Annotated in this window: 41 protein-coding genes and 1 tRNA gene (1 of these 42 cut by a window edge); 16 read left to right on the forward strand and 26 right to left on the reverse strand. The window is 52.4% G+C overall.

Annotated features, from left to right (window positions below; all coding sequences use genetic code 11):
• The 6 genes from ACFSSA_RS11920 to ACFSSA_RS11945 form a co-directional block, all read right to left on the reverse strand.
• On the reverse strand, positions 1-254 hold the 5' portion of the coding sequence (locus ACFSSA_RS11920; protein WP_386820675.1) for a BrnT family toxin. Its footprint begins 25 nt before the window's first position; 254 of the gene's 279 nt are visible here — the first part of the coding sequence; it begins with the start codon at positions 252-254; the stop codon falls past the left edge of the window.
• A 79-nt stretch (positions 255-333) separates the two neighbouring features.
• Entirely contained in the window at positions 334-2,220 is a 1,887-nt protein-coding gene (gene dxs, locus ACFSSA_RS11925) for a 1-deoxy-D-xylulose-5-phosphate synthase (RefSeq protein ID WP_386820676.1), read from the reverse strand.
• A gap of 22 nt (positions 2,221-2,242) precedes the next feature.
• A complete protein-coding gene (xseB, locus tag ACFSSA_RS11930) occupies positions 2,243-2,575 on the reverse strand; it encodes an exodeoxyribonuclease VII small subunit (RefSeq protein WP_386820677.1) in 333 nt (110 codons plus the stop codon).
• Positions 2,576-2,619: 44 nt separating this feature from the next.
• Entirely contained in the window at positions 2,620-4,422 is a 1,803-nt protein-coding gene (locus ACFSSA_RS11935; protein ID WP_386820678.1) for an ArnT family glycosyltransferase, read from the reverse strand.
• A gap of 34 nt (positions 4,423-4,456) precedes the next feature.
• Positions 4,457-5,824: a sigma-54-dependent transcriptional regulator gene (locus ACFSSA_RS11940; RefSeq protein WP_386820679.1), complete on the reverse strand. Its 1,368-nt coding sequence runs from the start codon at positions 5,822-5,824 to the stop codon at positions 4,457-4,459.
• A 33-nt stretch (positions 5,825-5,857) separates the two neighbouring features.
• Positions 5,858-7,024 (reverse strand): sensor histidine kinase, encoded by a 1,167-nt coding sequence (locus ACFSSA_RS11945; RefSeq protein ID WP_386820680.1) that lies wholly within the window; start codon positions 7,022-7,024, stop codon positions 5,858-5,860.
• 114 nt (positions 7,025-7,138) lie between these two features.
• Between ACFSSA_RS11945 and ACFSSA_RS11950 the strand changes: the two genes are divergently transcribed.
• Positions 7,139-7,348, forward strand: coding sequence for a hypothetical protein (locus tag ACFSSA_RS11950; RefSeq protein ID WP_386820681.1), 210 nt, complete (start codon positions 7,139-7,141; stop codon positions 7,346-7,348).
• A 46-nt stretch (positions 7,349-7,394) separates the two neighbouring features.
• Here the strand turns inward: ACFSSA_RS11950 and ACFSSA_RS11955 are convergent, their stop codons facing one another.
• Genes ACFSSA_RS11955 through ACFSSA_RS11965 form a run of 3 tightly spaced genes read right to left on the reverse strand, consistent with a single transcriptional unit; the run spans position 7,395 to position 9,972 of the window.
• Positions 7,395-8,171 (reverse strand): thiazole synthase, encoded by a 777-nt coding sequence (locus tag ACFSSA_RS11955; RefSeq protein WP_386820682.1) that lies wholly within the window; start codon positions 8,169-8,171, stop codon positions 7,395-7,397.
• A 27-nt stretch (positions 8,172-8,198) separates the two neighbouring features.
• A complete protein-coding gene (locus tag ACFSSA_RS11960; protein WP_386820683.1) occupies positions 8,199-8,810 on the reverse strand; it encodes an HAD-IA family hydrolase in 612 nt (203 codons plus the stop codon).
• 49 nt (positions 8,811-8,859) lie between these two features.
• The gene (locus ACFSSA_RS11965; protein ID WP_386820684.1) at positions 8,860-9,972 is read right to left on the reverse strand and encodes an MGDG synthase family glycosyltransferase; all 1,113 of its coding nucleotides are present in this window, start codon (positions 9,970-9,972) and stop codon (positions 8,860-8,862) included.
• A 170-nt stretch (positions 9,973-10,142) separates the two neighbouring features.
• On the opposite strand from ACFSSA_RS11965, the gene ACFSSA_RS11970 reads away from it, so the two are divergent.
• Entirely contained in the window at positions 10,143-12,341 is a 2,199-nt protein-coding gene (locus ACFSSA_RS11970; RefSeq protein ID WP_386820685.1) for a sulfatase family protein, read from the forward strand.
• Between the two features lie 81 nt (positions 12,342-12,422).
• Positions 12,423-15,107, forward strand: coding sequence for a VWA domain-containing protein (locus tag ACFSSA_RS11975; RefSeq protein ID WP_386820686.1), 2,685 nt, complete (start codon positions 12,423-12,425; stop codon positions 15,105-15,107).
• Positions 15,108-15,214: 107 nt separating this feature from the next.
• On the opposite strand, the gene ACFSSA_RS11980 is transcribed toward ACFSSA_RS11975, so the two are convergent.
• A complete protein-coding gene (locus ACFSSA_RS11980; protein ID WP_386820687.1) occupies positions 15,215-15,715 on the reverse strand; it encodes a hypothetical protein in 501 nt (166 codons plus the stop codon).
• Between the two features lie 270 nt (positions 15,716-15,985).
• Here ACFSSA_RS11980 and ACFSSA_RS11985 point away from each other — a divergent pair, with 270 nt between their 5' ends.
• Together ACFSSA_RS11985 and ACFSSA_RS11990 are read left to right on the forward strand one after the other, a co-directional pair.
• Positions 15,986-18,505 (forward strand): ATP-dependent DNA ligase, encoded by a 2,520-nt coding sequence (locus ACFSSA_RS11985; RefSeq protein WP_386820688.1) that lies wholly within the window; start codon positions 15,986-15,988, stop codon positions 18,503-18,505.
• Positions 18,506-18,568: 63 nt separating this feature from the next.
• The gene (locus tag ACFSSA_RS11990; protein WP_386820689.1) at positions 18,569-19,204 is read left to right on the forward strand and encodes an HAD family hydrolase; all 636 of its coding nucleotides are present in this window, start codon (positions 18,569-18,571) and stop codon (positions 19,202-19,204) included.
• A 94-nt stretch (positions 19,205-19,298) separates the two neighbouring features.
• Here the strand turns inward: ACFSSA_RS11990 and ACFSSA_RS11995 are convergent, their stop codons facing one another.
• On the reverse strand, positions 19,299-19,769 hold the full coding sequence (locus ACFSSA_RS11995) for a hypothetical protein (protein WP_386820690.1): 471 nt from the start codon (positions 19,767-19,769) through the stop codon (positions 19,299-19,301).
• Positions 19,770-19,793: 24 nt separating this feature from the next.
• Positions 19,794-20,432, reverse strand: a complete 639-nt coding sequence (gene pdxH, locus ACFSSA_RS12000; protein WP_386820691.1) for a pyridoxamine 5'-phosphate oxidase — start codon at positions 20,430-20,432, stop codon at positions 19,794-19,796.
• Between the two features lie 144 nt (positions 20,433-20,576).
• Between pdxH and ACFSSA_RS12005 the strand changes: the two genes are divergently transcribed.
• From ACFSSA_RS12005 to ACFSSA_RS12020, 4 genes are all read left to right on the forward strand, one after another.
• Positions 20,577-22,913, forward strand: a complete 2,337-nt coding sequence (locus ACFSSA_RS12005) for a hypothetical protein (protein WP_386820692.1) — start codon at positions 20,577-20,579, stop codon at positions 22,911-22,913.
• Positions 22,914-23,015: 102 nt separating this feature from the next.
• Complete coding sequence (tsaA, locus tag ACFSSA_RS12010) at positions 23,016-23,714, forward strand: tRNA (N6-threonylcarbamoyladenosine(37)-N6)-methyltransferase TrmO (RefSeq protein ID WP_386820693.1); 699 nt, start codon at positions 23,016-23,018, stop codon at positions 23,712-23,714.
• A gap of 105 nt (positions 23,715-23,819) precedes the next feature.
• Positions 23,820-25,361, forward strand: coding sequence for a bifunctional phosphoribosylaminoimidazolecarboxamide formyltransferase/IMP cyclohydrolase (gene purH, locus ACFSSA_RS12015; RefSeq protein ID WP_386820694.1), 1,542 nt, complete (start codon positions 23,820-23,822; stop codon positions 25,359-25,361).
• 165 nt (positions 25,362-25,526) lie between these two features.
• On the forward strand, positions 25,527-26,711 hold the full coding sequence (locus ACFSSA_RS12020) for an FtsW/RodA/SpoVE family cell cycle protein (protein WP_386820696.1): 1,185 nt from the start codon (positions 25,527-25,529) through the stop codon (positions 26,709-26,711).
• 54 nt (positions 26,712-26,765) lie between these two features.
• Here ACFSSA_RS12020 and ACFSSA_RS12025 read toward each other — a convergent pair whose 3' ends face one another.
• The 4 genes from ACFSSA_RS12025 to nth all read right to left on the reverse strand — a co-directional run bounded on the left by ACFSSA_RS12025 (position 26,766) and on the right by nth (position 30,702).
• Positions 26,766-27,152, reverse strand: coding sequence for a hypothetical protein (locus ACFSSA_RS12025; protein ID WP_386820697.1), 387 nt, complete (start codon positions 27,150-27,152; stop codon positions 26,766-26,768).
• A 172-nt stretch (positions 27,153-27,324) separates the two neighbouring features.
• The gene (locus tag ACFSSA_RS12030; RefSeq protein WP_386820698.1) at positions 27,325-29,052 is read right to left on the reverse strand and encodes a dynamin family protein; all 1,728 of its coding nucleotides are present in this window, start codon (positions 29,050-29,052) and stop codon (positions 27,325-27,327) included.
• 26 nt (positions 29,053-29,078) lie between these two features.
• Positions 29,079-29,978, reverse strand: a complete 900-nt coding sequence (locus tag ACFSSA_RS12035; RefSeq protein ID WP_386820699.1) for a polysaccharide deacetylase family protein — start codon at positions 29,976-29,978, stop codon at positions 29,079-29,081.
• A gap of 88 nt (positions 29,979-30,066) precedes the next feature.
• Complete coding sequence (nth, locus tag ACFSSA_RS12040; RefSeq protein ID WP_386820700.1) at positions 30,067-30,702, reverse strand: endonuclease III; 636 nt, start codon at positions 30,700-30,702, stop codon at positions 30,067-30,069.
• A 53-nt stretch (positions 30,703-30,755) separates the two neighbouring features.
• On the opposite strand from nth, the gene ACFSSA_RS12045 reads away from it, so the two are divergent.
• Positions 30,756-31,568 carry a hypothetical protein gene (locus tag ACFSSA_RS12045; protein WP_386820702.1) on the forward strand — a complete coding sequence of 271 codons (813 nt, stop codon included), beginning with the start codon at positions 30,756-30,758 and terminating at the stop codon, positions 31,566-31,568.
• Here the strand turns inward: ACFSSA_RS12045 and ACFSSA_RS12050 are convergent.
• The 5 genes from ACFSSA_RS12050 to ACFSSA_RS12070 all read right to left on the reverse strand — a co-directional run bounded on the left by ACFSSA_RS12050 (position 31,565) and on the right by ACFSSA_RS12070 (position 34,511).
• On the reverse strand, positions 31,565-32,242 hold the full coding sequence (locus tag ACFSSA_RS12050; protein ID WP_386820703.1) for a DUF2459 domain-containing protein: 678 nt from the start codon (positions 32,240-32,242) through the stop codon (positions 31,565-31,567). The two genes, ACFSSA_RS12045 and ACFSSA_RS12050, sit on opposite strands and share 4 nt — an antisense overlap.
• A 126-nt stretch (positions 32,243-32,368) precedes the next feature.
• Complete coding sequence (locus tag ACFSSA_RS12055; protein WP_386820704.1) at positions 32,369-32,689, reverse strand: pyrimidine/purine nucleoside phosphorylase; 321 nt, start codon at positions 32,687-32,689, stop codon at positions 32,369-32,371.
• A gap of 27 nt (positions 32,690-32,716) precedes the next feature.
• Positions 32,717-33,244, reverse strand: a complete 528-nt coding sequence (locus ACFSSA_RS12060; RefSeq protein ID WP_386820705.1) for a rhodanese-like domain-containing protein — start codon at positions 33,242-33,244, stop codon at positions 32,717-32,719.
• Positions 33,241-33,615, reverse strand: coding sequence for an FKBP-type peptidyl-prolyl cis-trans isomerase (locus ACFSSA_RS12065; protein ID WP_386820706.1), 375 nt, complete (start codon positions 33,613-33,615; stop codon positions 33,241-33,243). Before ACFSSA_RS12065 ends, ACFSSA_RS12060 begins: the two co-directional genes overlap by 4 nt.
• Positions 33,616-33,743: 128 nt before the next feature.
• Complete coding sequence (locus tag ACFSSA_RS12070; RefSeq protein WP_386820707.1) at positions 33,744-34,511, reverse strand: segregation and condensation protein A; 768 nt, start codon at positions 34,509-34,511, stop codon at positions 33,744-33,746.
• A gap of 81 nt (positions 34,512-34,592) precedes the next feature.
• Between ACFSSA_RS12070 and ACFSSA_RS12075 the strand changes: the two genes are divergently transcribed.
• A complete protein-coding gene (locus ACFSSA_RS12075; RefSeq protein ID WP_386820708.1) occupies positions 34,593-36,200 on the forward strand; it encodes a hypothetical protein in 1,608 nt (535 codons plus the stop codon).
• Positions 36,201-36,242: 42 nt separating this feature from the next.
• Here ACFSSA_RS12075 and ACFSSA_RS12080 read toward each other — a convergent pair whose 3' ends face one another.
• The 4 genes from ACFSSA_RS12080 to ACFSSA_RS12095 form a co-directional block, all read right to left on the reverse strand.
• Positions 36,243-36,959 carry a hypothetical protein gene (locus ACFSSA_RS12080; protein ID WP_386820709.1) on the reverse strand — a complete coding sequence of 239 codons (717 nt, stop codon included), beginning with the start codon at positions 36,957-36,959 and terminating at the stop codon, positions 36,243-36,245.
• Between the two features lie 114 nt (positions 36,960-37,073).
• Positions 37,074-38,135 carry a DNA replication/repair protein RecF gene (recF, locus tag ACFSSA_RS12085; protein WP_386820710.1) on the reverse strand — a complete coding sequence of 354 codons (1,062 nt, stop codon included), beginning with the start codon at positions 38,133-38,135 and terminating at the stop codon, positions 37,074-37,076.
• Between the two features lie 31 nt (positions 38,136-38,166).
• On the reverse strand, positions 38,167-38,385 hold the full coding sequence (locus ACFSSA_RS12090; RefSeq protein WP_386820711.1) for a hypothetical protein: 219 nt from the start codon (positions 38,383-38,385) through the stop codon (positions 38,167-38,169).
• 34 nt (positions 38,386-38,419) lie between these two features.
• Positions 38,420-39,670, reverse strand: a complete 1,251-nt coding sequence (locus tag ACFSSA_RS12095) for an SGNH/GDSL hydrolase family protein (RefSeq protein ID WP_386820712.1) — start codon at positions 39,668-39,670, stop codon at positions 38,420-38,422.
• 190 nt (positions 39,671-39,860) lie between these two features.
• Between ACFSSA_RS12095 and ACFSSA_RS12100 the strand changes: the two genes are divergently transcribed.
• Genes ACFSSA_RS12100 through ACFSSA_RS12115 form a run of 4 tightly spaced genes read left to right on the forward strand, consistent with a single transcriptional unit; the run spans position 39,861 to position 46,293 of the window.
• Positions 39,861-40,397, forward strand: a complete 537-nt coding sequence (locus ACFSSA_RS12100; protein WP_386820714.1) for a sigma-70 family RNA polymerase sigma factor — start codon at positions 39,861-39,863, stop codon at positions 40,395-40,397.
• Positions 40,394-41,998 (forward strand): LamG-like jellyroll fold domain-containing protein, encoded by a 1,605-nt coding sequence (locus tag ACFSSA_RS12105; protein ID WP_386820715.1) that lies wholly within the window; start codon positions 40,394-40,396, stop codon positions 41,996-41,998. The genes ACFSSA_RS12100 and ACFSSA_RS12105 overlap by 4 nt, the downstream gene beginning before the upstream one ends.
• On the forward strand, positions 41,985-44,852 hold the full coding sequence (locus ACFSSA_RS12110; RefSeq protein ID WP_386820716.1) for a PSD1 and planctomycete cytochrome C domain-containing protein: 2,868 nt from the start codon (positions 41,985-41,987) through the stop codon (positions 44,850-44,852). Before ACFSSA_RS12105 ends, ACFSSA_RS12110 begins: the two co-directional genes overlap by 14 nt.
• Positions 44,853-44,862: 10 nt before the next feature.
• Positions 44,863-46,293 (forward strand): DUF1501 domain-containing protein, encoded by a 1,431-nt coding sequence (locus ACFSSA_RS12115; RefSeq protein ID WP_386820717.1) that lies wholly within the window; start codon positions 44,863-44,865, stop codon positions 46,291-46,293.
• 17 nt (positions 46,294-46,310) lie between these two features.
• Here ACFSSA_RS12115 and ACFSSA_RS12120 read toward each other — a convergent pair whose 3' ends face one another.
• Positions 46,311-48,035: a hypothetical protein gene (locus ACFSSA_RS12120; protein ID WP_386820718.1), complete on the reverse strand. Its 1,725-nt coding sequence runs from the start codon at positions 48,033-48,035 to the stop codon at positions 46,311-46,313.
• A 180-nt stretch (positions 48,036-48,215) separates the two neighbouring features.
• Between ACFSSA_RS12120 and ACFSSA_RS12125 the strand changes: the two genes are divergently transcribed.
• Positions 48,216-48,291 (forward strand) — tRNA-Phe (locus ACFSSA_RS12125).
• Positions 48,292-49,038 lie beyond the last annotated feature (747 nt).

The following is a 49,038-nucleotide window of genomic DNA, read 5'->3' on the forward strand; positions in this document are numbered from 1 at the left end:
TCATAGAAGCGGCGCTCCGCCTCCGCCATCTCACGGGCGGCGATGACGCGTGCGACTTTTCCGTCTGTGGTGAAGGCAATGAAGAGGTGTCTGTCTGCAATGGTGCGTCCAAGTGCGTAGTAGCGCGAGGCTCCATCGTCGCGGTCATTGTCAGGCAAAAATCGCACGGCAAAAGGATCTTCCAAAATCTCTTCAAGCTCCCCGGGCTTGATATAGCGGAGGTCGAAGGGGGCATCGATAAGGTCGAGTTCCATAGTGGTATGATTTGGGTGAAGAAGGGGGCATGCCAAATGAATTCGGAAAAGCCCTTATTCAAATTCGGAATAAGCTCTTTCAGTTATCAGTCTTGAGTCGGGAAAGGATTTTGTCGAGCGCAGCTTCGGGAGTGAGATGATGAAGGGCTTGGAGGGTATCGGGCTTGCCATGCTCAATGAACTCGTCCGGCCAGCCGATACGTTCCACCGGGGTCGGGATACCCGCGTCATGAAGGTGTTCAATGCAGGCCGCGCCGAATCCGTGCATCAGAACATGGTCTTCGAAGGTGCAGATGACTTTGCAGTTTCTCGCGACTCTTTCCAGCAATTCCGTATCCAGAGGCTTGATGAAACGTGGATTTACAAGTGCTACAGAATAGCCTTTTGCCTCCAGAAGTTCCTTCGTCCTTACCGCCATTTCAAAAAACGAACCAAGGCCGATTAGCGCCACATCATTGCCTTCTTGGACAAGTTCGCCTTTCCCCAGAATAATGGGGCTGACCTTTTCGTCCACAGAGACTCCGGTAATCACGCCACGCGGATAACGTATGGCGGTGGGGCCATCATCATATTTCGCCATCCAATTGAGCATCGCCACGAACTCCGCCTCATTGGCCGGCTGCATGTGGATAATGTTCGGAACATGACGGAGGTAGCCGATATCGAACAATCCGTGGTGCGTCGGGCCGTCATCGCCGGAGAGGCCGCCACGATCCATGCACAGGCGGACCGGAAGATTCTGCAGCGCGATATCGTGAATGATCATGTCATAGGCCCGCTGCATAAACGTGGAATAAATCGCGAGGAAGGGTCTTACTCCTTCGGTAGCCATACCGGCGGCGAAAAGCGCGGCGTGTTCCTCGGCGATGCCGACATCATAGTAGCGATCCGGCAGCTCACGCTTGAAGGTATCGAGTTTTGTTCCACCGGGCATGGCGGCCGTGATTGCCACGATACCCGGGTCATCGATGGCCAGATTCGTCACCGTCCGCCCGAAGATGTCCGAGCAGGTGGGTGAAGAGACTGTATCGGTGGAGCCGTCTTCGATCTTATACGCGCCCAGGCCGTGGAATTTTCCCGGATTGTCGAGAGCTGGCTGGTATCCCCGGCCTTTTTCGGTAATAATATGAAGCACCACCGGCTCATTGAGCGTTTTCAGGTGCTCGAAAGTTTTGACGAGCAAGGGCAGATTGTGACCATCTATCGGACCGAAATACCTCAGCCCGAATTTTTCAAAGAGAACGTTGGGGAAGATGAGATTTTTTGCTCCTTCCTCCACTTTGTGAGCAATTTTCCGAGCGGCTTTTCCGAGCAGTTTTTCCACGAAGTCAGCGGCGGAAGTGCGGACGGAGGAGTAGGTGGAGTGAGTCTGCAGAGCATTGAAATACCGGGCGATAGCTCCCACGTTTTTATCAATGGACCACTCATTGTCGTTGAGAACCACGATGAATTTCTTTGTGGTCTCCGCGATATTGTTCAGAGCTTCGAGCGTGGGGCCACAGGTAAACGCCGCATCACCTGCGACGGCCACCACGTGACTATCGCCACCGGTCAGATCTCTTGCCGCAGCCATGCCCAGAGCGGCGGAAAGACAGGTTCCGGCGTGACCGGCACCATAGGCATCATGCTCGGACTCGGAGCGTAGAAGAAAGCCATTGAGGCCCTTGTAAGTGCGGATGGTATCAATCTTATCAGCCCGTCCCGTGAGCATCTTGTGGACATAGCCCTGGTGTGCTACGTCGAAAACAAACTTGTCGGTAGGAGTGGAAAAAACCGTATGCAGCGCGATGCTGAGCTCCACTACTCCAAGGTTCGGTCCAAGATGACCGCCGGTGACAGATAGGCAATTGATGAGTGTCTCGCGCACCTCACCCGCAAGCTCCACCCGCTGCTCATCGGTCAGCTTTTTGACGTCATCCGGTGATTTTATGGATGGGAGTAGAGGTCCGGAAGTAGTCGGTCGCACGGATGGAGTGATATCGGGGGATTCAGAAGAGGCTGATGTCATTATCGTCGTCTAGGTCTTCGGAATTTTCGTCCGAAGCGTTAAGTGAATAGGGAAGCGGTTCTGCTTTGCCGGATGGCGCTGCCTCTTCGCGGTCTGTGAGAGTAATCAGCTCAATCCGGCGGCGTGCGCTTGATAGAACCGCTTCACAATGTTTCAGAAGTTTTGATCCTGCCTCGTATTGATCGACAAGGTCTTCCAGAGGGAGCTGGTCACCTTCCATGGACTCCACGATGTCTTCTATTTTCGCTAAAGCGCTTTCAAAGGAAAGCTCGCTCTCGGCACTTGCCGGATCTTTCTTCTTACGTGCAGGCATAGTTATAAATGAAATATTTCAGGAAAAACGCTCGCTCTCATCGATCAATTTTCGGTATCTGCGGCACGGAGGGCGCGATCCGAGTAGTAAACCATATCCATACCCACAAGAGTGGCGCGGAACGGATAACGCCGGGTAATTTCCTGTATCTTTTGATCTTTATCGTAGATCGACAGACCAGGTGGGTAAGTTGCCAGGAAGACCCTTCCATCAAGAACCAATGAGGCGAAATCTTTGTATTTGCTGGAGACTTCGCTAACATTCCCGGCGCCGTGCGAGGATGGGGAGATTAGGATACCGGCTACCGGAGTATCCAGTTCCTGGGCTTCTGTCTCAAGTGCTGCAAAATCGGTGCGGGAAGGCGGCAACCATATTGATACCCGGTCCGCATACCAGGCGACGGCCCACGGTTGGTCTGAAAAGCAGATTTGCTTTTCCGTAAGCCACTTATTGAGACCTAGGTTCAGCGCAGGAGCGTAATACGGAGGCCAGTGTGGAACACCGCCGCTGTCTTTGCGATCCAGGCCCACTCTGGCTCTCGAAGGCAGGGAGAGCAACAACGGCAGGGCGCAGAGAACGATGACGATCATGTGGTGGACATTTCTCAACATCGGCGCAGAACTCACAAGGGGTAGCCTGCTCCAGAGAATGGAGATGAACGCAAGGCCATAAGCGGTCATGACCGGAGCAAAAAGCAGATGTGTCTGGTTTGGATCAAGTGGCTCGGTGCTGATTCCAAAAATGGCGAGACCAAGCGCGGAGACCGAAAACATCAGCAAGATCGCCCAACGGAAATTTGCAATCGATGGCCGCTTGAAGGGATGCAAGAGAGAGATAAAGAATAGGGGTGCGACGAAGATCCCCCCCAGGAATGGAATGATATCGGAGCTCTGGAGCAACATCGTGCGCAGGATTGTGGAGAAAAAGCCGTTGTTAAGAAGGCCCGGAGGAGTCGGGCTGCGCATGACCATGTCTTCCTGGCCGCCTCCAATCCCGTTGTAGAGATTGAAAAACGCAGCACCGAAAGGAGTGCCGCTGATGCCGACGTTCCGCATCATCACAAAGATCGATGGGACGATGAGAATCGCCAGGATCGATATACCAACAATGCCGCGGGGACGGAAAGCCACCGCTGCGAAAATGATGTATCCGAGTGCGATCCAGACAGCTAGGAAATGCGTCATCGACAGCAGCGTGAAGAAAACGCCGGCGATAATTGCTGGTAGAAACGGCGGTCTCCCTTCTGTGGAATCCTCCACCGCACGATAGGTGAAATAAATCGCACAGCTGAAAAGGAGCAACATCAGCATCTGTGGCAGGCCACTGAGGGAATAATCCCAGAAAGTCTGGGAAAACAGCATGAGAATCGCCGTTACCCCCGCGATCTTCTCGTCAAAAATCCGCGATACCAGAAGGTAGCTGACTCCGATCGAAACCAGGAAACACAGCGTGGAGACAGTGGCGATTACCCGATCCAGGGGGAAAACCATCTCCTTTTCGCCCATCTGCCATTGCTCGGCATTATCACCCCCGACGAGTTTTAGCACCGCAGCGTTCAGCAAGGGATTGAGCGGAGAGTGATAAGTGTCTTTGAAATCGATGAATGAGACGGCACTTTGCTGGTGCTCTTTTGTTTGCTCGTAAGCTAGGGGACGGATCACTTTCGTGGAAAAGCCATTGCCGCGAGCCACTTCCCGCGCGATCTGGGCTTGGTCCATCGCATGCGGGGAATTGAGACCGCGAAAGAGCGTGAAAAGATTGCCCAGGGTAAGAATGATCAGGATCAGAAAAAACAAGCTCCTCCTGATAAGGATGCCGGGATCAAATTGGTTCTGTGCGTTACTCATGCGGGACTGAGGGGTATGCTAAAGACGGGGAAACTTAAAGCTCTAGTTCCTTGATTTTTCGCTGCAGTGTGCGGCGGCTGATCCCAAGAAGTTCTGCAGCCTGCGTCCGGTTGTCGCCGGTGCGGGCCAATGCCGCCCGGATTGCGTTTGTTTCCAATGCATGCAAATTCAGCTCTGTGGGAGCAGGAAGGATGATCTGGGTATTTTCGTGATCTTTCGCAGGGAGGTCGCGTTCCTCCCGGAGGAATGAGGGGAGGTGGGTGACATCAATAAAATCGTCATTGGACATGACAACCCCGTGCTCAATGGCAGTCCGGAGCTCCCGGACGTTACCCGGCCAATTGTAGGAGATCAATTGATGGATGGCGCGGTCGCTCAGGGGTTTCAGCGGTCTTTGGTTTTCCTCTGAAAACTCTTTGAGGAAAGCATTCGCCATGAGGACGATATCTTCCGGGCGTGCCCGCAGAGTCGGCATTTTGATGGATACGACATTCAAACGGAAAAAAAGATCCTCCCGGAACTTCCCTTCGTCGACCATTTGCCGCAGATTCCTGTTTGTTGCGGAGATGACCCGGACATCGACTTTGATTGGCGAGTTCGATCCCACTCTTTCGATGCTCCGCTCAGAAAGTGCACGTAGCAATTTGACCTGCGTTGCAGGATCGATCTCCCCTATTTCATCGAGAAAGAGTGTTCCGCCATCAGCTTGCTCGAATCTGCCGATGCGTTTTTGTGCTGCGCCAGTGAATGATCCTTTCTCGTGGCCGAAAAGCTCGGATTCCAGCAGCTGGGGGGAAAGTGCCGCACAGTTGACGATCACCAACTTTGAAGCGGGTCTTCCGGAAAGATGATGGATCGCATTCGCGACAACTTCTTTACCGGTTCCCGATTCGCCTTCGATCAAAACTGTGGCCCGGGTCGGCGCGATCTGCTCAATCAGTTCCGTCACCTGCTTGATCTCCTGGGAACGGCCAATCAGACGCGAAAGATTGTTGCTTTTCTTAACCTGCTTTGTGAGCTGGACGTTTTCGATCTCCAGATTTTGCGAGCGTAGAGCACGCTTTAGCAGCATCTCCACTTCATCCAGATTCAGCGGTTTGGTGACGAAGTGAAACGCGCCTCTCCGCATTGCTTCTACAGCGGTATCGACTGAGCCGTATGCCGTCATCATCAACATAACAGGTGGTTTGGGGAGCTTCGCCGTTGCATCGATGAGATCCATTCCAGAGTCCCCACCAAGCCTGAGATCGGTAAGGAGGAGCTGGATCTCCTCGCTTTTCAGGATCATCATCGCCTCGCTGTTGTTGGCAGCAGTGTAGACATCAAAATCTTCCTCCAGAGCACTGCGTAGCCCTTCGCGGGTGGCGCGTTCGTCATCGACTATGAGGAGAGTGGGGAGCATGATGAGGATTTTTTTGGAAATGAGAACGAGTGTTTAAAAATCGATAATGGGCGATGGCAGCAAACGCGGAGACGGAGCCGTATGGGGCAGGTGGATCAGGATCGCGGTGCCTTGATCCAGCTGGGATTTGATTTCGATTTCACCTCCGTGTTCACGGATGATACGGCGGACAATCAAGAGACCGAGCCCGGTGCCGGATGATTTTGTGGTGCGGTAGGGTTCAAAGAGGCTGCCCATGTTTTCCGGAGGAATACCGGTGCCGTTGTCCGAAATAGAGATGATGAAGTCGGTCTCTGTGGAGGTCGTTTTGATCCGGATCAATCCGTCGTCTCCGGAGATGGCCTGGTAAGCATTGCGAAGAAGATTATAGAAAACCTGCTGGAATTGATCCGGATCCAGTAGAGCAGGCGGCATTTTCTCAGAAAGCTCCAGATTCACAGCGATTCCACGCGAGACAATTTCCGGCTCCAGTAAAGTCAATGTCTGGCGGAGTATTGAGTTTAGATCGCGCGATTCCCGCCGTGGTGTGGTTGGCCGGACAGCCTGTAAAAATTGTTTGAGGATCGTGTCCAGGCGCTTGATTTCCTGGCGGGCGGTTTCGACATGCCCGGTGAGATGCTTGCGATCCGCTGGAGCAAGTTTGCGTAGCTTGCGGTTCAAAAGCTGGAGATGGATGTCCAGGGAATTGAGGGGATTACCGATCTCATGAGCCACTCCGGCGGCAAGCAAAGTCAACGCATTGAGGCGTTCGGACTCCAGGTTTTCCTGGGTTTCCGCATGACTGGAGGTGGTATCACGGATCAGCATGACATGACCTAGCGGCATCTCGTAGTTTTTTGGATCGTCGATGGGTGAAAGGTAGAAATTCAGCATCCGGTGCTCCGGATAGAAGATTTCCACATCACGGTAGACCGCTTCCTTGGAGCCGCTGAGTGAGATATTCTCGATTCCCCGGATTTTTTCAGAAATCTTCTCCCCAAGTGCTTTTGCTGGATCGAGGCCGAAGAACTGGCTTGCCGCGCGATTGAGGAATGTGATTTTTCCTTCCGGATCAAGAATGATCAAGCCTTCCTGCAGAGCCTCGAAAACGTTCTCCAGAAAGCCTTTTTCCTGGATCAGGCGAGTTACAATTTGCTGGATCTCACCCGGCTCCACCCGATCGATGCGGGCTACAAGTTTTTCTAAAAAACCAGACTTCACGGGGCGATGCTGAAGGGAATGGAAGCCGATGGCGAACGGAAATTCATGAAGCTTTGGGGTTGCTGTTATGAAGCGTCGGGATTATCAAAAACTTGGTTAACCACCTTCTATCCTATGCTTATTCTCATCAAAATCGCCCTTGTCCTTTTTATGATCGCTTGGATGGGGTTCGCGGTCTGGTTGCTCGTAAAATATGAAAGGCTGTTCGGCTTCCATCCGGATGACCCTGCGGAAACCGAGGGCGCACGCTCGCTGAACATGACCCAAATCTGGTCCTGCTGGTTCGGCATTTTTGCCATCGCCGGTTATTTTTTGTTCAAGTAATCCCGAAGCTCCGGCCCTTGCGATTGCAAGGCTCAACCCTGATTACTCAGCCTTGATTCAAAAAGGCGGTGAGCGGACTTGTGGCGCTGGCTGTCGAGCTGGGTGCGGGGAGCCCAAGCTCATAGGCGGCGCGACCTGCCTCGACAGCTTGTCTGAAGGCGATTGCCATTTTTGAAGGATCGGATGCGATGGCGATGGCGGTGTTTACCAAAACGGCATCCGCACCGAGTTCCATTGCTTCCGCCGCATGACTTGGAGCACCAATTCCAGCGTCCACCACAACGGGCACGGTGGCTTGATCGATAATGATCCGGATTTGATCCCGCGTGGTAATGCCTTTATTGGTCCCGATCGGGGCGCCGAGGGGCATCACCGTGGCGCAGCCAGCCTCCTGAAGGCGCTTCGCCAATACCGGATCCGCGTTGATGTAGGGAAGGACCTGATAGCCTTCTTTTACCAGAACTTCCGCCGCTTTGAGCGTTTCGATCGGATCCGGCAAAAGGTAGGTCGGATCCGGATGAATCTCGAGCTTGATCCATTTCGGAAGGCCTGCGGAATGGGCGAGACGTGCGAGGCGCACCGCTTCCTCCGCGTTCATTGCTCCACTGGTATTGGCAAGGAGCAAGTATTTTTCAGGGTCAACAAAGTCCAGGATATTGGCGAACTTGTCCTTATTGCCGGACAGGTCGGCACGGCGCAGGGCAACGGTTACAATTTCCGTGCCGGAGCTCGCCAGGGCATCGCGCATGGCTTCATTGGATGGAAATTTACCGGTGCCGAGAAAGAGACGGGAAGAAAAGGTGCGGTCTGCGATTTTTAACATTGCGTGAGTTATTCTATGAAAAGCGGATTAAGTGAGTGAAAGCCTGCCCATCTCTACTGCCAGCCAGGCTTCGAAAGCCGGATGATTGTTCAAATCGTATTGATGGCTGCGGAAGCCGAACTCATTGCCAGTGCGGATGTTGGCGGGAAGGTCATCGATGTAGAGTGTTTTTTCCGGCACAAGTGAGTATTTCTCGATGGCATGCTGGTAAATGAGTGGCTGTGGCTTGATTGCATCCACTTCAAAAGAGAGGATTGAACCGTGAAAAATAGAAAATTCCGGGTATTTCTGGAAAATCCATGGGCAATGGATGCCATTGGTGTTCGAGAACAGGATCAGCCTGTGGCCATCGGAACTTAGCTTTCTGGCAGCCGCCCACATAGCATTGTTTGGGGTGAAAATATTCTGCCAGGAGGCGTGGAAGTCCTCGATTGTGGCAGTGGTTTCCAGCGTTTCGATCGCCCATTGCGTATAGTCGCCCACGGAGATTTTCCCTGCCTCAAATTCGTCCTTCTTTTCGATAAGCTTTGCCAGGGCCTCACGTGGTGCGGGATGATCGGGAGGCAAAAGGGTGACCAGTGAACTTTCGAAATCGAAGTCCAGGAGAACTTTGCCAATATCGAATAAGAAATCTGCCATTGGATAATTAGGATTGGGCGGCGGTTGGTGGAGCAAGCGCCCTGTTAGATCAATCTTTTTGTAAGTGGTTCAGGATGAAATCGGAGGCTTTGATAGCTCCGTCGTTACAATCGTGATTTGCCAGTGTTTGTTTCATTTTACGCCATCTGGTTGCATCGTCTGCGAGCATTTTCGAGATAGCTTCGTTGAGATCTTTCGGCATCTCGGCAAGATCTCCGGCACCAAGTTGTTGAAGCAGTTGGAGATTGCCTTCTTCCTGTCCCGGAACGAGGTGGTGAATTAGCATCGGGCAGCGGGCGGCGATAGCCTCATGGACGGTCGCACCCCCGGCCTTACCCACGATGAGGTGGTGGGAAGTCAGTAATTGTGGGACTTTTTTTGTCCATCCCAGCAGTTTCACCCGTCCGGGATAGGCGGCTTTGATTTCCCGGGCTCTGGATTGCAACAGGCGGAAATTTTTTCCCATCACGATCGTGAGATGAACGTCTGGTGAAGCGTCGAGGATCGCGCGACTGTGGCGGCGGATGAAGGGCTTTTTAGCCGTGGGAAAATACAGCACGCGGAAGGGTTTACAGGGATCCTCCTGAGAAACCGGTTTCATCGTGGAAAAGGCCGGGTTCACCGCGAATCCGGTGTTGATGATCTTTTCTTCGGGAATGCCCCAGCACCGCATGGTTTCCAGCGTCGCGCGATCGGTCACGAGAAAGTAGTCGGTGGGAGCGCGCAGCCAAGAGGCATTGATCTCGATGGAATCTGTAACAACGGTGAAGACTGGCAGTTTTTTCCTGGTCTCGTTGAAGTGCCTGTGCAGGAAATACGGATAGATCGGGTAAGTCGAGATCACGGCATCTGGCTCGTATTCATCCATCAAGGTCTGCAAGTAACTCTCCGGGCGGCGCATCAGAGGCAGATCCGGCCGGGAGAAATCGCACTTGTCTGTGCCGCGGTAAATTTTCTCCCATAGCAGTGGAAAATGCGTGGTGACCAGCCTGTATCCCCACTGCAGGAAAGAGGTGGCGTGTGGTGCGGAAAGCACGCATGGATCAGCCACCTTCGTTTCCACCTCTCTGGCATTGAGAGCCAGGGAAAGATTGCGGGCGGCGCTGTTGTGCCCTTCGCCAAAGGCTGCTGTGATGATGAGGAGTCTTGGTTTTCTGGACATGTTCTGCTTTCCGGCGGCACTTTAAGAGACAGAGAGGTATTGCGTCGATGGACTTTTCTGTTTTCCTCCTCCCGCCGGTAGCAGTGAAACGCAAGAGCGATGGCGATATCGATAGATAACGCGTTCTAAATCAGTAGTTGCAAAGCAAAACCGCCGGTGAATCCGCGACAATGAGTGAATCAGAAAAGACAAGATCCGTAGGGAAAAATCCGGAATCCATGCTGGGATTCGGGCCAGTGCTGGGAGGTGCGGGAGCTTTTTTCGCGTTTCAATACATTATTGCGCTGTTCCGGCTGACGAATCGTTCCGGATCGATGGAAAACAAGTTCAGTGCCCTGGCACAGAATAAATACATGGATTTCCTCATCTGGCAGAATTTCTACGTGCTGATTGCCTATGCGATTTTGATCCTCCTTTTCGCGCTCGTATTACAGCCGGTCCTATCACCGGTTTCCTGGAAGCTCCGGCTGAAATCCCGCTGGTCGAAAGCTGCGCTATCAGTGGGCGGAAGTTTTCTTGTTCATGGTTTTTTTGCTCTCCGTTTGGTGAAAACCCGACCCTATTTCCTGGATGATGCAAGCTTCGGCCATTGGTATTATCAGGTGCTGGAGATCGTCCCGGAAGTCCTGCGTCCTACAGTATTTTTTCTGTTGTTCTCCATCCTGCCACTGGCAGTGCTGGTTTATGCGATTTGCTGGCATCTATGGAGACTTTCCGGAAAAGCGCGAGCGATCGTTTTAGGAGGTGCGGTTTGTCTTGCTGGAATATTCTTGTGGAAAACAGGTGTTTTAAAATCTGATCCTGAGGTTCCTATTTCTGCTGAAGCGGATAATCGCCCGAACGTGATCATCATCGGCTCGGATTCATTGCGTAGCGATCGTCTCGGGTGCAATGGCTACCAGCCGCGCCGTCGCGACGGTCTTGCAGCCGCAGGTGTTTCTCCTCACATTGACGAGCTAGCTGCAAAATCCGTGAATTTCACGAACTGCTTCACTCCTATCGCTTCCACGCTCGAATCCGGCACCACGCTGATGAGCGCCCAATACCCGCACACCCACGGCTTGCGGCAGATGTATCCGGATGAAAAAACCGTGGATGCAACGAAGGCAAGTATCCAGCCGATTGCTGGAATTTTGCGCCGTGAAGGCTATGATACCGCAGCATTTGGTGATTGGTGCGCAGGTTACTACGAGCTGATGCCGCTGGGATTCGAGCACATTTCGGTATCAAGTTTTGATAATTTCAAAATTTACATGAGCCAGGCGGTGGTCATGGCACACTTTGTCATTCCGCTCTATTTCGATCATCCGGCAGGTTATGCGATTTTTCCTCAGCTCGGTTCGTTCGCGCAATTTGTGACGCCGGAAGTTGTTACGGATCGTGTGGAAAAACGTCTTTCCAAGGTTGCCGCGGAGAAGGAGCCATTTTTTTGGCACGTTTTTTATTCCTGCAATCACCTGCCATACAGAAATCCGGAGCCGTATTCGAGCATGTTTACCGATCCGGATTATACTGGCCCGAATAAGAATGGGGTGGATTTCGATATCGATTCCTTCATTGGCGGAACCGACCTGGAAAACAAGTGGAACGCGCTGCCGGAAAAGGAGATCCGCCAAATCCGTGATCTCTACGATGGATGCACGCGGCAATTCGATGACAATGTTGGAAAAATCCTCGCCGCTTTAAAGGCAAACGGCCTTGATGAGAACACGATCGTTCTGGTGACTGCGGACCACGGCGACAACCTTTACGAAGAAGGTGTCACCCTGGGACATGGATTAACCTTTAATGGTGGATTACAGGCCAACCACGTCCCCTTGATTTTTCATCTGCCGGGAGCTGAACCACGTGTGGTGCCGCAGCATCTTCGCACGATCGATATTATTCCGACTCTTGCGGATTTGCTCGATATCAGCAGGCCAGCGGAATGGGAGGGGGACAGTGTTGCTGGCTGGTTGGATGGATCCGAGCGCCCCCAGAGCAAAGCGTTTTACGGCGAAACCGGATTTCCCTTTATCCAATTCCGGGTCGCGGGGGTGGAGCGGCCCCATTTGCCGCCGATGGATGGGATGACGGGGATCGAAGATACTTTCAATTACCAGTTTGTCTTGAAGAAGGAATACGAGGAGCCGTTGATCGCCGCGAAGCAACGCTGTCTCATGACAGATAAATGGAAGCTGATCTGCACGCCTACGGCCCAGGGGGACAGACATTTCGGACTCTTCTCCAGGGAAGCCGATATCTACAGCGAAGAGGATGTCGCGGGAAAGTATCCTGAAATCCTTGCTGCTATGTCTGAAGCATTGGAAAAATGGATCGATCAAAAAATCGAGACCCCGCTCGAAGAAATTTTCCCGGAGGGCGAATGATGATGGCTTCCGGGCTGCGGTGTTCCCCCTTGAGTTCAACAAGATTGCCAAGCGGATGGAAACCATGTGGACTTTTCGAGCGTGAATTTTGATTTTCCCGAAAGTTTTCTACTGGTGCCGCTTGTCGTGCTGATCGGTTGGTTTTGGCCGCGATTGGGACTTTTCCGGCCACTACGTGCCGTGATCTGGCTGTTGATCGTGTTCATGATCGCCGGGCCTCGCATACGGAAACAGGAAAATTCCTTGGATCTATTGGTGTTGCTGGACAGATCGGAATCGACCGAGGATTTAATTGATAAGGGCTTGCCCGAATGGACGCGGATTCTGCAGCAATCCAAACCAAGCCGGAAGGACAACCTCCGTTTCATTAATTATGCGGCGGAAATCGCGGAGGCGGGCATTGATGGCTCGTCATTCACAGGCTCACGCAAACTGACAAAAACTGGTTTGGCTCTCTCGAATCTGATGGCTCAGGTGGATGAAAGGAAGCCCAGCCGCGTTCTGCTTTTCACCGATGGCTTTTCCACCGAGCCTTTGACTGAAGCTGCGGCACAAATGAAAAAGCGCGGAGTGCCGCTGGATTTTCGATTGATCCGTGACGAAGTATCCGAGGATGTCAGGCTTGCGCGGCTAACCTTCCCCGAGCGGGTGCAAGTGGGTGAACCGTATTTGATCTCTATTCTGATCCGCGGCAGTCTCGATGGAGCCATCCCATTGGTTTTGAGACGCAACGGGCAGATATTGGTCGAGACCCGGGTGACAGTGAGGGATGGCGTAGGCACGGTGGAATTCACTGATAGAATAGGGAAAGTCGGCTCCTATGAATACACTGCGGAAGTGCTGCCCGAAAAGGATGCGCACCCCGGGAACAACCGGTCGAGCCGGTGGATCGAAATCACCGGAGGGCCCCGGCTTCTATTGGTGAGCAAATATATCGACGATCCCGTCGCCAAGGCGATGTCTGAAATGGATTACGAGGTGCAGGTGGTAAGCAATTTTTCCGAGCTCAGGCCGGGCCTGCTTGCGGGAACAAAGGCTGTGATTTTCAACAATGTGGCTGCCCATGAGATTCCGGGCGATTTTTTGAAATCCTTGGATTTCTTTGTCCGTGAGCAGGGTGGTGGATTCCTAATGGCGGGGGGTAAACACTCGTTTGGCGCGGGTGGGTATTTCCAATCCGATATTGATGGACTCCTGCCGGTCTCCATGGAGCTGAAATCGGAACACCGCAAGCTATCCGTGGCCTTGGCGATCGTGATGGATCGTTCCGGATCAATGGGAGTTTCCGTAGCCGGAGGCAAAACCAAGATGGATTTGGCCAATAGCGGGGCGGCTGCGGCGGTAAAGCTATTGGGTAAGATGGATCAGGTTGCCGTTTTCGCGGTCGATAGCGAGCCAACCAAAGTGATTAGACTGACCACAATCGCCGACAGGCAAAACGATATAAACAGACGTATATTGAAAATCCGTTCAGGGGGAGGAGGGATCTACGCATATACCGGATTGAAAGCCGCTTGGGAAGAGCTCCGGAAATCCGCTTCCGGCACGCGGCATGTGATTCTGTTTACCGACACACAGGATACCGAGGAGCCCGGCGATTATAAAAAGCTTCTGGAAGAGATGGGCGAAGATGGCGCAACGGTTTCTGTGATCGGGCTCGGCACAAAGGGTGATGTGGATGCGGCTCTGTGCGAGGATATTGCCCGACGAGGGAACGGGCGGATCTTCTTTTCCGACAGGCCGATGGATATTCCTCAGATTTTCGCCCAGGAGACGGTGACTATCGCTAGATCCGCATTCGTGGAGGTTCCGGTGAAAGGAATTGCTACCGGCCGCTGGAGCGAAATCTCTCCGAAGTCTCTCGATTGGATGCCGCAGGTGGATGGTTATAATTTGTCCTACGCACGGAATGACGCAACAGTCTCGCTCGTCTCACAGGATGAATACGCTGCCCCGCTGGTGGCCCACGCACGGCGCGGTTTGGGACGCACAGCCGCGGTTTCCTTTCCCTTGGGAGGGGAATTCTCGGATTCGGTCAGAAACTGGGAAGGTTACGGAGATTTCATACAGACGATGGGAAGGTTCCTGATGGGGCAGGAGGTGCCTCCCGGAATCGCGATCCGGCACAAAATCCAAGGCACCCGGCTTGATCTCGACTTGCTCTACGATGTCGAGGAATGGGGAGAAAAGCTTAGCAAGCAACCGCCTTCGGTAAAACTGCAGGATCAAGCGGGCGGTCCGGTTTATGAGCTGCCGTGGAGGAGACTTGCACCCGGACATTTCTCCCTCAGTAAGGATCTGGAAGAGGGGAGCATTGTCAAGGGGGCCATAAGGATCGGCGAGAGCGCATTGGGTTTCGGTCCATTGAGCGTTGGTTCCAGTGTGGAGTGGGCGTTTGAACCGGAACGCCTGAGCGAGCTCCGGCAGGTTTCCCATCAAACAAACGGTAGAGAGCTGTTGAACCTGCAGAAAGCATGGCTACGCCCTCCGTATATCGCGGATAACTCGCTGAATCTTCCCTTGGCGCTCATCCTGCTGATCCTGATACTCCTTGATGCATTAGTCACTCGCACCGGCTGGAAGCTTCCGGAATTTATGCGGATGGAACCGCGTGCAATAGCTGGGAAAGCCCCTCAAAAGGCCAAACCTGTCCACGCAACGGTTCCGGTCCGGGAGGTTCGCAGGGAAGAAAAATCCAGTCCCACCCCGGAGCCAGCACCTTCGGTTCGGCGCTCACGTTTCCAAAGAGCGAAAGACCGGAAATAGTATGCTTTGCGAAGCTATATGAACTCCTTTCAATTGGCTTATTGGCTTCGACCAGGTGCTGTATTTGCTAATACTTAAAACGCAAAAATTCCGGATGAATATAGGTTTTATAGTCCTTCGAAGTAATCTGAGATAAAGTCCTGCCAGACTTTCTGGCTCTCATCCGATAGCCTGGAGGTGATGTTTCCCACACAGCCCGAGCATAAGAGTAATGGCAAAGCACCGTTGATAAGTGTCCCATCACCATTGAATTGGGCGGACAAGGTGAAGCCATCAATTCCGGTTCGGCTAGTCCGGCATGCCACACAGTGGTCAAGTTTTTCGGCGGGCTGATCCAGCGCCATCCATTCGAGCAACCGCGCCTCCCAATCGATCTCGCTTTCAAGGAAGCTCCTGATCTCGGCCTTGGAAGCTTCGCTGAATCTCCCGGAAAAGTCTTTGCGGCACCCTTCGCAGATGGCGTATTCGAGAATGCATTCCTCGCGGTGGTAGTGCTTGTTGACGATCCACGAATCCGCGGTTTCACGTAAGGATTGGACACATATCCGGCAGGTATCGAACGGTTTGCCTGTCTCCAGGGAATCAAACCATTGTTCCAATTTTATCATGACAGAGGCTAGAGAAACTTTCCGGGGCTGGCAATTCCGACTTGCCGACGGGAAGCATTTGCGAGTCGGCTCCGACCTGCTAGGTTTCTCGTGGTGATAGAAGTAATATTTAACCGCGGACTGTATCTTCCAGAGCTCGATTTTTGGCTGGATCCATGGGATGCAAAGGAATCTGCCTTTGTTTCTCACGCACATGCAGATCATTTTTCACGACATGAGAAAGCGCTTTGCTCCGCGTTAACCGGGAAACTTCTACGCAAACGGTTCAATATGGCAGAGACCAGATTGGAGGCTTTGGAATTCGGGGCCATGATCGATCGGGATGGCTTCCGGCTACGTTTGCTTCCGGCGGGCCACATTGTCGGCTCTGCAATGCTTCATGTGACGAGAAAAAAAGACGGCGCGACTCTCTTGTATACGGGTGACTTCAAGGCACGCCGCGGACGGACGACGCAGCCCGTCAATTTCATTCAGGCGGACACCCTCATCATGGAAACCACCTTCGGGCTGCCTCATTTGACATTCCCGGCGCAAATGGAGATTGATGCCGCTGTGTTACGATTCGTTAACGATGCGATCTCCGATGGCGAAACGCCTGTTTTATACGGATATTCCTTGGGGAAAGCGCAGGAAGCGCTGGCGTTGCTTGCCGAGAATGGGATTCCGGTTCTGTCACATCCAAAGGTCGCGGAAATGACGGAGGCCTGCCGTGCTGCTGGAGTCGATCTACCAGAACCCGTGCTCTTCGAAGGCTTTGCCCGGGAGGGGCATGTGGTGGTGGCTCCTCCCAACGCGGTTCGAGCAAAAATCATGCGCGGTTTGAAAAATAAGCGGACGGCGATGTTAACGGGATGGGCCTTGCAGCCGGGATCATTTTACCGCTACCGCGTGGATGAAGTCATTCCGATGTCGGATCACGCGGACTACGTGGGGCTTCATGAATGCGTGACTCGCGTTCGTCCAAAGCGCGTGCTGACTGTCCATGGATACGTCAAAGAATTCGCCGCAGAATTGCGATCCAAGGGAATTGATGCCTGGTGCGCGATGGGCGGGGATCAGCTGGAGTTATCACTTGGAAAAGCACCTTCAGTCACTCCCGGGATGGGTGGCCCACGGCACAGTCGTCCTGTCTGCCAACTCGCCGATTTCTCCGACGTTTGTCGCCTGGTCGGAGAGACAAGCAGTCGTTTGACAAAGATTGAATACCTTGTGAATTACTTGCGAGCTTTGGAGTCAGACGAGTGTTTGAAGCTGGCGACAGGGTGGTTATGCGGCGAAGCATTACCAAGACGTATCGGCCGACGGGCAATCAATCTGGGGAGCGCTACGATCAAACGATCGCTGCAAGCTATTCCAGGGCTCCGACCGGAAAGATACGTGGAAATATCGGCCTCCCAGAATGACATTGCGAGAACCGCCAGAATTTTACTTCAGGAGATTCCTTTGTCTCCTTATCCGCTTACCTTAGCGGGGTTGCATGAATTTTTCCTGGACTTGGAAAGCAGCCCCGGCTCGTTGGAAAAAGTGGATTTGCTGTCAAAACGCTTGCATGAATTGCATCCGGTGGAAGGTGAAACAGTCGTTAGACTTCTGACCGGGGACCTTCGGATTGGACTGAAAGAAGGGTTGGTCGAAGAGGCTGTGGGAATTGCGTTTGAAGCAACTGCTGCAGAAGTAAGAAACGCAAATATGCTGACAGGTGATTTGGGTAAAACCGCATTATTGGCGAAACAGAAAAATCTTTCAAGCGCCCGTTTAACTCCGTTGGTGCCGATCCGCTGCATGTTGGCTTCGCCGTTGGAAAGAGACGCAAGCGGCGCTTTGGATTATTCAAAATTGCCTTTCCAACAACCGTTTTGGCTAGAACCTAAATATGACGGAATCAGGGCGCAACTGCACAAAACGGGAGAGGTAGTCGGTTTGTTTTCGCGAGATCTCCGGCCGTTGGATCAGGAATTTCCAGAGCTGGTGGCAGCGGCGAAGAAATTATCCGGAGATTTTGTTTTGGATGGAGAACTCATCGCATACGCGGAAGGCAGGAAGCTAGGTTTCGGCGATCTACAAAAGCGGCTGGGGCGGAAACGGGTTGAGGGAGATCTCTTTATGGAATCCGCTGAAGGTGCCGCTTCGGTGCCTCTGAAATATATCGCTTTTGATGTGCTATGGAAAGACGGCCAGGATGTTCTGGATCTGACATTGGTAGAGAGGCGGTCGATTTTGGAGGGTCTGGAGCTTTCCGGTATGTTCGAATGTATTGAGCTCTTCCGTGTCGGTGGTTCCGAGGAGACGGAGATGCTTTTCAAACGATCGTTAAAATCCGGCCACGAAGGATTGATTCTCAAGAATCCTGCCGGTAAATATCTACCGGGCAGACGCGGGAAGGACTGGATCAAGTTGAAAGGGGTGATGCCAACTTTGGATTGTGTCGTAGTTTTTGCCGAGCAGGGACATGGAAAGCGGGCGGATGTGTTGTCTGATTACACGTTTGCAGTCCGCGATGAAATTAGCGGAACGCTCAAAGTTCTGGGGAAAGCTTACTCCGGGTTAACCGATGAGGAGATAGAAGAGCTAACCGAGCATTTCATGAAGCACACACTTGCCAAGGAACGCCGGAAACGCCGGGTAGAGCCTAATATTGTCTTGGAAATTGCCTTCGACTCGATTCGCCGCTCGCCCCGCCACGATTCCGGACTGGCATTACGATTTCCGCGTATAAAGTGTATACGTCACGATAAGACTGTAGCAGATATCGATACTGTCAAAGCTGCGGAAAATTTGATCGGTAAATAAATAGATCCGCCGTAGCTGAAAATAATGTAAGAAACTAATGATAGTGTCTTGCAAATCCGCATAATGCTGGCTAAGCCCTCCGGCGAAATGGCAAACGTAGGAGCAATTGAATTTCCAACCGGTGGTTATGAAGCTGTAATTTTCGATTGTGACGGGACTTTGGTTGATACCATGCCCGCGCACTTTGAAGCTTGGTGCGAGGCTCTGGCCTCTTACGGTGCGGCAGGCATTTTCCAGGAAGACGTCTTTTTCGCAATGGGCGGACGTCCAACACGCGATATCGTGGTCGATCTCAATAGTGAGTATAATCTGAAGCTTGATCCGGAAGATATCGCGCTGGCGAAACGTGAGGCGTTTCTCAAAAAGCTTCACAAGGTGGAGTTGATCGAAGAGGTGGCCGACTTTGCCAGATCCCTACGCGGTAAAATGCCATTGGCGGTGGCTTCGGGCGGATCCCGTTATGTTGTGGAGAAAACTCTTCGTTTGCTAGAGTGTTCCGATTGGTTTGATGAAGTTGTTACAGCAGATGATGTAAAAAACGGTAAGCCAAGTCCTGATATTTTCCTCAAAGCTGCAGAGCTTCTTGGCATTGCTCCGGAAAAATGCCTTGTAATCGAAGATGCCCCTCCGGGTGTTATCGCAGCGCAGGCGGCGGGCATGCAGGTGGTGACAATTCCGATGCCGCTACTTTCGATCTAAGCGACTGTTTTAAATTTCTACAGAGCCGGGACTGACCTTCTTCTTGAAGTCGGGCTCGGCTTTTTCGTTGAGAAGGGAAGCGGATCCCGAACGCTTAGTGCGAAGGTTCGGACGAGGGCTTTGCCTCGGGTCCAGGGTCTTCGTCGGTGGTCTCTATCTCTTCATCGGACGCCAAGATTGATGTCGAAGTTGTCAGTGACGACTTAGAAAGCTGTGCCACGGTGTAAACTCCATCGCCGATCTCCAATGTCCCGGATTGGATATCCGCCGCCGCATATTGACCGAGTTTCTCGCCAGTGGCCCGCAGGTTTGCCGCCCGGCCCTCTGGTCCCTGGGTTGTGAGGATCGATCCTGTCTCGACTTCCCAGTTTCCGTAGGCCTGTATCAGAACAAATTTCCGATCTGCGGGAATGGATGCCACGCGGCCGACCAATTTCGCCTTCGTGGGATCTTCGGCCTTCTCTTTTGGTTTCTCTTCAGGTTTGTCCGCACAGCACGGCAACAGACAGAAAATGCAGAATACCGGAATGAAGCGTAGATAAGCGCGGGAGCAAATGGCGGGCATGGCGGGTGGTGGGTTGGAAAAATCCTATGGGGAAAGTCGATCGATTTTCCAGGTTTGATCATTAATGCGGGTGTATTGAAAGCGATCGTGAATCCGTGCCGGGCCACCTTGCCAGAACTCGATGGTTTGTGGAACGATCCGATAGCCGCCCCAGAATGACGGGAGAGGGATTTCACCCTCTTTGAACTTTGCTTTCAATTCCTCGAGTTTTTGCAGGAGAATTTTCCGTGAGGATATCACTTCGGATTGATTTGATACCCAGGCACCGATTTGTGATTCACGTGGCCGGGTAGTAAAGTATTTCAACGATTCCGCAGGGGAGATTTTTTCAGCGGTGCCCTGGATGATGACTTGTCGCTCCAAAGTGATCCATGGAAAAAGGATGGAGACGTTTGGGTTGGCGGCAATGTGTGAGGCCTTACGGGATTGATAGTTGGTGAAGAAGGTGAACCCTTTGGAGTCGAAGGCTTTCAATAGGACTGTTCGCTGCGCCAGAGTGCCTTCGGGAGAAATGGTGGCGAGGGTCATCGCATTCGGCTCGTGGACTTTCAGGTCGGTTGCTTGTTTGAACCAAGTTTCAAAGACATCAATTGGGTTGTCCGACAAGTCCTCCCGGTGCAGGCCCCTGGAGGAGTATTCTTTTCTGAAATCTGAGAGATCCATAAGCGAGACTTTCCATGTGGCATATGAAACATCAAGGAAGATGATAGAATAGAAATCCGCAGACACCGGAGTCTATTGTAAATGTTATGTAATTCGGGCATTCAGAGCTTGATCGCCTTAGAAAGGTGTTTTTACTCAATGAATATGAAATTCAAATACAATGCGCTGTGTGTGGCATCTGTAGCCTTTTTCGGCGCAGTTGCTTGTAAAGAGAAACCGAAAACAACGGATGCGGCTGGCGACAGTAAGAAATCCGCGGTTGAGGAAATGGTGGAAAAAGTCAAAGAGGTTGTCTCGCCGGAGGTGGAAGCTTCGTTGAGTGTCGATGAGCGTGCGGCGAAGCTCGGCTTTGCGAAATATCTGCCGGCGAATACCGAGGTCGTGATGTCTTTCTACAATGCGGAGGAGTCCTCCAAGCAGCTGGAAGCGCTCAAGCTTTACGGAATTATCCGCCAGAATCTTGGAATGGGCGCGATGGATGATGTAGGGCTGGATATCATTGAGGAGGAAATGCTGGAGGATGAGGAAATCGTTGTGCCGGAAGGAGAGCAGGCGGACGATGACGGATTTGCCGGGGAGGAGGCGGGCGAGCCCGACATGGCAGACCCAACAAGCCCCTGGATGCTTCTAGGCCAGGAGATAACTCTGGCACTGGGCGAAACGGCAGGAGAACAGCTAGGTGGTCTTTTGAGAGTGAATCGCCGTATGGCTTACTTCCAATCAAAGGTTATGGGACAGGCTGCCCAGGCATACGGCCGCGATGGAAATCTTGAGCAGTTCATGGAAACCCTTGAAAACCTGAGCGGTGAGCAGCTGGTCGATGACCTTATCAATGATTCGGAATCTGGCATAGAAACCATCCGGAAAGCACAGATGCCGCCGGTTTACCTGTCATTCCGGGCGAAGGATGGCGAGTTGGATCAGGCAGCACAGCAAGTAAGCTCCGGAATGGCGTTCTTCGGCATGGCGGGGGAGATGGCGGCGCCTACCGAGTTTGAGACCGGCGGAGGAAAGTTTTCAGGATATAAGATCCTCGGCGAAAAAGTTGCCGAAACGCTTTCTGCGGAACGCGAGTCCATGGTTGAGCAACTCGGTGCGGACAATGCGGACGCGATTATCGATGCCATCAGCAAGAAAAATCTCGTGATCGTTACCGGAACAGTCGGCGATTACGTTGTGATCATGATGGGCGATTCTGAAGATTCCCTCAAGCTCGCCGAAGAAGCAAAGGATTCCATCGTTGGCACTGATGAGCTGAAATTCGCAGATGCTTTTGCCGATAAAAAGCTTTTGTCTTTGGTTTACGGTGAAAAGGAAATTTGGGACACAGCGGTCGAGGAGGCCGGCGGATTAGCCAGCTATGCTCTTGGTTTTCGTGATGGTCTCTCCGGTGGCGATGGTCTTGGCGAGACACGTGATATCGAGGAAATGCTCCAGATGATCGCGGATCGCGAGAAGGTGCTATTGGACATGGGAAAATCCAGCGATCTTGGCATGATTGCCTACGCTGAAGACGGGGTGAAGGTCGAAAGCTTTGGCGGTTACGATAAAGGATCAATCGATTGGGATGCGAAGACGACCCTGGCTCACCTCGGTGACAGCGGAGACAACCTTCTGTTCCTCAATATGGCTGCCAATGCCGCCTACGACGAAAATCTAGGCTCTTATGTGGAAGCTATTTTCGAGACCGCATACGCGATCACAATGAAAGTCTCCGAGCTTAATCCAGATGCGGATGAGCTTTCCGAGGTATCTCAATACACCCAGCTCTTTGATAAACAATTCCGGGAGGATTTGTTAGGAATGTATGAGGCTGTGAGCGGTGATTTTGCTGATGGTCTTGGTAATGAATCGGCGGTTCTGATCGACCTTAAAGGATCGATGCCAGCGATCCCGGGAATTCCGCAAGGAATCGTGGACGAGGCAAAGGCGCCGCGCTTCACGATGCTGGCGCCCGTGACTGATCGTGAGAAGCTGGCATCGGCCTGGGAGAAAATGAACCAACATACAACATCCTTGCTGTCAAAAGTGAGCGAGATGTCCGGGACGAAAATTCCGATGCAGAAACCAATCAGTTCCGAGCGTGACGGAATGACGACCTGGTTCTTCTCCTTCCCGTTTTTCCAGGATGATTTCCTACCGTCCGTAACGGTTAGCGATCGTTGGTTCGCAGCTTCCACTTCCAAGACCCAAGCTCTCGACCTGATGGCGAAGGCTGAAGCGGGTGGCGAAGCTGGGAACGGAGTTACCTTCTATGTGAACTTCAATACACTGACGGATTATTCAGAAGATATGCTGAAAATCGTGGACAATAACGCCTCGGATGTTTTCAAAAACAAATACGATCTCGAAGGCTTCCATCGTGACAAGGATGAGTATCAGGAGCTGATCGATGCTTGCCGTGAGTTCGATTCCCTCAAGTGGACCGTTCGCAAAGAGAACGATTACACTCGCAACAGCATGCACTTCAAAGTGAAGTAATCCAAGAAGTTGTGAATTCTTACTAACCGCAATTTTTCGGGAAAAACCCTTTGCTTCGATTTGAAGCAAAGGGTTTTTAGCATCAGCAACGAAAGAGAAACCATGGAAATTGAGCCGATTGGATATTTGAGGACTTGTTATGGGAGCAAGTTTGCTGTTCCCCGCCAGCCGGGACTGTGTCCGGCGGCCTGGGGTGAGCTCGAATTCATGGAAAAATATCGGTCAAGGGAATCGATCCGCGGTCTGGAGGATTTTTCCCATGTATGGCTGATCTTTGGTTTCCACGAAACAGCGGGAGAAGGTTGGAAGCCGACCGTAAGACCGCCACGATTGGGTGGTAATCAGCGTGTGGGAGTTTTTGCAAGCCGGTCCACATACCGCCCGAATGGACTCGGTCTCTCACTGGTGAAGCTCGATGAGATAGTCCTAACGAAAGATGGCGAATTGCAGCCTCCCATCTTGAAGTTCTCGGGCGTGGATCTAGTGGACGGAACTCCCATCTATGACATCAAGCCATATTTGCCTTATGCTGAAAACTTATTGGATGCAAAAGCTGGTTTTGCAGGCGATGAGATCGGGCGAATGGAGGTGAAAGTGGAGGAAGCTGCCATGGAGAAATTTTCCGCACTCGAGAAGAGAGCGCAGCAGGTCATTTGCGAGGTGCTATCGTTGGATCCGCGGCCTGCGACATCTGCGAAAGATAGTTCAAAAACCTACGGAGCGCTGCTTTGCGGGAAAAATGTTCGGTTTCGGTTTGATGATGTAACCTGCTGGATATCAGCAGTGGAGAGTATTAAATGATTGTCTGCGGAGGATTCCCGCTTGCGTCGATGATGGTGCTTGGATACGGGGGGACGTGTTCGGTGCGCCATTTGGCTCCCCGGATTTTCACCTAATACACACACTATGGCTATTTCAAGAGCGTTACTTTCAGTTTCGGACAAGACAGGTTTGGTAGAATTCGCAGAGGGTCTCGCTGAAATGGGCGTGGAGCTACTCTCTACGGGCGGCACGGCGAAAGCCCTTCGTGACGCCGGCCTAAAAGTTATGGATGTGTCCGAATACACAGGTGCGCCTGAGCTTTTCGAAGGCCGTCTCAAAACTCTTCATCCAATGGTTCACGGCGGTCTTCTTCATCGCCGTGATGATCCCCAGCATGTTGCCGATGCAAAGAAACATGGGATCCCGCCGATAGATCTCGTAGTAGTAAATCTTTATCCTTTTGAGGAAACCGTAGCCAAAGCAGGGGTCACTCTTGAGGAAGCTATCGAAAATATCGATATTGGCGGGCCGTCCATGTTGCGTAGTGCCGCAAAAAACCATTCCCATGTCACTGTGGTGATTTCTCCGGAGGATTACCCGACGGTCCTCGAGGAAATGAGGGAAAATGGTGGAGATACGACAAAGGGCCTGCGTGAGCAACTGGCAGTGAAGGTTTTCCTACGCACTTCCCAATATGATGGGGCGATCACCAATTTCCTCGGCCAGTGCAGACAGGGCACAGGGTGTTCGTTCACACTGAGTCTGCCACTTGAGCAAGAGTTACGCTATGGCGATAATCCCCACCAAAAGTGCTCACTTTATGGAAACTTTGCGTCCTGCTTCACACAGCTGCAGGGCAAAGAGCTCAGCTACACCAATATCATCGATATCGAGGCCGCCGCGGATCTGATTCTCGATTTCGTCCGGCCTACGGTGGCGATTCTCAAGCATACAAACCCGTGCGGCGTCGGACAAGATGATGAGGACCTACGCCTCGCTTGGCAGAAAGCCTTCGAGACCGACCGCCAGGCTCCATTCGGAGGCGTGATCGTTACGAACCGTCCATTAACAGTCGAGCTCGCACGGGTGATCTCGGAAATTTTCACCGATGTGATTATTGCTCCTGACTTTGAGCCAGATGCCCGGGCCTTGCTGCAGAAGAAGAAAAATCTTCGTCTCATGAAAATGAACGATGCATATCTCGTTGCGAAAAAATCTCCGGTCATTCGTTCCAGCCCGGGTGGCCTCATGGTGATGGATCGCGATCATACAGCTCTCGGCCTGGATGATCTCGAGAGCAAGGTCGTCACCAAACGCCCACCGACGGAAGAAGAGCTCCGTGCGATGCGTTTCGGCTGGAGGATTGTAAAGAACGTGAAGTCCAACGCCATCGTCTATTCTCATGCGGACCGCACTCTTGGCATCGGCGCCGGCCAGATGAGCCGGGTTGATTCCTCCCGTATCGCTATCTGGAAAGCAAAAGAGGCAGGTTTGGATCTCAAAGGTTGCATTGTTGCCTCCGACGCGATGTTCCCCTTCGCCGATGGATTGCAATCCGCGATTGATGCTGGCGCGACGGCATGCATCCAGCCGGGAGGTTCGATGCGTGATGCGGAAGTTATCGCAGCCGCCGACGCTGCTGGCATGGCAATGGTCTTCACTGGCAATCGTCACTTCAGGCACTAATTTTCGGCAGCATTCATCTGCTCATTTCTGGAATTTGTTCCGCCGGCGCGATGCTTTGCACATTGCGTCGGCTTCTTTTTGATCCGGATTCCATTTGATTGACCTTTCGCCGGATGTCGGCTTGCCAAGAAGGGGTGTAGCGATATGCTCACGGCTTCGCGCAAAATGACGCCATTTTTAAGGAAAATACTAGGGATGAACTGGGTGCTGGTGCTCGTGATGTATGCACTGTTGATCTTTGGTGTCTTCATGATCGAGAGCGCGGCGCGGCATCTTCCGATGAGCCCTGAGAATCTCAAGGATTTCGGTTCGGCCGGGGCCTACTTTGCGGGCATGCAGAAGAAGTGGATTGCCTTCGGGAGCCTCGCCTATTTCGGAGCGGCTTTGGTCGACTACAAGTGGATCCGATGGCTGGGTATTCCTCTATATGCCGTGAGTCTGGGACTGATGGTAATGGCCATGCAGGCGGATGATGAAGTCCATAGACTTAGTCTCGGCGGTTTGAGTTTCCAGCCCGCGCAGTTGGGGGTGACCTCGGGAATCATTATGATCGCTTGGTTGATGCATGATCTCCCCAAGCTTCATCGCAGTCTGGGGAATCCTTTTTTACGTTTAGGAATTATCGGAGTGGTATCTGTGGTGCCGTTTCTGATGGTCATGAAAATGGGAGACATGGGCTCTGCCCTGGTTTGGATTCCGGTCGTTATTGTCGCCCTTCTAGTCTCCGGAATTCCTTTCCGTTTTCTCAGCTTTATCGGGTTTGTTTCCGCCGGAATTCTGCCCGTTCTTTATTTTGTGATCCTGCCACTCGTCTCCGAGCGTGGTCCGGATCGGATCGATTTATGGCTGCGAATGCTCCAAGGGCAGGAAGTCGATATCCAAGGGGACGGCTACGCACCACACAACGTGTCCATGGCAGTGGGTAAAGCTGGCTGGAAAGGGGTGGGCTGGTTGGCAACTGCGGAAAAAGGCTCGTTACATGACAAAAAATTCATTCCCCACCTGACCGCTCATAACGACTTCATTTTTGCTGTGATCGCAGAGGAATTGGGATTCCGGGGGGCACTGCTTTTGTTGGGCGGCTTTGCCTTGTTGTTGATACAGGGCTTATTCATCGGTTTTTATAGCCGGGATATGGCGGGAAGGCTGATCGTGTGTATGGTGATCGCCCTATTTTTCGCACATATCTATGAAAATATAGGGATGTGCGTTCTACTGATGCCGATTACTGGTATTCCATTGCCGTTGATCAGTTACTCAGGGACTTTCGTGGTCATCTGTATGTTCCTGCTTGGCTTGGTGCAGAGTGTCTGGGTCCACAGGCACCGGGGTAACCCGGAAGAGGTATAGAGATTTCTCCGGCAAGGCAGAAGCAGAGGATCGGAAGCCGGGTGCTAGCGGCCGTTACTTGTATTCGTCCTGATAGCGGGCTTCCTCATTCTGAAGCTGGTGGGAAGGTGTTTTGAGCATATCAAAAGCTGTCCCGCAATACATGCAGCGAAATTGCTGAGTGGCGATGATGGAGAGAGTGGCGGTAACTCCATGGTTCAGAGGAAAAATTCTCACCGCCTTTTGATGGGCCAGAGCACCAGAATTTATAAGTGGCGTGCCTTTGCACAGCGGACAATGGGTATGGCGACGCTTGAAAAATGCCAATAACCAAGTGAAAGCGGTGAAGCCAAGACAAGCGACGAGGACTTTTGTGGTGAACGGCTGGGGATTGAGAAAAAACAGGACGAGCGTCGTGATGGAAGCGATAACACCCAGATAATGGATCGCACAAAGAATCACTGTGCTTACAAAAGTTCTTCTGTGAGGAACCGAGCGCGCGCGCGTGACCGGAGCTCGTCCGGACGGCCGGACCGGCTGGGAATTTTCACAACTGACATCGCTTGTCATCAAGGTGACAATGATGATTAATTTTTCCTGATCTTTTGCAAGCCACGATTTTCAGGGGCCTTCTTCAGATGTCTTGTTCGATGGATTTCAAGGTCAGAAAGAGATCGTGCCAGCGGCTTAGTTTCGGCTCAATAGCGAGCTTTTCCTTTGCAAGATGCTTTCTGATTGAGTTCAGACAAGTTGTGTAGTCCTGGAAGAAAATGCGCAATCCGTCCTCATAATCCGCCCGTAGCGTTTCGGCAAAGGATCCGCAGGTATCAAGCAGAGAGGCCTGGAAATCCCGGGTGATCTTAAGACGGGTGATTAGAGCAATGCTAACACCGCCGATAGCAAAGACCAAAGCGATCCCACAAAAAATCAGTGGAAGCCAGGGAAAGTCCAAGATTCCACAAACCGCCCCGATGATTAGAAAGAGCAGAGTCGTTGCAGTGAAGGATTTGAGGGCGAGATTTCGCTTTCGTAGCTCGTGTTCCAGTTCTTTGCGAACGTGAAGATTGCCTATCGCCTGATGCGCCGCGCGACCAATTCTTTGGACAAACCGGCGGCGCGCTTGCTCAAGTTTTTCATCGATCGGTTCTGATTCGTCGACTTCCTTCCCGATAGATTCCTTCACCCTCGCCCCCAGCTCATTCCAGTGGCTGCGACAGGCGGCGACCACGTCTTTGCCATCGCTTTCCGCAACAGATTCCACAGCGGTCCGCAATCGATCGATAAACAGGCCCTCGGTTTGACTACCGGTTCTATCCCCAACAAAAATCCGAAAAACCGAACGAGCAATTCCAAGGGATTTTTTCAGAGCTCTGCTCACCCAAACGGCCTCGGTTTCGAAGACTTCAGCGACTCCGACCAAATGCTGGGGCAGGCGACTAACCAGCCTTTCCCTCATCGCGTCGATCTCGTCTTCCAGGGAGCCGAGGAAATCATTCTGGTCGTTGAGAACCCGGGTTTGCTCTTCGATGCGGTCCTCGATTTTACGTAAAGCGCCGGAAGCATGGGTGCGCCAGGTTTGGAGAGCGGCCCGTCGCTCAGGCGAGTCACAAACCCGGCGGGAAATAAATTCCTCCAAGGCAGGGAAGCCACTGTCCTTGTAGGTCCTCCCCGCGAGAGAGCCGGCACGTTTCGCCTCAAATGCCAGCTTTCCGGAGACGGCAAAAATCTGTGGGACAGTGCCAATCCGTTTCATCGAAAGATCCGCCATGTGTTCGAGGATGATCTTGATATCCGCAGGCTCGCGCTGATCCGCTTGTTGGACGATAAAAGCCACCCGGTGATGACAATCGACGGGGAGTTTCGAGATCAAATTCCAGGTGGCGGCGCCCCACGGGTTGGTGACTGGAAAAACAAAGAGAATGAGATCCGCTACCGGCAGGAAACGCTCTGTAATTTCCTGATGGCCTTTGACGACGGAATTAGTCCCGGGAGTGTCGACCAGGTTGAAATCGCGCAAAAACTCGATCGGGCGATAGCGTTCTTCCAATGATGAAGTGGTATCGACATCACGGGGAGGTGCGCCATACCGATACCAAATAACCCGATCCGTCTCCGGCAGAATGTTGACTTTACAGAGCTCCCGCCCGAACAAACCGTTGATTAGAGAGGATTTGCCGGCATTGACCTCCCCACAGACGACAAAAAGAAACGGGGTTCCCAGATCCTTTTCGAAAGATGAGGAGGATAAGCTTTCTCCAAGATCGGTAGCGGTGTCCCGCGCGAGCTCGTTGATGCCTTTGACCACCTGTGAGATGCGCTCACGGGAGGAGAAATAGCGCTCGCCGAAGTTGAGCTGGCTCACTTTTTGAAACGGGGGGAATGTTTCGCTCAAGGAGCCGGGGTGACAGAGGCTTGGGCTGCCGGAGTCTCGGCTTTCATGGCGATTAGTTGTGAAACTGTAACAAATTTGAATCCCTTGCGGAGAAGGCCATCAAGAGTCGCCGGCATGGCATCCACCGTCTGCGAGTGGAGATCGTGGGCAAGAACGATCCCGCCGGCAGTTGTGCCGGAGAGGATACGCGAAGCGACGACGGATGGACCAGGGCGTTTCCAATCGAGGGGATCGACGGACCAGAGAATGGTAGGATAGCCGAACTCGTTATGAACCAGCTCCCGCTGGCGCTGGAGAAGCCCCCCGTATGGCGGCCTCATGGTGCGGGGGCGCACTCCTGCCGCATGACCTATTGCGTCTTGGCAGCGCTGCATCTCCTGGCGGACTTCTGCGTCGCTGAGCTTGGAAAGAAGGCGGTGGGTGTGGGAGTGGTTTCCAATTTCGTGACCTTCCGCCACGGTGCGGCGCAGAACGCCGGGATGGAGATCGACGCTACGGCCGATCACATAGAACGTGGCTTTGATGTTACGTGCCGCCAGCATGTCCAGCAGGCGCGGGGTATTTTGCGGATGTGGACCGTCATCAAAGGTGATGGCGATGTAATTTCCGGATACGAGCACGCGGGAGAAAGTGACTCCGGCATCTTTGGAAAAATTGCTTGGGTGGTTGCCGGACTCGTTGCGAGGGACAGGACCTTTTACAGAAGGGGTTCGATAATCGGTATTGGCGGTGGTTTTTACCGTCGCTGGTGTGGGTGCCGAGGGCGTTGTCGATGTGGCTGCCTTGCAACTGGCGAGAGTAGCCGCGGAGGCTGCCATGAATCCGCGTCTGGAAAGTTTTCCCAAGGTCGGGTTTTGGGCAAGACTGTTGCCGATATTGTGGAGGGTGTTGTCCATTGGATGGGCGGTAAAAAAGTTAAAAGAGATAAAAATACTGAATTCATCAAGAGCATATGTCACGCTTAGATTTTATCAGTTTGGTGTGCTATATTGATGGCTTTTTTGCAAAAAGTTCGGTGCACAGCAGACAGAATTTTCCGTCGCATGCCCTGGCTGTACAATATTCGCGGCCATAAAAGATGATTTGGAGATGCAGTTTGTTCCACGAGTCCCGCGGGAAGAGCCTTTTCAGATCCCGCTCGGTCTGTATCACATTTTTTCCACTGGTAAGTTTCCACCTCGTCGCGAGCCGGTGGATATGTGTGTCCACGGGAAATGCCGGGACGCCGAACGATTGGGCCATGACCACTGAGGCGGTTTTGTGGCCTACGCCGGGCAATTCCTCCAGCAGGCCAAAGTCGCGGGGAACCTGTCCTCCGTGTTTTTCGACAAGGATCTTACTTAGCTCCGAAATCGCCGCGGATTTTCTGGGAGAGAGGCCACACGGGCGGATGATCGCACGGATTTCCTCCACCGGGACGTGCATCATCTTCTCCGGGGTGTCCGCGAGCGCGAAAAGCGCGGGTGTGACCAGATTGACCCGAACATCGGTGCATTGGGCCGAGAGCAGAACCGCGATGAGCAATGTGTAAGGGCTTGTATGGTCGAGCGGGATGGGTGTTTCGGGGTATAGTTCTTCGAGTCTGCGAAGAAGGTGTGCGGCGCGTTGTTGTTTCAGCATGAAATCGATGGAATCCTAGGTTTTATCTGAGAAATCGCAAGACAGACTCGTGGATGGGATTATCTGCTATTGATGAATGGGCGATCGTTTCCGATGGTGGCCAGGTGAAGCCAGTGCTGAAGATATTATTCGGAGCAATTCTGTTCTGCGGTTTTGCTTGGCTGGGCTGGTGGATCTGGCAGGGCGATGGGGAAACTTTCAGCGTGATGATCCGCGGGGAAAAACTTCCCGAGCCTGATCCGGCGCGTTACGAAGTGCTTGTTTCTGAATTGGAACGCTGGCAGCAGGAGCTCGGAGCCCGTTATCAGAGCGCGGCCACGGACCGTGAAAGAGAGGCCATCGAGCACGATGCCAGAGTCATCCTGGAGCTGGTGATGCCGGAGATGATGTATTGTTGGCTAGGCACTGGGTATGATTTCAATGGCACGGCTGAAAAACCGGGTGAGGGGCCGGTTGCCTGTGGCTATTTCGTGTCCACGGTGATTCGTGATGCAGGTTTCAAAGTAAACCGATACAAACTGGCCCAGCAGCCGTCAGGGAATATCATGAGAACATTTTTGCCCAAAGCGGCGTGCCAGCTGAAGGTGGGAGCTGATTATGACAGCTATGTGGACTGGCTGGAAGGTATGAGGCCCGGGATTTATCTGATCGGCCTTGATACCCATGTAGGATTCATCATCAATGAGGGAAGTGGGATAAAATTTATCCACTCGTCCGGCTCCGGGCCCTACGGTGTGGTAGCGCAGAAAAGGGAGAAGGCAACCGCCTTGAAAGTATCCAATTGGCGTATGATCGGTAGTTTTAGCTCCGATGCGGGAGTGATCCGCACCTGGCTGCGGCGAGAGACGGTAAAGGTGAAAAACTAATCCTCTTGGTTCTCGATATTCTTGTTACCAGAGCCATCCCACACTTCCACAAAGCCGTTACGTTCGATTTCCGTCACAAGCAGGTCGCGGTGGATTGACATAAGAGGGTTGATCCTTGCCCCGCAGGCCTCCAGTGCCTGTCCGGTCCACACATTGCAAATCCGCGGGAAATAGTAAACCTGAGGCGATTCCAGCAGAACTCCGCCTCCCCAGCTTGAGTCTCCTGCGATGATAGGTTTTCCAAACGAATCCTGAATCGTGCAGTGATTGAGGTAGGATGCGACAAACGGCCCACGCTCGCGGGGGATTGATTTCATCCAAATATGTTGATTCGGGGAAACCTCCGGAACCTCCCAATTGATCGGGATGCATTCCATCACCGCCGCAGAGGGAAGGAAGATCGCTTTGACGACTTCGCCGGGGGTAAGCCATCGTGCGTTCACATAGGCCATCCGGTCACCCCATGAAAATGTCACATATTTGGCTTTTGGAAAGTTCTCGGGTGGGACAAAGCCGGATTCGATCAACCAGTCATACGGGAAGACCATGCCGGTGTGTAATTTATCGGCGATCATCCATACCTGAACCTCCGGTGGGCGTTCCGGCGTATATGTCGATACGGTGTTTCTCCGCACCAGCTCCGGTGAGGGCTCCGGGGCTGGTGGAAGGGTCACAAAGTTGCACGAGCAGCTTGCGGCTGCCAATAGGACGGCTAGAGCCTTCTTCATTCCAATCTGGCTTGTTAAAAGGCCGGAGATCCCATCCTCGTTTTCTAGTAAAATGGGATCGAATATTTCAATTCAGCCTTTGATGTATGAGCAGATGTATTGGCAGACTCCCTCTTTGACCGCGATGGTAAAGCCACTGTTGGCATCCACGTTGAAAGCCTCGCCTGCTGAGACGGTTTTCTTTGTGTCTGTCCCATCAATTACGATTTCACAGCTGCCAGCGGAAATTTCCATTATTTCCGCCGCCTCTGTATCGAAACGGAAATCGCCCGGAAAGATCACTCCGAGAGTCTTTTTAGAGCCATCTTCGGCGTAGACCGCATGGGATACGACTTTTCCATCGAAATAGATATTGGCGACGGAATCGGCAGTGACGTTGGTAAATTTTTTCATAATAATTTAGAAGTGTGTAGATGTGAATTAGTTGGCCATTTTCCACGCCTCGTAACCACCCTGGAGGATGGAGACGTCGTGGCCGCGTTTTGCCAGAGCGGTGGCGACAGTTAATGCATCGGGACATGCCATGTCCGTGCAATAAATGACGACAGGAGAGTTACGTTTGTTGGCACTTGCGATTTGCGGCTCGTATTTGGCCAGATCCCGATCGAAATCCGCCTTCGGCCAGCTTGTTGCGCCGGGCACATGGCCCATCTGGTAAAAGAATTTGGGACGCACATCATAGATTAGCGCGGCGTTGTTCTGCACCAATTGATAAAGGTCGCCAAGAGGCATACGTGTCAGCCGTCCTTGTGCCGCGGGGTTGGCCGGGGTGGATGGCTTGTCGGCCGTTTCAGCCGGTTCTTTTTTTACCGCTTTGGATAAATCCAGCGCAGGCACTGGCTTTTCGGGAGGTTCCGAGCATGAACACATCCAGATGGAGATGGGTAGCGTGCACAGAAGGAGTATGGTCCCGGAAGTGCTCGGAGTTTTTCTAGCGAGAGCTTTCACTTGCCAATTTTGATGAGTTCCACGTCGAATACAAGGGTTCCCGCAGGATAGCCGGCTGGAGGATTTTCCCCATAGGCCATCTGGGCGGGAATCCAAAAGCGCCGTTTTTCACCTTCGACCATAAGCTGAAGGCCCTCGGTCCAACCGGCAATGACTCCATTGAGCGGGAAGGAAGTCGGCTTGCCACGTTTTACGGAGGAGTCGAAAAGTTTTCCATCTGTAGTCCAGCCAGTATAATGAACCGTGACAAGATCGCTGGCCTTTGGTTTGACTGACCCGGTGCCTTTTTCCAAAAGCTTGGAAGCCAGTCCTGAAGCGGTGACTTCCGCATCAGCAGGTGCAGATGCGACATCGTTTGGTGTTTCGGGCATTGGGCTATTTGACATGGGTGCTTTTGGGTTCGAACAGGCTAGACTTGCAAGAGCGAAGAGTCCGGAGGCCAGGATTTTTTTCATCGGCGTATGGTTGATTTGATTCTCAAAAGATCAACAGGAAATCCTCATTGCACCTCCGCAACCTCCTCATGCCCCATTTCCACGGCAGTTCTTCGCTCCACGGTAATGGCGGAAAGCAATCCGTCCTGGCGGACGACAAATTGATTGAGCTTCATCAGTTCCAGGACGGCGAGAAATGTGACAATCACCTCGGATTTGGTGGTTGCCGATTGGAATAGCGCATCAAACGGCAAAGATTGACCGGGAAGGAAATGCTCGATGAGAAACTCAATCTTATCGGCTACCGTGTAGCGATCGTCCACGATATCGCCGAAGTCGTGGGATTCCTCAAACCGTTTCAAGACGTTCTGAAACGCTCGAATGAGATCGAATATTGAAACTTCGGCCAGTGTGGGAGGTTCTTCTTCAGGTTTGTCACCTGGATCCGGCTGATGTGCGAAGCGGCCCTGTTGCTCGAGCTCGCGGACGGAGAGGAAGCCGGCCGCGTCTTTGAATTTTTTATATTCGATCAGCTGCCGGATCAGTTCCCACCTGGGATCATCTTCTTCGGCATCCTCTTCGGGTGGTTGTTCCGTGCGCGGCAGTAAGGTGCGGGATTTCAGATACATCAGATTGGCAGCCATCACGATGAATTCGGAAGCCAGATCGATGTTCAGAAGCTTGAAGGTATTGATGTAATCGAGGTATTGCTTGGTGATTCTCTCGATGGATATCGCGTGTATATCCAGCTCATCTTTTTTGATAAGATAGAGCAAAAGATCCAGAGGCCCCTCGAAGATTTCGAGTTGGACTTTGTAATTCGGGTTTTCCAAGGAAATGTGTCTTTTATATGTTGTTAAGCGCTGATTTTCTACTCGTCAGGGGAGTGATGGAAAGCTTTTATACGCCCCGAGATGACCGGACAGTCTGAATCAGAACAGTTACAAAACTTTTATGAGCGATTGGGCCACTGGGTCTCGAAACAGGGCTTCTGGTTCCAGCTCCGCTATTCGTTATCAAATCGGTCTGGTGACGGCGCATTCGGCTATCACATGATGGCCCTGTTGTCCCGGATTGGTCTATTTCTCGTGCTAATCGGCTTCGGAATCTGGTTATTCCTTTTCACCCAATTCGGTAGTGAGAGATTTCACACAAAACTTGGTGAGGATTTTCGAAGCGGATTCGCCGCAAAAGAGGTCGAGATCTCCGGGATAAGTCATAAGCAGGGGAAATTATCCATCAACCGACTGGCGATGACAGGTGAAAAGGAAACGTTTTTCACAAAATTCCAGGTTAAGAATCTCAATTGCCAGATGAACATGCTCGATCAGTTCCGGAGTAGCTGGGAGCCTGGCTTGATCGAAATTTCCGAAGCCTCGGTGAGTCTGCGGGCGGGGGCTGATACGGATGCATCAGCGCAAGCCATCGCCGATGTGCTGTTCCAGAAAAGTGGCTACGCCAAATTTGATACCGTTGTGGTGAAGAAAGTGTCGTTGAATTGGGGGTATTCCGCCCGCACCAAGGGGCGGATTTCCTCTAGCCGGATGTCTGCGCTGCGCTTGGAAGACGGCTGGCGCCTGAATTTCAAAGGAGGTTATTTCAGTCAAAGTTGGCTGAAGAAGCTCCAGATCAAGGAACTTCAAATTGCGGTGAGCGAAAAGGGACTGGTATTTGAGAAAGCACTTTTTTCCAAAGGCAATGGCGTCGTATCTCTGGCAGATCTCAAGATAAAAGCGGGAATGCAACCGGAGATCAATGGGCACGTGAACTTGCGGGATGTCTCGCTAGCATCAATTCTTCCAATTGCGACTGCTGAATACCTCGAAGGAAAGATTTCAGGCGAGTTTTCAGCTTTTGGCTCGATCAATTCCACTGCCGGTGTCGGCTTCGCGGGCGAAGTGAGCCTCACTGACGGGAACTTTATCCAATTGCGCGATGAGCTACCGCTTTTGAAAGCGCTTAGCGTGGTGGATGCCTACAATAACTATCGACGGGTGATCTTTGACGAAGGTGGATTTCATCTGAAAACCTACGATGGCACAGCAACCATAAGTCATCTGCAGCTCAAGGCAGATGAGCTTTTCGCAGTCAACGGCGAGCTGACGGTGCGCCTTCCGGTTGATAATGTGGCCGTTGCGCTGGATCCGGAATTCGCGGCGATGAAAGCTGAGCTGAATTTGGATAGCGATTCCGATTTCACCTTGGCAAATGCGTCAGCCGATAAGAAAACCGAAGAGCCAGCAAACTCAAAGACATCTCTTTTTGAAAAAATAGATCAGGCTGCGGAGCTTCAGTTGATGCAAGAAAAGCAGACGGAAGCGCAGAATACGCAATATACTTATGAAGGTCGGGTCACAATTTCGCTGGCGAGAAATGCTTTCGATCGAGCTCCCAGATTGTTGAAGCTGCATCCTGTCTCGGCTGAAAGCAAACGCATTGAGATCGAAGTCCCGATACAAGGCCGCTTGGAAGAAATTACGATGGAGAAGGCCGATGATTTCTACAAATACGGAGCGAGATAGGAGAGGCCGATCGGAGCGGTTAGCTGAAATTCTGCCCTAAGATTACCACCGAAAGATCAAAGGGGGGACGACGATCCGCACGTTGCCGGGACCATTATTCTCATTTTCTTCCAGAGCTGTTACGAGGCCGTTTTCGAATTCCACCACGGTTTTGCCTTTTTCTTCTGTGGTTACGTGGGAAAGCTGCCGGTAAGCAATCCTTGAGACGGGATCAATGCGCGTGATGTAGTGCTTTACCTCTTCGTAATCAATGAACTCCCAGCTCCCGGACTCTCCATCGGCAGTGCGGCGGACAGAAGTTTTGGTAGGCTTTCCACGGGATTGGGAGACCTCGTCCAACGTCATCCCAATGGCAATTCCGCCTCCAGCAATGATTTCATTTACGGCGATCTGGCGATCATAAAGCTGCTTCAGCTTTGTCACGAAGTCTTCCTGCTCATGAGTGAAAGCCCACGGCGCAACCCAGCCGGCAACGCCATTGCGGGTGCCTTTGCCTCTGACCCGGTAAGCCTTTGCCGTCATTCCCTCAAGGGTGACGAATTGATCGGTCTGGAGGAAGCCCAAGCGGCGATTCCCATCCTTATCAGCATATACCGGAGCTTCTTTGATCACCTTGAGGCGAATCGGCGGATCTACGATTTCTTCGAGATACACAACGTCCGGCTCGGAATTCAACAATGACTTCCGGTCACTTTTGATCTCGGCGCTCACCGGTAGGGCGAGAATGACGCTCAGATAGGTGATGAGAACCGTTTTCATGAATACAATGTATGGTCTTTGTGGGAGGATGGAAAGCTAGAATTGCAGCAGACCACCCGGATTAGGACAGACCCGGTCAGGAATTTATTCAAGCCGGGCGACAGAGTCTCGCGATCAAAGTTTCCGCACCGAGTTCTCGCTCACCTGATGAACAGGGAGCGGGGAGATTCCCTCGGTGGATTCCAACCAGCCGAGATGGGTTGTCGTGATGAACTTCTGGGCGTGTTTTGGCAGATGATTCAAGAGAGCGTTCCGCCTGGCTGGATCCAGCTCACCGAAGATGTCATCAAGTAGGTAAATGGGAGTTCGCGCACATCGCTGGTGGAGCAGGTCTCCCTGGGCCAGCTTGAGGGCGAGTGCGATGGTTCTCTGCTGGCCTTCGCTTGCATAGTCCGAGGCTGGCATACCGTGAAGGCGGATCGACACATCATCCCGATGCGGGCCGATAACCGCTTGGCGGGTGGCGATTTCCCGCTGACGGGCCTGGAGCATGGAATCCTTCAGCGAGGGACCGGAGGCTGGGAGATAGCTCAGGGTCAGGGCCTCATTTTTGCCGGAAATATCCAGCTGGGCCGCTGCGACAAGCGGGCTGAGATCCTCAATCAATCTCCTGCGGGTTTCTGTCAGGTAGGTGCCGTGATCAATGAGTATTTCCTCGTAAGCGATGAGCTCCGGGAGGCGCAGTTTCGGTTCTTTCAGCAAAAGATTCTTTGCTTTCAAAGCCCTGCGGTAGCGGGTGAAAGCGGTGCGATATTTCGGATCCAACTGCGCTCCGAGGAAATCGAGGAAATGCCTGCGGGTCTCCCCCGGACCACGGATCAGCGATAGATCCTCATTTCCCATCCAGACGATGAGACCTCCATCGGAAAGGTATTCGGTGCGGGATTGGCGCGGCTCGCCATCCACTTTGAGTTTCAAGCCGTTGGCCGTTTGTTGGATTTTTCGTTCCTGTCCCCAGGGATCTGCCGCAATCCCAAAACCGGGAGTCGAGAATTTTGTGAGAGTGTTGAAACGATTGGTTCGCGGAGAATGAAGCCTGATCAATGTGCAGACGGCTTCCAGCAGTGAGGTTTTCCCTTGAGCATTTTCCCCGATAAGGATCACGCCTTCGGCAGGAAATTCCAGACTCAATGAGGAAAAACAGCGGAAGTTGAGAAGGCGTAGGCTCTGGATCATGCAGGTTTGTATGAACAACCTTTTGGGTAGCTTAGCTGAGATGATCCAGCGCTTTTTGGAATGACGAGTTCGCCAGATAATGACGAAGCTTTCCATCGAACTCGGCGAGATGCGCCTGGGTATACGCACTGATCTCCTCGGAGACTTTGATCAACGCCTGGAGATGTGCATCGGGGTCACGATCGCGGAACCCGTGGTCGGCAATGACCTCAAGACGTTTTTGGAGGAGTTGGCGGAGTTCCGTATGCATTTCGGAAGGATTAAGCAGCGGGTGCGATCAATGATCAAGGATTAGGGACTGCCTGATGAATGTAGAAGAGCTTTTTGTCCGTAGAGGAGGGCAGGATACGGATCGTCCCATCCGGCAGGTTTTGCAGGCGGGATGGAGGGACGGGGACCCAGTCATTGTTCAGGGTTGCGGATTGGAGAGGGGTAAGCGTTGCGTAGCGTGACGCAGAGGCATCCGGCAGGTAGCTGGCAGTGCCATCTGAGGAGAAGGTGAATGCGGCGTTTGGCAGGGAAGGATCTGTGGCAAGTAGGAATTCCATAAGGTTCGGCAAGGCATCGCCATCCGGATTATCGTTGGGTCCACCTCTGGTGCCCGCCCAGTCCAGGTAGGGCTGATCGGGATTTTGAGCGAGAACATCCGAGAGGATTTCGCGGTTTTCCATCAGTGGGATAGGGGGCTGCGCAAATTGATTGATTGCTTTCAGAATCTCATTCGCCAGAAGGGCTTGGCCGGCGGTGTTCGGGTGGAATCCATCATGGGTGAAGAGATGTAGAGGTGGGTTGGAATTTCCTTCGGGTAGCTTGAAGTAAGTGAATTCTGTGCCGTTGAGCTCGAAGGGTGATTGGTCGTGGATGCGGTCGGTCAATGAGTCGATTCTCGCGATGTAGGTATCCGGTAGAGCCGATGCCAGTCCGATCAAACTGGCGTTGACACTGGCAATACGCTGTCGGGCTATTATTGCGCGGGCCGGATCTTGGTAAGTGGCATTTCCGGTGATATCCGGGGTGGCACTAATATCGGGAAGAGTGGCAATGATGATCGGAAATCCCGCGGGAGCGTGATTGCGGATATACGAGTGGAGCTTGATGATACGGGGAGGAATATCCGCTAGGAAAGGTGGTGGCACAGGATCGGCATATATTCCGGTGTAGTTGGATTTCAGGTCATTTCCTCCCAGAAAGATCAACGCTGCATCGACAATCTGGAGATCGCTGTCCAAGGCATTGCGAGTGAAGCGATGAAGCGAGAAGCTGCCGGGATCGTAAAGAACTTCCTCCCAGTCTCTCGTGGTGTATCCCGGAATCCCATAATTGAACTCATAGCCGCCATTCCGCCGGTCCGGATAGCTGAGATAACGCGAATCATAGGCACCCATGCTGAACTCCGAGGGGCGTTCCGCATGAAGAATTTCCACCCAATTACGGGCACCCGGATAGGAAAATGGAATCTCGAAGGTGTATTCTTCCGTAAGCGAATCACCGATTGCCACCAGCTTGAAGGAAGTTGCCTGAAGTTTTGAACCCACGAAAAAACCAAGACTCACCGAAAAGATCAGAAGAGCGCGCGGAATAAACAAGAGCTTGGCGGGACGGACCATTCTAGAGGGTAGCCGCTTTTCAGGATTTTTGAAGCTACTTTTGGCGAGGGAAAGATTCCAGCTCGCGGAAAGTATATTGTTAACCTTTCGCAGGCTTTTGGAGTATGTAGGTAACTAAATGATGGATAGTCATGACAAGGAGCAGCAATTCATCGGACACCTGACCGAGATCCAGGTGCCCTTGCGCTTGTATGTCAGTTCACTGATGCCGGGAGATTCTTCCGCGAAGGATGTCATCCAGAATGCGAACACGACCCTCTGGAGAAAGCGCAATGAATACGAGCCGGGAACCTTCTTCAAGGCTTGGGCTTTTAGCATAGCCCGCTACGAGGTGCTCAATTATCGCAAAAAGGTGGCTAGGGAATCCCGCCTGGTCTTCGGTGAAGATCTTGAAAATGCTTTTGCCGAAGAGCTGAGCGAGCACTCGGATGATTTGGAGCAACGCCATGAGGCCCTGAAACATTGCCTGGAGAAACTCCGTCCCACACATCGGGAATTGCTTTTACACCGCTATTCCAGCGATGGGACTCTCAAAGATTTTTCTGAAAAAACTGGGAATAGCATCGGAGGGCTCAAAGTGACGTTGCATCGGTTGCGCAACGCGCTTCAGGGCTGCATTGAGAAACAACTTAATCTGGGAGAGGCCAATTCATGAGCAGTCAGGAACTGAAGCGGTTGATCGATGAATTAATCGATGACGAGATTTCCGAAGCTGATTTCCTTCGACTGGAGGCGGAGCTAAGCGTCGATGCCGGGGCACGGGCAGTCTATTATGACCGATTGACACTGAACGCATTGCTTCAGTCCGAAGCCAGTCAGGCGGAAGGAAAAACCGTGCCATTCCACCGGGGAGGCAAGCGTGGCTATATGGTGGCGGCTACTGCAGTCGCTGCCGTTTTCATACTGACTGCTGTAGGTTTATGGATCGGGGCAGGACCAATGAAAGGTGCGAACAAAGAGGATTTCATGGTATCTAGGAATCCGGAAGCACCCAAGGAATCGTGCGCCAGTGGATTTGCCGTCGTGAGCGGACAGGCAGGAGTCTCGTGGGAAAATGCCCCGTCTCTTCCAGATGGAGCATTGCTGCCGACCGGACAGCTGAGGTTGGAATCTGGAATTGCCCAGCTGGAGTTATTTAGCGGAGTGACGCTCACAGTCGAAGGTCAGGCGGAATTTGAGCTGATATCATCTATGGAAATGATAGTGACCTCGGGCAAACTTCGTGCCCATGTTCCGGAAGCTGCCCAGGGTTTTCGCGTTCATACGCCGAACGGCGAGATCGTAGATCTTGGGACAGAGTTTGCCCTGGATATTTCCGCCGGGCGCTCGGAACTGCACGTGATTGCCGGCGAAGTCCAGTGGCATCCAATCGGGGCGGAAATGACCTCCCTCAAGAAGGGGCAAGGTCTCAGAATCGATTCCTTGGGCAAAGAGCTTAACAGAAAGCCGGAGGACTTTGTGGGGAATGAGGATGTCCGCGAGCTTCTTTCCAGCGCGAGAGACATCCGTCACCGGGACTGGAGGAGATTCCGCGAATCTCTTTATGCGGACCCACGGCTGGTGGCGTTTTATGATATGAAATCGGCGGATTCCACCGTCAGAAATCTCCAGAACAGCGCGGCGGATGGAATAGGGAATTCTGCCGCGATTGTGGCGGCGGTCAGCGCCTCGGATCGCTGGGGAAACCCCGGTGGAGCTCTGGACTTCAGCCCCGCGGGAAGCCGGATCCGCATGGCGGTGCCGGGCGATTTTGACGGCTTAACACTACTTGTCTGGGTGAAGATCAATAGCTTGGACCGCTGGTATAATTCACTGTTTTTGACGGACGGGCATGATCGTCATGAGCCGCACTGGCAGATCCTGGATGACGGGCGCATGTTTTTTTCTGTAAAAAAATATGGGGATGGAGCCCGGGGACCCGGCCCGGATAAGCACATCTGTCTTTCTCCACCTTTCTGGACACCCGCCATGAGTGGACAATGGCTGATGCTTGCCACCACCTACAATTCCGATTCGGGAGCCGTCGTCCATTTTCTCAACGGAGAAATTCTAAGCCGCGAAATCATCCCAACGGACTATCGGGTGAAAAACGTTCGGATCGGGAACGCTTCTATCGGGAACTGGAGTGCACCGGTCATAAGTGATCCCGAATACGCGGTGAGAAACCTCAACGGGAGTATGAGCGAGTTCGCGCTGTTCCGCGAAGCTTTGACCTCAGATGACATTCAAAAAATCTACGATAATGGAAAACCCTAACCGTTTGAAAATCCTTAAGAATGTTCTGCTGTTTTTTGGCGGCACTCTACTGCTGGCGAAAGGAGAAAATTTATCGCAACCGGATGCCGAGCGTCTTTTTTCACTGAAGGTCTACCCGATACTGCAGGAAAAATGCTTTGCATGCCATGGCGATGATCCTGAAAAAATAAAGGGTGAGCTGGATCTTCGCTCACTGGAGGGCATGTTGAAAGGTGGCGAGTATTCAGATAAGGTTCTCGTCCCGGGAAATGCTCTGGAGAGCGATTTATACATCGCTGTCACGTGGGAGGATCCCGATATGGAAATGCCTCCCAAGGAGAACGACAGACTTCTGCCGGAGCAAATCTCAATGTTGCGGGACTGGATCAATGCCGGCGCACCCTGGCCGGATGAGATGACCATGAAGTCCTACCGGGAGGAGGAGTGGAAAGTCCTGGAAAACGAGGACGGTGTGATTGTGAAAACCAGCGGTGGTCAGTCGGATGCATGGACCTATCGCAGATACAAACCGGAGGACATCTGGGCCTTTCAACCAGTGGTCAAACCGGCGATACCAGATTCGAAAGAAAATCCTATCGATTATTTTGTGAATCGCAAACTCACTGACGAAGGGGTGGAACCGGCGGCAGAGGCGGATCCGTTGACTCTGATCCGGCGCGCGACCTATGATCTTGTAGGGCTGCCCCCAAGTCCCGGAGAAATCGAATCTTTCCGGAAAGCGTGGAGCAATGACAAGGAGGCCGCATGGGCCGGTCTGATTGACCGCTTGCTGGCTAGTCCCCAGTATGGAGAGCGCTGGGCGCAGCACTGGCTTGATGTCGCGCGTTATGCCGATACCGGTGGTTTATCGAATGATTATGAACGCTCCAATATGTGGCGTTACCGAGACTACGTGATCCGTAGTATTAATGCTGATAAACCCTATGATCAATTCATCGTCGAGCAAATCGCCGGAGATGAGATTGCAGATGCCGCATTGCTTGAAAGGATGGAGAATGATCATGAAAAATTTGATAAAGCCCGGCTGGAAGGGGCTTACAACGATGCGGAAAAAGAACTGATCATAGCTACGGGATTTCTCCGTGTCGGGCCGTGGGATAGTGCGATGATTCCTGTGCCGGAGGCCAGGCAGCTTTATCTGGATGATGTAGTGAATACTGTGGGACAGACGTTTCTAGCGACGACGATGCGTTGTTTCAAATGTCACGATCACAAGTTCGATCCCTTGCCGACAAAGGATTACTACCGCATGTATGCGGCCTTCAGTGGCACGCAGCTTGCAGAAAGAAACCTGCCTTTTTCGGATTGTGAAAATACGGACAATTTTGAGGAGGGAAACAAGCTGGTGCAGTCCATGCTTGGCTTTGCGAAAGCCGATCTCAAAAAGCTGGTGGAGAAGCGGGAAAACGCGGCCAGGAAGTGGTTTGCGGAACATGATCTGCCGTATCTCAATGAAGACGACCGCAAGGATCTTGCCGATGAGGTGAAGCCTCCGCGACATATCGGATTGACCATTGAAGAGCAGGGACGGCTGAAAGTTCGTGAACAGGATGTCTGGATCTGGAACCGCCGCCAGGAGCGCTACCTTCCAATGGTGCAGAGCGTATATAACGGCCCGGATGTGAAGCCGGATGCGAGGAAGCTGCGTATTCCCAAACAAGTCGATCAATCATGGCGCCCCAGGAATCATATCTACGGAGGGGGATCATATCTTGCACCGGGAGATGAAGTCGGCCCCGGCGTATTGAGCGCACTTGGCCTGCCGGTGGACGGGGCACCTGAAAACGATCCTTATATTTTACCGGATAATCTTTCCGGGCGACGCCTGGCTTTGGCAAAATGGATCGCCGATAAACACAATCCTTTGACCACACGGTCCATTGTGAATCGTGTCTGGCAGCACCATTTCATAGATCCCATTGCGGGCAATCCAAACAACTTCGGGGTGAAGGGAAAGAAACCGACTCATCCGGAATTGCTCGATTGGCTGGCGGCGGACTTTGTCGAAAACGGATGGACGTTCAAACGCATGCACCGGCTGATGATGATGTCGAAGCTCTACCGCCAATCGACAAAACATCCGATGATGGAAAAGCTGCGTGAGAAAGACCCGGAAAACCGCCTCGCAGCATACCGCAAACCCCGCCGTCTTTCCGCGGAGGAACTCCGGGATAGTTTCCTGAAAGTCACCGGTGAGCTAAATCCGAAGGCCGGTGGCCTGCCAATACGGCCGGAAATCTCAATGGAGGTCGCGCTACAACCCAGGATGCTGCAGTTCTCCCTCGCTCCCGCCTATCAACCGGATCCAACACCCCGGCAACGGAATCGCCGGACGATCTACACCTACCGCGTGCGGGGTATGGCCGATCCTTTCCTGGAAGTTTTCAATCAGCCAAATCCAAATGACTCCTGCGAGGCACGCGATGCCGCACCAGTAACCCCTCAGGTCTTCACGATGCTGAACAGTGATGTCATTACCGATAGGACGGTTGCCTTTGCGCTTCGTTTGGAACGGGAAGCGCAAACGCCTGGAGAACGCATCAATCTGGCATTTCGCCTCGCACTCGGGCGCGAACCGGCATCGATCGAAAAAGAACAGTTGCTGAGATATCTCTCTGATATGGAGCAATACCATCTGAAGAGTCAGCCGGAAACCCCTGTTTATCCGGTGAAAATTACTCGTTCTCTAGTAGAGGAGTTTTCCGGGGAGCCCTTTGAATATGAGGAAATCCTCCCGTCCTTCGAAAGTTATCAACCCGATGCCAAGGCTGCGGATGTCTCTCCATCCACTCGTGCTTTGGCGGATGTATGCCTGCTGCTTCTGAATTCCAGCGAATTCATCCATCTTTATTGAGCCGAATGTTATGAAAAATCCTATCTGTTCCCGTCCCATCTCCAGCGCGACAAGCCGCCGTGAGTTTCTTTTTGGCCTTGGTGCTTCGCTCGGCTCTGTCGCCTTCAGCGATCTACTTGCCCGGGAGGCTTCGATCGCAAAGGCCGCTGCTCCGCTCGCTGTGAAGCCGCCGATGCATGCCGCTAAAGCAAAAGCCTGCATCATGCTCTTTATGGAAGGAGGACCTAGCCACATGGATACCTTTGATCCTAAGCCACAACTCGGCAGACTTCATAAAACCGAGTGCAAAAGCAAAAATACTGCTGGGGGAAATTCCTTTGAGTTCTATGTCGGCAGTCCTTTCAAAAGCCGGAAAGTCGGTGAAGCCGGCCTGGATATGTGTGACCAATGGGTGCACATGGCGGACCCGGAAGTGGCCGATGAATTATGCAATTATCGGGGATGCCAAGCGGAATCCGTGAACCACCCGGAAGCATTGTTCCATATGAATACGGGCAGCCGCCTCGGTGGCGATCCGGGCCTGGGTTCCTGGGTGAACTATGGTTTGGGATCAATCAACCAGAACCTCCCGGGCTATGTGGTGATGACGGAGATGGCGATGCCTCAGGGCGGCTCGGGAAATTGGACCAATGGATTTCTTCCGGCAAGCTATCAGGGCACCCGATTCCGTCCGGAAGGCACACCCATTCTAGATCTTGCCTCACCGAATTTCAAAGACCGCGAGCATTTCCGCAGGACTCTGGACGAAATAAATTTTCTCAACGCACGACACGCGGAGTTCCATCCGGAACACGAGAGCCTCTCGGCAAGCATGGAAAATTATGAACTTGCCTACCGGATGCAGATGGAGGTCCCGGAGGTGACTGATATCTCAAAAGAGCCGGAGTATCTCCGGGAGGCTTACGGCCTGAACGATCCGGAAACCGCGGCTTTCGGTCGCCAGTGCCTGCTTGCCCGCCGCCTTGTTGAGCAAGGTGTTCGTTTCGTCCAGATCTTTTCCGGAGGCTGGGACAGCCACGACTATCTGGAGCGCGGACATAGCTCACGCATCCGCAGTGTGGACAAACCCATGGCCGCATTAATCAAAGATTTGAAGTCCCGCGGGCTCCTCGATGAGACACTTGTCGTCTGGACCGGTGAGTTCGGGCGCACCTCGTCCAACACAAAACGTGGTGGCGTGTATTCCCTGGGTAGGGACCATAATGCGAAAGCCATGACGATGCTGCTGGCGGGCGGGGGAGTGAAGAAGGGATCCATCGTTGGCGCGACCGATGAGCTGGGCGAGAATGCCGTGGAATGTGTGCATCCAATCCGCGATCTTCATGTAACGATGCTGGATCTCATGGGACTGGATGACAACAAGCTCACCTATTTCCATGCTGGACGATACAAGCAGCTCAGCCAGTTCGGCGGGCAATCCATCAAAGAACTGATAGGGTGAAGGTCCGCAGGGTTTCTCTACTTGAAGAGCACATCGACACCCATTGCGGATTTCCGCAGAAACTTCGGCATGTCCTTTGGGTTTCTTGGTTTGAACAATTTGAACGCATAACCGAGCAGATTGAGCGTAAAAAGATGGTCGAAAATGCGGTAACCCCGCTGTTTTCTGAGTAACAGGGTAGAGGCCCAGGCCAGCGTCCTACGCCGGATACGGAAGGGCTCGAAGGAAACTTTGATCCGGTAACGCTCACGTGTGCCTTCCGGATAGCGTGCCTTGTATTTTTTCTTCGCGCTTTTTATCCGGTCTGCAAGGACTTCATCATACGGCAGAAAATAATAGCGGCGTGCCAGCAATAGAATGGAAAAGAAATCACGCATGTGTTCGATATCGGCTACGGGCAGATCCGCTTCTTTCGCCAGTTGGATCATGTTCGGAAAATAGGTAGCGGCAGCTTCCCCTGATCTCAGGACATGCTCGGGATCTGGAACAAAATGTCTCAATACCTTCGATACGGCGTGATTGATAAAAAGACAGTCCCAATACACATTCAAAAGCGGCGGAATCCTCACACGCCTGAAGAATAGCTTCTGCCTCGCGAAGTCCTCGATGTATAGTAGCTCGTTGATCAACGTGTCCGCATAGCGTAATAACTCCAGGGTCGCAGGAGCCCGCTCCAGCCCCACAACCTCCTCGATCGACTTTTCAACACTAAGGCCGTATTTGAAAATGTAGATGGCCGTAGCCACATTGAAGCGTATCCAAATATCCGGATTTTTGTTACCCTCCAGAAACGCCAGCCTGCGAAAGCGATGCCAACCACCTGTCTGGCACCACATCGACATCCCCACCACATTTTCGGCTTCCTGGAGTTCCCTGGCAAAGTTCTCGCAATCGCGACCGATGAAGGAAGGGTATTCTCCCGCTCCTTCATACTCCCTGCGGCCCTGAAGCTCGATGATCTTCGCCTGTTTGACTCTGAAAAAGGCTTTATTGAGAGGAATGTGGCGGAAAAAATCGCTCTCACCATGTTTCATGGACACGATAAAATTCGGAGAGTCCAGTTTGTTGAGTGTTTCTGCAAGGGTGCCACGGTGCCAGATGAGATCTCCGATATTGTGCGCCCCAACCGTCCAGGTCCGCAGAATCAGTTTTTTCCCCCGCGAATCAAAATGGGGGAGTAATTTTTGTAACAAATGATTGGTCTCCCTCGGGTTGCGGAGATGTAGATGGGTGCGGATGGTATCCTTGACATCATTTCCGTCGCTTTCGCCTATCCTGAGAATCAAACCCGAAAGCTGCGGAAAATCGTCCAGCACCTGGGTGACCAGCTCCAGATAGTAGCGCTCCATTTCCGCAGGTTTGTCGCCCAGCGCATTTTCCACTGCCGGAGTCATCGGCATAATATCACTGGTCAGGAATACTTTCAGGTCGAATTCTTCGGAGAGGATATCGAAAATTTGTCGGAACTGCTCCCTATAGAACTTGATGTCTGCAGTGACGGTTGCTTCGTGAAGCGGATGATGGGCCAGATGGGCGAGATCGTCCAAAGTGACAGCATTGTAACCCAGAGTTGTCACTTCCCTGGCAAAGTGCCGGAGGTCGGAGCGAATTTTTTCCCATTGTGTATCAGCTTCCGGGCCACTGGTTTGCAGATGGGTGAACGGGATTTTCGACCAGTTTATGCGGCCTTTATCATAGTCCCGGAAAAACGGGCCGATTGCATCGATAAGAAAAAGTTCCATGTCTCTAACAATCGATCAAAGGGGCGATTGTGACATTCATCCAGCGGTAGGATGTGACGTGCTCGTCACATTTCATGGCCTCTCAACGGGGAGGCAGAAAAAAATTCGCATTATAGCTATTTTTAGATTGTCAAAACTCTCGCTTCGCTTCTTACTGCCGCCCCGCCCGAGAGGGTGTGAGGCCCGATAGCTCAGTTGGTAGAGCAGCGGATTGAAAATCCGCGTGTCCCTGGTTCGAATCCGGGTCGGGCCACCACTTTTTCCCTTGTTTGATAAGGGTTCGCAGATGGAAGCGATTTGACAGTGGATTGTGGCAGTGCATTGATACTTAGGCTCCTGGAAGCGTCAGGTGATGGTCTTACAATCCCGGCCGCTTCGCTCCTGGAGTCCAGATCAGATTTCGTTTTGAAACATTATACCACTGTTCGGCGTCCCCGATTTGGGAAGACTCCAATGCATCGTCACGGGATGCGTCGGAGATGGTCTCGAAACTTGGTTCTTCATTCTGCAATGGCAGCACTTTTAGACATCCTTGCGATTTCCACGGTCAGTTTGGCAAGTTCGTTGCCCCAGTCGGTCACTTTCTGCTGGACTCCGCGGATCGATCGATAGCTTGGGAAAGGCGGACAGCCATCACCGTCTGATACGGAACATAGGATAGCACTCCCGGTGTGTGAGTTAATTTCCTTAAATAACCTTCAAGAAGTCCGTATTTGTTCAAGTCTGTTGGCCGTTTGCGCAGCGCCACGCCCCATCGCTCCAAGTGACTTATATTAGTAAGGTCTGGATTTTTCGGGAATCCGTCTACGCTTCATAAGCTCAAGAAACCGACGGGAAAAGTCTTCCTTTTTATGACTTGTCATCTTGTTAGAACGATATATTTATCATTGAACCACAATCGAAAAATCCCTGTTTATTGGACAATATCGTGGCCTGACCCCATTTTCTGGACAGTTCTAAACTAGAGCTAACGTGGCTGGTGTTTGTCTAAGGAGAGGGGCGG

Source organism: Luteolibacter algae (assembly GCF_042683045.1).
Taxonomy (GTDB): Bacteria; Verrucomicrobiota; Verrucomicrobiia; order Verrucomicrobiales; family Akkermansiaceae; genus Luteolibacter; species Luteolibacter algae.

Excerpts from the sequence above, each read along its gene's own strand:
- xseB (WP_386820677.1), bottom strand. The coding sequence starts at position 2,575 with ATGCCTGCACGTAAGAAGAAAGATCCGGCAAGTGCCGAGAGCGAGCTT.
- ACFSSA_RS11935 (WP_386820678.1), bottom strand. The coding sequence starts at position 4,422 with ATGAGTAACGCACAGAACCAATTTGATCCCGGCATCCTTATCAGGAGG.
- ACFSSA_RS11940 (WP_386820679.1), bottom strand. The coding sequence starts at position 5,824 with ATGCTCCCCACTCTCCTCATAGTCGATGACGAACGCGCCACCCGCGAA.
- ACFSSA_RS11950 (WP_386820681.1), top strand. The coding sequence starts at position 7,139 with ATGCTTATTCTCATCAAAATCGCCCTTGTCCTTTTTATGATCGCTTGG.
- ACFSSA_RS11955 (WP_386820682.1), bottom strand. The coding sequence starts at position 8,171 with ATGTTAAAAATCGCAGACCGCACCTTTTCTTCCCGTCTCTTTCTCGGC.
- ACFSSA_RS11960 (WP_386820683.1), bottom strand. The coding sequence starts at position 8,810 with ATGGCAGATTTCTTATTCGATATTGGCAAAGTTCTCCTGGACTTCGAT.
- ACFSSA_RS11965 (WP_386820684.1), bottom strand. The coding sequence starts at position 9,972 with ATGTCCAGAAAACCAAGACTCCTCATCATCACAGCAGCCTTTGGCGAA.
- ACFSSA_RS11970 (WP_386820685.1), top strand. The coding sequence starts at position 10,143 with ATGAGTGAATCAGAAAAGACAAGATCCGTAGGGAAAAATCCGGAATCC.
- ACFSSA_RS11980 (WP_386820687.1), bottom strand. The coding sequence starts at position 15,715 with ATGATAAAATTGGAACAATGGTTTGATTCCCTGGAGACAGGCAAACCG.
- ACFSSA_RS11985 (WP_386820688.1), top strand. The coding sequence starts at position 15,986 with ATGGCAGAGACCAGATTGGAGGCTTTGGAATTCGGGGCCATGATCGAT.
- ACFSSA_RS11990 (WP_386820689.1), top strand. The coding sequence starts at position 18,569 with ATGCTGGCTAAGCCCTCCGGCGAAATGGCAAACGTAGGAGCAATTGAA.
- ACFSSA_RS11995 (WP_386820690.1), bottom strand. The coding sequence starts at position 19,769 with ATGCCCGCCATTTGCTCCCGCGCTTATCTACGCTTCATTCCGGTATTC.
- pdxH (WP_386820691.1), bottom strand. The coding sequence starts at position 20,432 with ATGGATCTCTCAGATTTCAGAAAAGAATACTCCTCCAGGGGCCTGCAC.
- ACFSSA_RS12005 (WP_386820692.1), top strand. The coding sequence starts at position 20,577 with ATGAAATTCAAATACAATGCGCTGTGTGTGGCATCTGTAGCCTTTTTC.
- tsaA (WP_386820693.1), top strand. The coding sequence starts at position 23,016 with ATGGAAATTGAGCCGATTGGATATTTGAGGACTTGTTATGGGAGCAAG.
- purH (WP_386820694.1), top strand. The coding sequence starts at position 23,820 with ATGGCTATTTCAAGAGCGTTACTTTCAGTTTCGGACAAGACAGGTTTG.
- ACFSSA_RS12020 (WP_386820696.1), top strand. The coding sequence starts at position 25,527 with ATGACGCCATTTTTAAGGAAAATACTAGGGATGAACTGGGTGCTGGTG.
- ACFSSA_RS12035 (WP_386820699.1), bottom strand. The coding sequence starts at position 29,978 with ATGGACAACACCCTCCACAATATCGGCAACAGTCTTGCCCAAAACCCG.
- nth (WP_386820700.1), bottom strand. The coding sequence starts at position 30,702 with ATGCTGAAACAACAACGCGCCGCACACCTTCTTCGCAGACTCGAAGAA.
- ACFSSA_RS12045 (WP_386820702.1), top strand. The coding sequence starts at position 30,756 with ATGGGATTATCTGCTATTGATGAATGGGCGATCGTTTCCGATGGTGGC.
- ACFSSA_RS12055 (WP_386820704.1), bottom strand. The coding sequence starts at position 32,689 with ATGAAAAAATTTACCAACGTCACTGCCGATTCCGTCGCCAATATCTAT.
- ACFSSA_RS12065 (WP_386820706.1), bottom strand. The coding sequence starts at position 33,615 with ATGCCCGAAACACCAAACGATGTCGCATCTGCACCTGCTGATGCGGAA.
- ACFSSA_RS12075 (WP_386820708.1), top strand. The coding sequence starts at position 34,593 with ATGACCGGACAGTCTGAATCAGAACAGTTACAAAACTTTTATGAGCGA.
- ACFSSA_RS12080 (WP_386820709.1), bottom strand. The coding sequence starts at position 36,959 with ATGAAAACGGTTCTCATCACCTATCTGAGCGTCATTCTCGCCCTACCG.
- recF (WP_386820710.1), bottom strand. The coding sequence starts at position 38,135 with ATGATCCAGAGCCTACGCCTTCTCAACTTCCGCTGTTTTTCCTCATTG.
- ACFSSA_RS12090 (WP_386820711.1), bottom strand. The coding sequence starts at position 38,385 with ATGCATACGGAACTCCGCCAACTCCTCCAAAAACGTCTTGAGGTCATT.
- ACFSSA_RS12100 (WP_386820714.1), top strand. The coding sequence starts at position 39,861 with ATGATGGATAGTCATGACAAGGAGCAGCAATTCATCGGACACCTGACC.
- ACFSSA_RS12105 (WP_386820715.1), top strand. The coding sequence starts at position 40,394 with ATGAGCAGTCAGGAACTGAAGCGGTTGATCGATGAATTAATCGATGAC.
- ACFSSA_RS12110 (WP_386820716.1), top strand. The coding sequence starts at position 41,985 with ATGGAAAACCCTAACCGTTTGAAAATCCTTAAGAATGTTCTGCTGTTT.
- ACFSSA_RS12115 (WP_386820717.1), top strand. The coding sequence starts at position 44,863 with ATGAAAAATCCTATCTGTTCCCGTCCCATCTCCAGCGCGACAAGCCGC.
- ACFSSA_RS12120 (WP_386820718.1), bottom strand. The coding sequence starts at position 48,035 with ATGGAACTTTTTCTTATCGATGCAATCGGCCCGTTTTTCCGGGACTAT.